This is a genomic window from Roseivirga sp. AWQ4_251 (genome assembly GCF_056158225.1).
In genome coordinates, this window is the sequence record NZ_JBSWSW010000002.1 from 2,020,335 (window position 1) to 2,072,682 (window position 52,348).

Sequence of the window (52,348 nt, forward strand, 5' to 3'; positions counted from 1 at the left end):
TTTGGACGGTTATTTCAAATCTAAACAAGTTTTTATGTCTTCGTTCGAGCGTGGGCAAAAAAAATAGGCTCTTTTGGTTTTGCGAAGCGTTAGCTTGTGTTTCGGGCAAAACCAAATGTGCCTATTTGCGCGTTGGCTTTTTTAAATGGGGCACAACGGTTTTGTGTATGAAAAGTAGTGGGTTTTTACGTACTAACTTTTCGGTTTATAACTGACGATAAATTTACATAACCAACTTTATATCTAGTACTTAAACCACTATTTTTTATATACGTTGTTGGCAAATCGTTTTTTATACCATTACCAGTTGCCTTTTTCATATAAATCCAAAAATGAAGCTGCTGATAAATTAAAAAAGTCAACCAAAAAGTGAGCTAATATAATCCATCTCAAGCTATTTGTTTTCTTATAAACCAATCCCCAAATTATTCCCATAATGAGTGTTGAAATGATTACTGTTATTCCACTATTCAATTCTGAGTTTACACCAAAAACAGCGTGATTAAGAGCAAAAACTAAACTTGTAAAAATTATGGCAATCCAATTCGACCAGTCTTTTGTATAGTCCAAAAGTAGTCCACGCCAATAATATTCTTCAAGCCAAGGATTAATTAAAGCTAATAAAATCCAAGGCAACCAAACTTGCCAAATTCCTAAAGTTTCGTAGTGCATTAAAAATAATGGAAGTGGAAGTATTCCTATGAATAAAGCTAAAATGTTCCAACCGAAAGAACCCTTTGATTTTTGCAACCATTTTTTTCTTGTTTCCTTTTTAGTATATCTTAAAATGAAAAAGAGAAAAAGACACCATTCAATTAAGATTATTGGTATAAAAGCCCATTTCCCAATAATATTTCCAAAAAGAAAAGCAATTCCAAAGTTAATTGCAATTATCAAAAAAGGTGACGCAAGAACTATTTGCTTTTTTGTCAAATTCATTTAGGCTTATTTCTATCAGAATGTTTAATGGGTTATGTTATCGTTACGGAAAAATCGTTAAAATTTTTTCGTGTTGGCAACTTGCCTTTGTCATATGTAATTTATTCTGATTTGATTATCTCTGTTTTCACATCCTCTTTGTTTCTTGCATCATTTACTCCCTCTTTAAACATAAAAAAAATAGCTGCCCCAACTATTAATCCAATGACATACCATAAGATAGACTTTTTAGACTTAAACATTTTGCTCATAATTTATTATTTATTTCCCTGTTTTTACTCAATTTTATTTTTATGCAACTCGCTTAATATATTTATCAAGATATATTGAAATCCAAATTAAAATTGCAGAACCAATAAATCCGTAATGATTAATTTTTGAAGGATTTTCAAAATAGAAGATGTTTAATAGTGAAGCAACTAATCCTGCAACTCCCATAATCATTAAAATTATTTTAACAAATTTCATAGTTTTTATCTTTTTAAAGGTTAATTAAATAATTGGTAGTCAATCAATCTGATTTGTTACACTTTTATTGAAAATATATAGCTTTTATTCAATACGACTAAATGTTTGCCAACGGTCTCGGCTATGAACAGTTGCGTGGGTTAGCACGGACTTTTGCAAGTACACGACAAGCTGAAAATTCCGAAGGAATTTTCAGGATAAGCCTGTAAAAGCAATTGTTTATAGCCATTGTTGTAAGGCGTTATTTACTCGGTCTTTAAATTCAATTTTCTTGTCAACGTGTAATGCTAAATTCTTATATTTTCGTTTAATTCCATATAGTCCAATCAACGTATTTTCTTTCTTTAATCTGATAACAACATTATGGCTTTCCAATTCTCCCAAAAATGATAGTTTCCGAGTTTCTTTGTTCAGTTTTATATCTTTTGATGAAATTTCAATGCTGTCAATGTTTGCTAAATTAATAGTCGTTTCGTTCATAATTCCATACCGAAGGAACAGTTTGTTGTTTTGAATTGATATTGGTCTTTTATACATTGATTTTAAAAAACCAAATAATTGAATTCCTGAATAAATGCTCAAAAAGGTCAAAATCCAAGCTGCAATGTTGCTCCATTTTGAGAGCAAAATATGTAATGTAACTGTTTCAATTGCAACAATAAATATTATGGCAACGAGCAAAGTTACTGTTCCGCTATCTTTGTGATAAGAAAACTCGTTTTTATTCAGTTTTCTTTTTTTCCAATTGATGAATCCATAATAAAATACTGCAATTTCGGTTACAACAGGAATGACCACACTTTTCGGAAGTATCTCATAGCAAGTGCTTTTTAATGTTGTGAAGAAGTCAAACGATTCGTTTTTATGTAACTTAAATCGTTTTACAGCCTTACTTACCTTATAAATTACAAAAGATACTATTGAAATTTCTACAACAGGAAATATCCAAGTCTTAAAAATGTCAAGATAGTATTGATTTTCGTTCGGAAGTATTATTGAACATATTACCATTCCGAGAATCAAAAAAGGAACGACTGTTGTTTTGGGAATGTTTGTTTTTCTGATTAACAAAAAATAGACAATAGGAACAGTCAGCAATAAGTCAAACGTAATTCCAGTCGACAAGATATTTGGATTTGTTGCAAAAACTGATGATTTGGCAATGAAAACCATTATTCCAATTAATGATAATGGTATTCCGAATATTATTAAATTTTTCTGAAGGTTAAATGTTCTGTTCATCGGTTTGTTTTTAATGCCTTACAACGGTTACGTGTATGGTGTCGTTTGGCGATTCGAAGCACGAATCTGTCAAACCGCTACAACGCTTATTAAATGTAACACCCTTAATATTAGCACTATACGCCAAATGCACTATACACGATGTTGTGTTTTCGTGCTTTATTCTCCGCAGTCTTTCCGTGTGTTGGGACAGCCATACTCTTTGACAAGTTTTGGTAGTGTGTCGGCTATTTTGAGCGACTTGGCAATGTGTATGGATGTGAAGGGGTGGAATCATGAAGCCCATTTTAATATTGAACTCTCAATTTGCTTATACCAGGTTTGTTCATCATCACAATTTTGATTTACATTCCATTGGTTTTCAAGCCAGTCCATCAGTATATTGGGATTATTAAACTTATTCTCAACACCAACTTTAATAAAATCGATGAATTGTTCAATTGATAGTGGTATTATCTTAGTCTTTCCTCCGTATAGACGGGTATTCATTCTATTTAAGTTGAAATAGTGAGCAAGTGTTCCTTCACTAATTTTTGGGGCTATAAACAAGCAGTACATTTCTTTACCTAATGCCTCTTTAGATTTTCCAAAATGTCTAGGAACAAACTCTCCTTCCATATTATACTGCGTATTTCCACTTGACATTGTAACCTCTGTAATAATTCCAAAGTCCTCAAATTCCGACTCTATATCAGGTTGATTCCCTGGCGCATAATTTAGTGGCATACCATCGATGTCCATTACAAAGTTGCCGTCAACTCTCTTCGCATAATTAAGCATTACTAAAGCTCTCCATACATTCCACTCTAAAAACAATGGTGCGTCAGGTACTTCCTTTTTCTTAATTTGCTCAAAAACCTCAAGGATATTAGGTAGCTCTTTATAATCTTTTAATTCTTTTTTCTTTTCTTCAATATTTTTTGATTTAATCGATAGTTTTAACTCATCAAGTAAATCTTTCAAGCTTTCGATATCAAGTTCTTTATCAAATTCCGTTACTCCTAGTTTTTCTATTTTATTTATAAGTAGCTCTCTATTGTCAGATAATAGAGGTAATGAAAAAGGGTCGAAAAGATATGTTTTAAATTCATTTTTAGATTTAAAGACATATGCATCTCTTGGAGTATTTTGAAGTAAGAAGTCAACCTCTTCAATTTTCTGAGGGGAAATTATTAAACGGAAAGTTCTCTTCTGGAATGTAACAAGTTCAGTTGCTCTTACATAACGAACAAATGCATCGGCATAATCCCTCATGTTTGCCGATTTGGTTTTCACAAATTTCTTAAATGAAGCATCAGAACTTTCCCTTGTTTTAAACTTCTTGTTTACAATTTCATCTTCAAAGATTTCATTTACCTCATTCTCAAAACAAGTATATACATAGGTTTTTCTACTCCCTTCAAAAAATTTAGCATTTTCTCTAAAAGCAGTTATTTTGTTTACAACAAAGTCAAATTTATTGACATTGGTCAATTGTGAGAAGAATAGAGCTATTTCAGTTTTCGATAGACTTCCAACTACTGAAATTAAGCGTATCAATTCCAAATAAGGTCTCACATTAAAATCAACTGTTTTTGATTGGGTGTGATAGGGAGAAGGTAATTGAAATTTCAATAATTGACGTGTAAAAGTCTCATCAAGCCTCTTTTCAGATAAAAGTAGTCCCCCTGCTTCTGTTAATTTTATTTCTGGTTCTAAGTCAACAAACCCAAATGCTTTGGGAGCTCTTGTTATTCTATCCCTTGCCGCTAAAGCAGGGTCTGAAGGAAATGTTTCTCCTTCATAGTACTCAGAATCAAATAATGTCTGGAAAAAATCCAATTGCACCTTTTCATTACCAGACCATTTTGTGCCAGAAAAATTCTCGCATAAAATTTTAATTTCTGGGATTATCTTTTCAATTGTTCTCGGTGAAGTAAAACCAAATAAGGCTTTAGTTTTTGTTAAGTTTGCCATAATTATTCCCAGAAAATATTCTCTTCAACACTCGAAGATTTGGGTTGTAAAATATCTTTTCCTTTCGCTAAAAACTTTGAAATTCTTTCTTGTGAAATTTCAATTGATTTTTCTGAAATATCACAACCAACAAATTTACAGTTGTTCTTTATAGCAGCAATTGCACTTGAAGCACTTCCTGTAAAAGGGTCGCATACAGTAAAATCTTTTTCTGAACTGGCATGAATCATTGCCTGAAACACTTCAACAGGTTTTTGTGTAGGGTATTTTGAATTATGAATTCTTTTAAAACGCCACACGTCTGGAAATTTCCTATTTCTTATTTTTCTTGTATTTCCGTTTGTTGCAAATATTATATATTCATGTCTTCTCCTAAAATAATGCCCCATTCCAATATTTACTTTATCCCATGTTATGAGGTTTTTAACTTCAAAATAGTTTCTGACTATATTACCTAAAGTTAGTAGCGAATAAGAATCAAACATTATATAAATATGACCAGTTGATTTTTTTAGTACTCTTTGGCATTCAGTTAAAAACAACGAATAGTTTTCTTCTGTGTCCTCAAACTCTCCAAACCATTTTCCATCTTCTGTTCCTTTATCCGAATATTTCCCAACAATACGCCCTTTTCCTAATTGCAATTTATTATTCATTCCAGAGTATGCAGGGTCAGTTGCAATAATATCAATACTATTAGAAGGAAGTTTTTTTAGAAAGGAAATGGCATCATCTTTATAAATCTTTACTCTCTGGTCCGGAGAAAAATATCCTAGATTTTGCCCATTCAAAGCTTTTTCTATTCTATTTTCCTGATTTTCAATAAACGATAAAACCGTTTGGTAATGTTTTTGGGAGATAGTACCATCGTTTAGAATATCAATACTTTGAGAGTTTAAATATTCAACAAGTGGTTCTCTACCAACTTTATAATCGTTTATTATTTCATCTATAATCATATATTCAATCCTTTAACTTGCAAAGATACAATTTTCATTTCTGCATTTTGTCTCGTGCGGTGGAAAAATTTGGCTCTTTTGCAAGCAGAAGCATCAGCTTGTGTGTTGGAGCTTGCAAATGTGCCAAATGTGCGTTGGCATTTATTATTCCATTCCGTCTTTTAATTGTCGCACGGTCTTTCTTTAGCATGAAACACAACGGTCTCGGGTATGAAACGTAGGGCATTTCGGAGCTGCATAACTGTCCACCTAGACAAAGCTTGCTAAGAAACCGAAATTTGCGGAAACCACTGTCCGCCCTATGTTTTATACCCATTGTTGTGCCCCGTTTTTTTCTTTTTTTTCGTCCGTTAAGGTAGCCATACTTATTGACAATTATTGGATTGTGTGCTGGGTGTGAGGGAATTGGCAATGTGTATGGCAGTTACTTGGAAGATTGAAAATTTGTGCCTATTTTCGCATACTATAATTAGCAAATAGAATGGGAAGGTTCGCAAAAACTGTTTTAGATGACCTTGGGTTAGATCGAAGGGAAAATGGGTATTACTCAACTCCAAAGTTTATTGCGTCATATTTAACAAAGGAACTTTTAGAACTCAATCCTACCGGAAAGTCAGTAATTGATCCTGCTGTTGGAAAAGAGGAGTTGCTTGCCGACTTTTTCAAACAGGGTCTTCAAATTGACAGCTTTGATATTGTCGAACATGAGAACTATAGATTCTCAAATTTTATCAATCAGGATTTCATTGAGTATTATATAGAACGAAAGGCGAATCAGTTTTTTGAATCTAGTATTACAACCGACCATGACTATTGGATAGCTAATCCACCATATAACTGCCATGAAATTGATTTCATAAAGATTAACAAGCCACGATTAAAGCAAGTTTTTAATGGAGTTGGTGTTCACAACATGTACTCAATTTTTTTAGCTGCAATGATTGATCTAGCCAAAGAGGGCGCAGTTATAGGAGTTATTATTTCAGATTCATTTCTTACCGCTACCATGCATTCTGGATTAAGGCAGAAAATATTGGAAAGTTGCTCGATACACCAATTGATATTGTGCCCCACAGACCTTTTTAGAGATCAAAAGGCTGATGTTAGGACGGCAATTTTGATTTTGCAAAAAGGCAAACAGTTTCAAACTAAAGTCAAGATTTCTAATAGACCAAGAAATGCGCAACACCTTGAGGAGATACTCGAAAATAGAATATTTAAAGCGGTTGAGCTAAAGTCAATTTTACTAAGTGAAAAAAAGAGTTCTAATCAGTTTATAATTGATGTTGATAATCAGATTCTTGAGCTTTTTGAAGAATCAAGGATAGGGGAGCTTTTTGACTGTGTAACAGGCATCTCAACTGGTAATGACAATAAGTATTTGTCGAAAGAAAAGAGAAATGGATTTACAGTACCTTTTTACAAGAATCCTGGAAGCCGAAAATTTAAAACTTCTCCAGACGCCTACATTATTGATCATTATTTAAAAGAAGATGAGGTCGTGAAGGATTTTATGGTTAGAAATAAGCGTCTTCTTGGAAAGAAAGGAATTACCTGCTCTTCGATGGGGTTGCCATTTAGTGCTTGTTATTTACCTGAAAATTCTACTTACGGTGTTAATCCAAATATTATTCTTCCCGAAAATGATTTATTTTGGATGCTTGCGTATTTGAACAGTTCTTTGGTTACATACCTTGTTCGTGGAGTGCTTATACGTTCGAATATGGTTACTTCTGGTTACATTTCTCAGCTTCCAGTGATACCATTCTCAGATTCAGAAAAAAAGGAACTGGAAAGTATTTCAAAAGATGTGATTCAAGATCAATTAGCAGTAAGAGATGCGATAGACAGAATTGACACTATTGTCTTCAAGGCAGCAAAACTTGATGAACTAGTCGCATCGAAAGCAAAAAATTTCTCAGAAAATTTATCTCAACAAGTTTAGGTTATTGGTCTTTGAATAAGTCACCTTGTTCGGTAACTTCTTGCCACCTTCCTTTTAGCTTTTTGTAGTATTTCCCTTCTGGCTCTTGAATTATATCACCTGTTTTAGCGTTCCGTTTGCTTCTTGCAAACTCCAACGCCTGTAGAAAAAGCTTATGAAAATCTTCGTTTGATCTTTTTTCTGCATCAGCAATATCTTTATAATATGCAGATTGCAAATTCCCATTGTTACTTGGATTGACATAAATATCCTTTAACCAAGCCACAGGAAAGACAGTGGCATGATCTATTTCTATAGTCATATCATCATTGAATTTGATGAAGAAAGTACCAATGAAGAAATTTCTGTTCACATCTTGTGCAAAAAAGGCTTCCAGTCCGTCACCTTTTGAAATGTCATCTTTATTTTTTTGACCGTCTAATACGGCTGATTTGATGTTGACATAAATGGATTTGTCTACATCTTTGAGCTTACATTCAAAATCATGAACGGAAACTTCAGAATCCGATGGAATTATTTCACTAAGTCCTAATTCAGCAAAATTTTTCTCAAGATTTTGGGTAATTAATTCTTCCAAAATTCTCCATACTGTTCGACCTTTAGCGGCATTTCTCCATCCATAAGGAAATTGCTCCTTTTCGCCTATTTGAACTTTATTGATTTTAGCTACTAGCAAGTCAAAACTTGCTTGAAGACCTTTTTGTAATTCTTCTATTTGTTCAATTGTCATCGAATAAATCTTTTATGCTTACTTCTAAAGCATTAGCAATTTTTTCGATATTCAGAAGTGTAATGTTTTTTTCAGCCCGCTCTATCATACCTATATACGTTCTGTGCAGATCCGCTCTATGAGCGAGCTCTTCTTGTGAAATGTCTTTTTGTTTTCTTAACTGTCTGACACGTTCACCAAATCTTTTTAGTATTTCTGAATCTGAAATCACTGCTAATTTTAGTATGCACAAAGCTATCTTTAGTCTTCATTTTATACCACATACTATAATTAGCATTCAGGTCGTGTGGGTGGAAGAAAGCAATGTGTGCGATAGCACTCTTTGCTTGCGTGTTGGCTTTTTTAAATGGGGCACAACGACCCGGCTATGCGTAGTGCGGGATTTTAAGGCACTTCACTTTCCGTTTAGCAGTTAGTTTGTTTAATGTAATTACTTTCATATCAGCACTTTCTCCCGCATTACGTATAGCCATTGTTGGGCAATCGTACTTTCTTTTTTCTGTCCGTGCGTTGGCTCAGACACACTTATTGACAAGCTTTGGCTCGTGCGGTTGGCTTGAGCGGCTTGGCAATGTGTGTGGCTGTATGTCAGGGTATTATTCATTTCTTGGTAATACAAAAATTCTAAAAAAGTCATTTGATATTTTCAAGAAGCAATACACTGAACCTGTTATTATTGGAAGTACCAAGTAGCTTTTGTAAACACTCAATGTCCATTCGTTAAGAGAAAATTGATAGCTGTCACGAAGTATTAAAAGTGCCACTATGGATATAATTTCGAAATATATTGAATATGAAAAATAGGATTTTAATCGGTGCAACTCAGTTCTGTAGACTTTATTCTTATTGTCATATAAAACCTTTAAAATACGTGAATTGAACAAAATGGATAAGGCGGTTATTTGAAACCCAATCAAAATAGACAGAAACGTAATTAGTTCAGAGAATTGGCTATAATTTTTAGGCATAATTAAATATCCAATAGGAACCGATACTAGCAAAAGTAAAATCAATATTTTCTTGTCTTTACTTTTCATCTTTTTCCACTTTATCCATTATCGTTGACTTAATCATATCGTGTTCATAAACTCCTTCTGAATTTTTTGAGCAGAGTATATTTATTTGACTGGTGAAAGTGTCAACATTGTAAATAGTTTCTAAGCCACTTTCATCAACACCTGCAATTACAAGTTTGTCAATTTGCTGTTCTAATCTGGATTGATTTAAACGTCTTAAAAATCCTGCGATTTTTCCTTTATTATAAGATGCTTCCAAGGTAAAGCTTTCAGGTGCAGATGTTCCTGTTAAGTCCTCAATAGCTTTAAATTCTTTGCTATCTGCATTGAATAAATTATTAAACCCTGTGAATCTTATCTTATTCACGCTCTTTATAATTTCGATAAACTCATCAAAATTGACTAACAATCTCTTTACTAAAAATTTATTTTCAGATTTGTCTGAAAGTATCTTGCTCATTAATTTTATGTGTCGTGAGTTTGAGAGATAAAGAAGTTTTGATGAAAAGCTATAAAATAGAAAGGACTGATTTGTTAATTCTACTTGGGTAGTTTTCCTTTTATTTTTCTCTTCCTTAAATGTGGTAACATCAACCCAATTATCTCTATGTGGCTCAGGTTTACCATATTCCGCAACCAACCAAAAATAGTTGTCAGTTAATTCTGTATAAACCTTATAAAAAGTACCGCTTTCACTATATTCAAATTCTTCAGGAATTTTTACGAATGCTTCTTTTTCGGCTTCATTATAGCGAATAGCATTGGTGTCGGATTCCCAAATTAATTGCAAAGTTGAAAACGATAATTTCTCCATATTAATTAATCTCAATTTTATCAATCTCTTTCATCAGTCTGTCCGTTTCTGAAAGTGCTACAATGATTTTTTGATAGTGCAAAATATCGTCAAACTCTAATTTGCGGTCTTTTCTGTCTTTCAGCCATTTTTGGGCTGGTTGATAACCACCAATGTAAAACTCCCAAGCGGTTTGTGGAACATTGTCAAAATACTGTGTATCGTTGATGAAAACTTTACCGTCTTTGTATTTAGGTTTATCTACTAAATTATCACCATCTATTGGATATTGCGTGATGTATTCTTCCACTTTTGGACTTTCCAATAAATGGATTTGGCGTATTTCTCCGCCTAATTTTACCAATTGCCAAAAAGTGTCTTTGTCTTTAGGATAAGGCACTCTCGGAAAATCTATTTTTAAAAATTCTTTGTATTTCTCTCTGTATGTTGGCGAATGCAACACCGCATATATGTAATCTAAAATGTCAATTGGTGCAAATGTATTTTGGGTGTTTTCTTTTTCGTTGGTGAAAGTTAAACCTAAACTCTCTGCTATTTGATTGACGATTTCAGCTTTAAGATTTGGTGATCTTTCATTTGATTGTTCAATCGTTTGTTGTCCATTGGTTTCTGGGTAGATATATAAAGGCAAATTCATTGCGTTTGAACCTGTCTGTGAAGATAAAAATATTGCTTCCGATATTTTATTTGTAATAAAAATATGTGAGAATGAAGCATCTTTAAATGCTTTTGGACATAACAATCCAAGATTAGAATCTTTGTAATTATTCATTACTTTTCTAACCGTTCTCCAAACTAATTTATCCTCGTAAAATATATATTTATCATCAAATGGTCGATATGTTAATTTTTTAGCATAAACTATCAAATCGTCAACATTCTTAATATTATCGTATCCTTCAAGAATATTCCAACCTTTTTTCTTTTTTACATCAAACCTCTTATGTAAGTAATCTTCGTCTCTTTCTGAATTTCTAAAATCATTAAACCACTGTAGTAATTCCTGTTTGGTATCTTTAATTACAAATGAATCATGAGCTGTTGTAATACCATTTCCGTTAATCTTAAATAGTTCATTCAGAGAAAACCCCTTATTATAATCTCCTTCTTTTTCTAAATCTCTTTGAACCATATAAAACATTGGTTCTGTGTTCGGTAGTTCTGTGAAATCAATGGATTGAAGTGAGTTTTGATTTAGAAAATCGTATTTAAAATCACGTTTTCCAAAAAGGTCATAGTGCATTACTTTCCCTAATTCATTGGTTTTCTTTTTGCCCGTTTTTACAAAAATAGTAATTGCTACACCTTGCATTATGTCAAAGACGTTGACATCTAAAGAACCATCTGGGGCAGTTTCTTTTTTCTTTGCGTTTCCGTGTAAATCAATCGTATAAATTTTGTCATACGTTTTTAATAAATGCCAACGCATTCCACGAAAAGTAGGGTTGTCTAAAAATCCGTGTGGGTTGATAAAAGCCAAAACACCACTTCCATTTTTTTCAATAAAATGCTGACCATAACGCAAAAATTTTACATAGTCATCATTTATCCATTTGGACGTTTGTTCCCTTAATTTCTCTTTTCCGCCTGGTTCTTTTTTGTAATCATCCATTAGGCTCATAATCCATTCGCCTTTATTGGCACTTTCTCCGCTATAAGGCGGATTACCTATTACACACATTACTGGCGTATCTCTTTTAATATGGTTGGCTTCATTGGCTTCTGTGCTCAACCAATTGGCAAACAAAGTTCCTGTGTCTTGGTGGTGTTCTTCTAAACTATTAGTCAAGTAAACTTTAAATCGTTGGTTGGTTGTTGGTTTAAATCCTGTTTCGGTCAAAAGCAAATCCAATTTTAAATGTGCCATTGCATAACTCGCCATTAACAACTCAAAACCATTCAAGCGTGGCAATAAATGGGTTTCTACATAATTGCTCCAAATGCCTTCTTGTCCCTTAAATTTTTTATGTATGTGTTTTACCACTTCTGCCAAAAAAGTTCCTGTTCCTGTGGCTGGGTCAAGAATTTGTACTTTGTGTACTTCTTGCTTTATCTTTTTGCCTTGATAATCTACTTTAATTTCGGTTTTGCTCGTATCAGCCAAACCTTGCGGTAAATCAAATTCTGTTTTTAGAATGTCGTCAACAGCTCTAACAATAAAATTTACAACTGGTGCAGGTGTGTACCATACACCACGAGCTTTACGCAATTTCGGGTCGTATTCACTTAGAAAAGTTTCATAAAAATGAATAATCGGGTCTTCCATTTTAGTGGATTTCCCGTAGTTCTTCAAAATTTCTTCTACGTTACACGCCAAAAAGATTTCCGATAGATTTTCTACTACCCATTTTATGCGGTCGTCAATGTCCGGTCCTGCAATGTAGCCAAAGAGTTTTCGTAAAAATGGATTGGATTTAGGAATTAATTCCGCTGCTTCTTGTCTGTTAAAAGTTTCCAAAGTAGGGTCGTGCAAACGAGCGGCAAACATTCCGTAAGCAATGGTTTGAGCGTAAACATCTGCAAAACCTTGTGGTGTAATATCGTGTATCAAAATTTCTTTAAAAGCCAACATTTGGTCTTTCAGTGTACTGTTTTCTTGGTTTTCTTCATCACTGGTTAATGATTTTTCAATAATATCAGCCAATAAACGAGCTTTTCCCGCCATCATTTCAGCCAATTTTTTGGAGCTTTTAATTGTTTGCCCCACATGAACGCAAAAATCTTTGATTAGATTTTCAAAGTTTGCAAAGTTCTCAGGTAATGGTTTTATGCCTTTGTCGGTAATTTCTGCAATGGCAATTTTGGTAACAAATTCACCTTCTCGATACAGATGAAAGTTGATGTAGTCCGTGAAAATCAAATTGTTGAGAGAAGCCTTGTAGCGGTCAAACTGCTCCTTGTTTCCTGTTTTCTTTGTGCCGTCAAGGTCTTTGTCGCCAATGTCTTTAGCTTCTATAAATCCAACAGGAATATCTTTTTTAGTCAAAATGTAGTCAGGTGCTCCGCAACTTTGTCTTTTCGGTTCGTTGGTCGCTCTGATAGTCGGCACCAAACTTTCCAAAAGTTGCTGTAAGTCGCCACGAAAAGTATGTTCGGTTGCGTTTCCGAGTTTGTACCTTTTGTCTAAGTTGTCAATATATTGTTCTAATGTCATTTATTCATTCAATTTCTGTCAGAGCGTTGGCAAAAAACAGCTCTTTTGGTTTTTTTTGCGTTGGCTTTGCGTATCGGCAAAAACCAAATGTGCTGTTTGTGCGGTGGGCTTTTTGTATGTTGCCCAACGTGCCGAAGATATGAAAAGTAGCGGAAATCGAAGCACAAAACTATCAAAATGAAATATAGTAAAATTGAAATATTAACCTACCAACTGGCACAAACTCAGCTATTTTTTATAGCTGCTGTTACCGCCTGTACGGTATTAAAACAATTAAATCATGTTTAAATTCGGAAAAACAAGTAAAGAAAGATTAATCACTTGTCACGCAGATATTCAGTTAATAATGAATGAGTCAATTAAAATAACAAATGTCGATTTTGGAATAGCTGAGGGATATAGAAGTATTGAAAAACAGAAACAATACTTCAAAGAAGGAAAAAGCAAAATAGACGGTGTGAATAAAAAAGGAAAGCATAATTACACGCCTTCATTAGCTGCTGATATTTACCCCTATTTTGATAATGGTGCTAAATGGGATAATGAGCATTTAAGCTATTTGGCTGGAATTATTCACGGAGTTTCAGAAATGCTTTTTGCTTCTGGAAAAATAACACACAAGGTTAGATGGGGTGGAAATTGGGATATGGATGGAATTATTTTAATTGACCAATCATTTGATGACAGATCGCACTTTGAATTAGTACTGCCGTAGTATTGGCGGTAACGTTTATATATACACAACTTAGCTAAATAATACTTTTTAACCATCTAATATGGAGAGTTATTTGGTGATTTATTGATCTATTATGCTTAATTTGATTTAAATGAGTATAGCTGATTTAAGGAAAATTATGGAGGTTAAACGCTATAGTGATAATACCATAGCTACATATTGCTCATTTATCAAAAAAGTTGAAGGCGATCTTAACAAACCCATAAAAGAACTCTCTGAAACCGATCTCCATAGTTATGTGTATAATCAAATCCACAATAAGAAAGTCTCAAGGTCAACTCAAAAGCAATTGGTTAATGCTTTGAGACTATACTTTCTGGAGGTGGAGAGAACGGAGACGAACTTTCAATATCTCCTTCCCAGAAAGTCGGATTTTGTGATTCCAGAGGTACTGAGTAAGAGGGAAGTGCAGGCTATTTTAGCTCAAACAAATAATATTAAGCACAAGGCTATTTTAGCCTTATTGTATAGTTCAGGTTTAAGGATTGGAGAGGTAATTAGTCTACAGCTCAAAAGCATAGATTCCGATAGAATGACAATTTTGGTAAAGGGAGGAAAAGGTGTTAAGGACAGAATGGTTCCATTAAGTCATAACCTGTTGCTCCTTCTTCGTGACTATTACAAGCGGTATAAGCCTGAACAATATTTGTTTGAAGGCCAAAATAGCTCACAATACTCAAACTCTTCTGCTAATCAGTTTATTAAGAAATATGCTAAACGAGCAGGTATAAAAAAGAAGGTAACCGCTCACACTTTCAGACACAGCTATGCAACCCACCTTTTGGAAAATGGCACAGACATTCGTCTTATTCAAAAGCTTCTGGGACACAACAGTATTAAAACAACTATGATTTATACGCATGTAGCAGAACAGAGCCTGCTTTTAGTACAAAGCCCTTTCGATGATTTTCAGATATAGTGTTGTGACCAAATTCTAGCTGTTCAGCCTACTAACTCCAACAATACAACATTCTCCACGTGATGAGTTTGTGGGAACATATCTACGGGTTGAACTTTAGTGACTTTGTATTTGACATCCAATAAACTAATGTCTCTGGCTTGTGTGGCAGGATTACAACTCACATAAACGATTTTTTGTGGTTCCACCTTTAAAATCATGTTGATCACATCTTCGTGCATTCCTGCCCTTGGTGGGTCGGTGATGATTACCTCAGGTCTTTCGTGTTGGGCTAGAAATTCATCATTTAAAATATCTTTCATGTCACCAGCATAAAAGAGCGTATTTTCAATGTTATTTAGGTTGGAGTTAGCCTTGGCATCTTCAATTGCGGCTTCTACATACTCAATCCCAATTACTTTTTTAGCGTACTGAGCCACAAAATTGGCGATTGTTCCCGTGCCGGTATAAAGATCGTATACAACTTCGTTTCCGGTCAAACCTGCGAATTCACGGGTGATTTTATAAAGCTCGTAAGCTTGTTGGGCATTGGTTTGATAGAAAGACTTTGGCCCAACCCTGAATTGAATCCCTTCCATTTCTTCGGTTATAAATGAAGTTCCGGAATGGGTTTTTACCTCAAGGTCGTGGAAAGTTTCATTCCCTTTATTGTTGATTACATATTGAAGGGAAGTGATTGAAGGAAATTCGTTCTGAACATGCTTCAAAAGGCCTTCAATCTGTTCGCTTTCGTGAGCGAATTGAATGATCACCATCCACTGATTTAGCGCAGAATTTCTGACAATTAGATTCCTAACCAATCCCGTCTGTTTTACCAAATCAAAAAACGGAAGTTCATTTTCCTTACAGTATTTTCGTACCGAAAGGCGGATTTCATTTGATGGGTCAGGTTGAAGAAAACAAGTTTCGATATCCAGAATTTTATCGAATCGCCCAGGAATGTGAAAGCCCAAGCCACGTCTGTCCAATTCTTCTTCTGATCGAATTTCCTCTTGGGTAAACCACTTCCAGTTTGTGAAAGTGTATTCTAATTTGTTTCTGTAGAACTTAGTTTCTTGAGAACCTAAAATCGGACTGATTTCTGGTAAATCTACTTTGGCAATCCGCTCTAAGTTGTCTACTACTTGTTGATGCTTGTAGTGAAGCTGAACATCATAAGGAATGTGCTGCCATTTACAGCCCCCGCATATTCCAAAATGCTGGCAAAAAGGTTCGGTTCTGTCTTTTGAATATTCATGGAACTTAGTTGGGCGACCTTCCATGAAGTTCTTCTTCTTTTTGGTAACCAGAACATCAACAATATCTCCGGGGGCTACACCTTGAATGAAAAGTACCTGATCATCAACCCGAGCAATGCATTTTCCTTCCGCAGCAATTCCTTCAATTTTAACTTGCTCTAGCACCTTCGGCTTACCCCTGAATTTTCCCATGCTGCGAATTTATAGCGAATAGCTGAAAGAATAATTATTCTGGGTCAGATTTGGTGCTGTAGCGAAAACAAAAAAGGGATTCCAATTGGAATCCCTTTTTCATGAATCGATGATTTGTTAATTATTATAGCCTGTATTTTGCACCAAGTTTTTGTTTGCATCCAGTTCCGCTTGAGGAATTGGGAATACAAGTTTAGGGTCATCAAACGATAAAGAACCTGCAGTAAGTCCAAGTCTTTTTATGTCGTGAAGAAGGTGCCCTTCAAAAGCTAACTCTTTTTTACGTTCGTCAAGAATGTCTTGAAGCGTTATTGGATTTAAAATTGGATCGAAGTCATTTGTTAAACCCGCTCTGTTTCTAATCATGTTGATGTCTAAATAAGGCGCTTGACCAATTGTGGTATTCAATCTGTAATTGGTTTCCGCTCTTATCAGATACATTTCGGCTAAACGAAGGAATGGTAGGTTTCCAAACTGATTCATCCATTTTGCACTGAAAGTTCCATCAGGGTCGGTATAAACAAAATCAGCTCTGTCATCTCCAGCTTCAAATGTGTTTAAAAAAGCAGCTTGAATAGGCACATCGCCTCTGCCTCCAAAAGATTCAGTGGCCCAATAAGTATTCATGCCGTTGGTTCCATCTTGGTCAGTAACCTGCCACGCAAATATGTCTTCGCTTGAATTTGCTGCATTATTGAAAGCCCCACTATATGATGAAGTAAGACTGAACTGCTGGCTTTCGATAACCGCATTCGCTTTATCGCGCGCGGCAGCAAAATTTCCCATTTGCAAATAAACTCTGGCTAAAAGAGCATCGGCCGAATGGCTTGTTGCCAAGTAGCTATTGGAACCAGGGAGTTTAGCAGAAGCTTCTTCCAAATCGGAAATGGCTTGGGCATAAACTTCTTCAACTGTGTTTCTTGCTAAGAAGAAATCATTTCCGTCTGTTCCTAAAATACCCTTTAATGTTATGGGTGCCGCTAACTGAGAATTGGTTTGGCCAGCGATATAAGTTGAACCAAAAAACCGCGCCATATCAAAATATGCCATGCCACGGAGAAATAAAGCCTCTCCAGCTACTCTGTCTTTTCTGTCCGCATCTTCGAAAATATCTAGGTTGTCCAGAACAATGTTTGACTGATTAATGCTCTCATAAGCATTGGTCCAATAGCCACCAACAAAGCTATTGTCAATGGTCATGTTCTTTTGGAAAAACTGTCGAGGCTGAAGGAATGTGCCTTGCCAATTGATTTCATTTGTTGTTCCCAAAAGTTCAGAAGCCATGGCAATATTTCCGCCATAACTATTGGTTTGGCTTGCTTCATCATAAACCCCGAGTAGAATAGCCTCAATATTTTCAGGGGTAGAAGTGGCTTGTTCAATAGAAAGGCTTTGACCCGGAGAAATATCCAGATTGTCATTACAGCTCCATAGTCCTAAGGTTAGGGCTGAAAGAAAATATATATGTTTGAATTTTTTCATCATTTCGATATTAGAATTGAAGGTTGATGCCAAAGGTGTAAGTCTTAGATTGCGGAGCAGAATAGAATGCTCTACCAATAGCGATGTTGTTAGAGAAACCGCTATTGAAGTCGGCTGTAGATTCAGGGTCATAGCCTTCGTAATCTGTGAAAGTCAACAGGTTGAAGCCTGAGAAGTAAACGCGAACAGTACTGAACCCGATAGATTGAAGAGCAGATTGTGGTAGATTATAGCCCAAGGTTAGGGTTCTTAATCTTACATAAGAAGCATCTTGTAAATAGCGAGTTGAGTTTTGGGTTCCGTTTCCATCGAATAATCTGGCCTGAGGTACATCTGTGATGTCACCTGGATTCTGCCATCTTTCCAGCTGATCTCTAGATTGGTTGTCAAAGTAATCGGCATTCGCTGATTGGAATCGGCCTCCTCCATTATAAATGCTGTGGCCGTTTACAAATTGGAAAGTAAACGTTAAGTCGAAATCCTTATATGTAAAATTGTTTGTGATACCACCTTCCCATTTAGGAAATGCCGAACCGGCCACAACTCGTGATGCTTCGGAATAGCTATTGGTTGTGGTTCTATCAATACTTCCGTCAGGGTTTTCTGTGTTTTTGTAGAATAAGGCATCACCGTTGTCAGGGTCAACGCCAGCATACTCAACCAAATAGAACGAAGCAAGACTTTCGCCTTCTCTTACAATGTTTTGACCTGAAATAATATCTCCTCCAGGAAGGCTTGTTACTTGATTGTCATTGGTGAAGAAGTTTAGGCTAGTGCCCCAAGTGAAGTCTGTCGCGATCACATTTTTTGTGTTGATTAAAAGCTCAAAACCCTTGTTGGTTAAGCTTCCCACGTTTTTCAAGATTGAAGTAAAACCTGAGTTACTCGGTAATGGCTGAGCCAATAAAAGGTCATTAGTTTCTTTAGAGTAATAATCGATTTCTCCAGAAATTCTGTTTTCTAGAAAGCCGAACTCAAGCCCAATGTCGAACTGATTGGTACGTTCCCATTTAAGATCTTCGTTACCCAACTGAGTTGGTTGCAAACCTGGCTCTTCTCTGTAAGGTGACGTTCCGAAAAGGCCTAAGCTGGCGAAGTTTCCAATTTCAGCGTTACCAGTTTCACCATAACTTGCTCTAAGTTTTAAGAAGGAGAGTGAGTTGATTCCTTTTAAGAATTCCTCTTGCGTCATGATCCAGCCAATAGAACCAGCTGGGAAGAAACCGTAACGGTTGTTTTCTCCAAACCTTGAAGAACCATCATAACGAGCACTGAACTTAAATAGATACTTGTCTTTTAATGTGTAATTGGCTCTTCCAAAGTAAGAAAGGAAAGCGAATTCAGAGATGGTAGAAGTTGCGGACGTAATTGTACCCGCACTGGCTAGGGTTTGCAAATCATCCGAAGCAAAGTTGGTACCTGTAGCATCCAAATATTTTCTGGTAGAAGTCTGGTAGTTGATACCTCCAGTTAATTCAAGGTAGTGGTGTGCTCCAAACTCTTTAGCAAAATTAAGGTAGTTGTTTAAGTTCAAGTTTTCGGTTCTTACAGAACTTGCAAAGGCTTGACCATTTAGTGACTGCCCTGTTTGGGTACTTCTACCCCAGAATCTCTCTTCTGATTGAGAGAACAAGTCATATCCAGTTTCTGATACAAATTCCAAATTCGGAACGATTTTATACTTTAAACTGAAGTTGGCTAGTGTTCTCCAAACGGATGTAAGGTAATTGGCGTCTTCATCTTCAATAAGGAAATTGTAGTAAAGCGTGTTCGGATTTGGAGAACCATCTGCATTGTAAGCAGGCGAAAGCGGTGATTGAGCAATGGCCTGAAGCGGTGTCGCAAAGGCATTGTCATTTGAAAGTCGATCAATAGTTGAACGAGAAACGTTAAGTCCCATTCCTACACTCAACTTATCGTTGAATTTATGGTCAATATTGATTCTGGAAGAAACCCTTTCTAATTCGTTTCCTCTGATAATCCCTTTGATGTCGGTATAGCCTCCTGAGAAGAAGAATTTGGTGTTTTCGTCACCTCCGCTAATGGAAAGGTCAGCATTTCTGTTATGGCCATCAACAAAAACATAGTCTTGCCAGTCGGTGTCTATTTCTCCAGTTCTCCAGTCTGTTTCACCTGCTAAGTAATCGAAAATGGATTCGATATAGCCGTCCGAACCTCCGGTGTTTGCATTGGCTTCACGAAATAGCTCAATGTATTCTTCTCTATTTAACCACTCTCTTCTGTTGGTTTCTGTGCTGATTCCATTAGAAAGGTTTAAAGAAATTTTGGCCTTGCCACTTTCCCCTCTTTTGGTAGTAATAAGAATTACGCCATTACTTCCTCTAGCACCATAAATTGCAGCTGAGGAGGCATCTTTCAAAACTTGAATAGACTGGATGTCATTTGGGTTAATTGAAAGCATAGGGTTAACGGCAGCACCGTTGGTAGATTCATTGTTGTTGGTAATAGGAACACCATCAATTACATATAATGGTTCGGTACTTGATGAAATTGAAGAAACGCCTCTTACTCTAACACGAGTTGCACCGTCAATTTTACCATTAGTTTGTTGAATAGAAACCCCGGCAGTTTGGCCTGCAAAGGCATTTTGAAAACCAGCGGTGGGAATATCCTTGATTTGCTCAGAACTCAGCTTTGCAACATTGTCCGTTAGGTTACGCTTCGATTGCGTACCAAAACCTACTACAAGAACTTCTTCCAGGTTTGTTACATCGGGGTCAAGAGATACATTTATGGTAGTCTGATTGCCAATGGTCATTTCTTTGGAGATATAGCCCAAAAAGCTGAAAACTAGAACTTCTGCGTTAGTAGGAACTTCAATTCTATAATTCCCATCTAAGTCAGTTGGAACGCCATTATTGGTTCCTTTTATGAGGATCGAAACTTGGGGTAAAGGAAGTCCATCGTCTGAACTGGTCACCTTTCCCGTAATAACTTTGGTTTGTGCAAAGGCTTGGTTCGCCACCAAAAGACTAAGCACAAAGCAACTTAGGATTAGTTTTTTCATATATAAGCGTTTAATAGTAATGTGTAGTTTACTATCAATAAACAGTAGAAAGGGATAAAGCCCTTATGTTGTTTTTTCATATTTTTCAAAATAAAATGCAATCGTTTGCTTCTTTTGACATTTTATTAGTTTTAATAATCTGATTAATTCGGAATTAAATTTCATTCTCTATTGCTGTGGTAGACTATTCGAAACGTTTCCATTAACTCTTTGTTAATGGGCTTTCTCTTCGCTTGAAAAGCCTTACCTTTGCGGGCTTAAAATCAAAATCATGAAGTTTAGGGAGGCATTTTCGATTATTGATAAAAACCGAGTAAGTGCAAAAAGCGATATTTTTTCAGGCTTAACTGTGGCTTTGGCTTTGGTGCCAGAAGCGGTGGCTTTTGCTTTTGTGGCTGGCGTTTCTCCGATTATTGGATTGTACGGTGCCTTTATGATGGGGATTATTACTGCCGTTTTTGGTGGTAGACCAGGAATGATTTCCGGGGCAACTGGCGCTTTGGCCGTGGTTATGGTTTCTCTAGTAGCTGAAGGCGAAGCACTAGGAGAAGGTCAAGGCTTGCAGTATTTATTTGCAACATTAATTCTTACGGGTATAATTCAAATGGCCGCTGGATTATTAAAGCTGGGCAAGTTCATTCGTTTGGTGCCTCATCCGGTAATGATGGGTTTTGTAAATGGTTTGGCTATCGTGATTTTCATGTCGCAGCTAGGCATGTTTAAAATGGGAGGAGAATGGCTTTCTGGAACTCCGCTTTTTGTAATGCTTGGCCTAACCCTGCTTACCATGGCGATAATGATTGTGATTCCAAGAATTAACAAGAGCATTCCCGCAGCTTTGGTAGCTATTTTAGTGGTTTCCAGCATCGTGATTTTTGGCGGAATTGAAACAGAAACTGTAAAGAGCTTTATTCAAGCCGGTGGTGGAGATGGCATTAAAGCTGGCCTGCCTACTTTCAACGTTCCTATGATTGATTTAAACTGGGAGACTTTGTCTTTCATTTTCCCTTATGCGGCTATTTTGGCGGCTATTGGTTTGATTGAATCCTTAATGACGCTCAACCTTTTGGATGAATTAACGGAGACCCGAGGTAGCGGAAATCGCGAGGCGATCGCACAAGGCCTGGCCAACTTAACCAATGGTTTTTTTGGAGGTATGGGCGGTTGCGCCATGATAGGGCAGAGTATTATTAATGTGAAATCAGGAGGAAGGGGCCGTTTGTCTGGCGTAGTTGCTGCAGTCGCTTTGTTGCTGTTTATCCTTTTTGGTTCAGAATATATTGAAATGGTGCCAATTGCTGCTCTTGTAGGAGTAATGTTTATGGTGGTGATCGGCACTTTCGCTTGGAGTACTTTTAAAGTATGGAATAAAGTACCAGCAGCCGATGTAATCGTAATCGTTTTGGTAACTGGGCTTACTGTGGTTTTCGATTTGGCCATTGCCGTTTTTGCCGGGGTAATTGTTTCGGCATTGGTTTTTGCTTGGCAGAATGCTCTACGCATTAGAGCTAGAAAATTTGTAGATGATCATGGCATTAAGCACTATGAAATTTACGGGCCATTGTTCTTTGGTTCTATAAGCCTTTTTAACACGAAATTCGATATTAAGAACGACCCTAAGGAGGTTATCATAGACTTTGCTGAATCTAAAATAATGGATCAGTCGGCTATTGAAGCCATTAATAAACTGGCAGAGAAATATCAGAAGGAAGGAAAAACCATCCACCTGAGACATTTGAGTAAAGATTGCTTAAGGTTAATTCAAAGGGCCGAAGAAATTTGTGATGTAAATGTTTTAGAAGACCCGGATTACTTTGTGGCTATTGATAACTATAAGAAGTTCAAAGCCGCGGAAGGTTAGTATTCATTCTTGACTCTTCTCCAGAGCCTGAATGAACCTGATAGGTTCAAGCCCAGTTGGTTGAAGTCTCTATAGTGTTGATAGAAAACCCCCGCTCGCAACCAATTGGTTATTCTGTGAGTGATTCGGAAGTTAAACTCAATGTCATCCTTCCAGAAGACGGAGTTATACTCTATTGGGACATAGCGCCCCGCGATTCTAAGGTCTTCTTGAAAACCAATTAAAAAGCCTACGTAATTCTGGCTATTTGTTTCGGCTGAATACCTGCTTGTACTAAGCCCAATATCAAAATGGTACCCCTTTATTCTTGGTAAGACAGAGAATGTAAAGTTTTCGAAATCAAAATTTGAAAAATTCACTGACTTATATCGAAGATATATGGAGGTATTTAGTTTGTCATTTCTGGGAATGAAAGAGTGGATCTTAAGAATGGCATCCTTTACATCAACTTGTTGATCAGAATAGAAAATGAACCGCGGATTCAAGTAAAAGTGGTAACCAATGAGAGGGTTAGATAAGTATTCAATCTCTCCCCCAATGAGTTGGTTAGTTAAATCTAAATTCGGGCCTATATAAATTCTATTCCATCCGAAGTCATGATCAGTTGACCAAGGTTTTAGTCCGACTTGAAGAAATTCGAAGCTTTGTATTGTTATGGTTCTTTCCACAAAGCCCAGAAAACGAAATAACAATTGATCCCCTTTACTAGCTTTAATGGAGAAATAGCCTTCCGTATCTGCTTGAACAGTGTCTTCGCTATTTAGATTTACTACTCTAGCCATTGCTAAGAAAGAGCTATCTGTCAAATCATATATTTGTCCTTCAATGGTCGTTTGACCAATTGCTTGCTGAGCAAGAAAAATCAAAAAGGAGCAAGACAGAATTTTTAATCTCATATGGCATTATACAACTCAAATGGAAGGTTACACCTATTAATGGCCTAATTGTCGAACTGATTTGGGTGAATAAACTGAAGCACTTCATTCACGCAACGGCCTAATTCATTTTTTACCTCATGGCTCCAAAAACGGAAAACCTTTAGGTTTCCCATGGTCAGCAACTTGTTTATCTCTTTATCCCGTTGCATATTTCTTTCAATTTTTGGTTTCATATCAGTATTAGAGATTTTATTCAAGGTCTTTCAGTACTTAATTTAAGTTCCTTCTTAGTTCCTTTTCAAAGTCACTAAGTTTTCTAGTTCGAATGTGAACGCCCAAAAAAACTGTTAGATAGTTGAAATCTCTAAAGTGCTGATAGGTCAATCCTGTTTTTAGTCCTCTCAAAAGATAGAATTCTGATTTTACATTAACTTCTAGATGCTTCCCCCAGAGAACAGAGTTTACATCAAAAGGGATACTTTGGTTAGCTATTTTTATATGCTTTTCAAAACCTAGGAGATGCCATTTACACGGTTTAAATAGTCGTGATTTGAATAGTAACTATGGCCAAAACCAACGTTTAAATGTGCCCAATTAAATTGAGGTTGAATTGAAAGTATATCGCTTTTGAAAGATAAATCTGGGGAGGAAAAGCTTTGATGACTGAAATTGGAATTCAATTCAAAATCGCATCCATGTACTATGTCTAAGACAGAGTAGTTACCTCTATAATTCCTCCTGTTTTCCGATCCCATGAGGAGTTCTTGTTCAGTTTTAATCCATATTCTGAAAAGTGATGTTGTGCTAAACTCAAGTTTTCCTCCGAGTATTGAATTGAATGCTTCATAGCTTGGAGACAAATAAAGCTGGTTCATTCCAAAATGATCGACTATACAATCAGGCTTTAATTGAATAATATTGAATTCGTAAGGATTAAGCTCAATAGTTTGGCTTATATAGCCGAAGTATCGGAATGTCAAAAAATCACCATCTTTGATTGTTATCTGGAAATTGCCTTTAATATCGGTTGGAACACCCTCGGTTGTATTTGCGATAAACACAGATACCCCGGGTAGCGGCAAATGGTCATCCTTCCCTACTACTTTACCTTGAATAACAATCTGTCCGTTAGCTTTGATGCCGATAACAATGAGAAGCGAAAAAAATAAGTAGCGCATACAAATTTAACAACTGTACTGACACAAACCCTTTCTAATCCAGCATTTGTGGGTGAATAAACTGAAGCACTTCATTTACGCAACGGCCTAATTCATTTTTTACTTCATGGCTCCAAAAACGGAAAACCTTTAGGTTTCCCATGGTCAGCAACTTATTTATCTCTTTATCCCTTTGCATATTTCTTTCAATTTTTGGAATCCAAAAAGCTCTGTTTGTTTTGATTTGATCTTTTTTTTCCTCCCAATTAAAGCCGTGCCAAAACTCTCCATCAATAAAAATAACAAAGCCCAGCCTTTGGTTGGAAATGTCGGGTTTGCCGGGAATTCCTTTTGAATTCACCCTATAGCGGACGCCACAAGCCCAGAGGGCCTTTCGGAACATCAATTCGGGTTTAGTGTTTTCTCCACGGATTTTGGCCATCATCTCACTGCGCTGTTGGGTGGTGTAGAAACCTGAGGCTTCTTCGAAACGCGGTACTTTTATTCTGTATGGATTGTAATGTTTGGCCACATTGAAAATTTGAAATTTTTAACTGAAGTAGCAAGTTTTATGTTCTCGCTCGTTTTTTGAAGCAAGCGAAACTTGGTGAAAGCATTATTAAGTGGCTATTTTTGCTGAAATCTCAATCATGAAAAACAAAGTTGTAATCATTACGGGTGGTTCGTCAGGTATAGGAAAAGCGTTGGCTGTAGAATTTGGAAAGTGCGGTGCTAAGGTGGTTATCACAGGCCGTAATCAGGAACGTTTGAACCAAGTTGGAGAAGAATTAGATCAGCTCAATGTGCCTAACCTGATTCTTCAGCTCGATGTTGCCAATGAAAAGGACAACGAGATTTTGGTAAAGGAAACTCTTAATGCATTTGGCCAAATTGATATTCTGGTGAATAATGCGGGTATTTCCATGAGAGCTTTGTTTGAAGAGATTGAGCTGGAAGTGTTTAAAAAAGTAATGGACATTAACTTTTATGGCACTCTATACGCTACAAAATATTGTTTGCCCCATATCCTGAAATCCAAAGGTTCAATTGTCGGTATTTCTTCGATTAACGGCTACAGGGGAACTCCAGCGAGAACTGCATATACGGCTTCAAAATATGCAATGAATGGCTTTTTTGAATCACTTCGTACAGAAGTGATGCATCGAGGGGTTCATGTTTTGGTGGCGTGCCCAGGCTTTACGGGTACTAATATTCGTAACTCAGCTTTAACGGCTGACGGCTCATCGCAAGGTGAATCTCCGCGTGATGAAGGCAAAATGATGACCGCTGAAGAAGTGGCTCAAGGCATTATCAAGGCGGTTGAGAAAAGAAAGCGCGATATCGTTTTTACCACCCAAGGTAAATTGGCTGTTTTCTTAAATAAATGGATGCCCGGGCGAATGGATAAAATCGTGTTCAACGTTTTCGCTAAAGAGCCTGATTCGCCTTTTGGGAAGGAATAATCTGTGAAACAGTTTATCAGTTATCGGGTAAAATTGATAACTGATAACTGATAACTGATAACTGATAACTGATAACTGATAACTGATAACTGATAACTATTTCCCTGACTCTTTGATCTTAACGGACAAATACGAAAGCACATTTCCAAAATGGTCAAGTTGCGCTAGAGTGTCGTCCAAGATTTCCTTTCCGTTGATGCGGGCGAGTAAAAGCCCAAAAACTCCGTTTAAACATGCTTGAATCGGATCGGTAATTTTACCTTCGGATGCTTGAATGGAAGAGCGAATAGCAGGCCGGGCGGCATTGAATACAATTCTATAATTCTCGTCTTCTACCTGAAGTTGCAGGCTTAAGTCAGATAATTTTTTTACTTCTTCCTGAACAAAAGAAAGGTGGCCATCACGCTCTATTTCTTCGTTTTTGATTTGTTCTATGGTTTCTTCGTACCAATTCAAAAGAGCCAATCTAGCCTCTGGGTTCAAATTTTCTTCAGGAATATTGCTTACCACATGAAGCTTGATTTTCTCAATATCCAAATCAAAATTCCTTAATAACATTTCGGTTTGATACATGAAAATGATGTATTCCGAAAGGTTCTCCTTCTTTTTCTTGTCTGCCAATAACATAGCCCCAAAATTAATGGTTATGCCCACAAAGCAAATGCATCATATTTTTCTATTTTTGCAGTTCTTTTGAAAATTATGGAGAGAATAAGGAATTTCTGTATTATCGCTCACATCGACCACGGTAAAAGTACTCTGGCCGACAGGCTTCTTCAGTTTACAGGTACTGTGGCTGACCGTGAAATGCAGAATCAGTTGTTGGACGATATGGATTTGGAGCGCGAGCGCGGTATCACAATTAAGAGCCACGCCATCCAAATGAAGTATAATTATAAAGGTGAAGAGTATACGCTCAACCTTATTGACACTCCCGGTCACGTGGATTTTTCCTACGAAGTTTCAAGATCGATTGCAGCCTGCGAAGGCGCATTGTTGATTGTTGATGCTTCGCAAGGAGTGGAGGCTCAAACCATTTCGAACCTATATTTGGCTTTAGAGCACGACTTGGAAATTATTCCTGTGCTTAACAAAATAGACTTACCAGGCGCTATGCCAGAAGAAATGACCGATCAGGTTGTTGAACTTTTGGGTTGTGAGCCTGAAGATGTGATCCGCGCTAGTGGAAAAGAAGGGATTGGGGTAGAAGATATTTTAGCTGCTATTTGTGATAAAATTCCAGCACCAAAAGGAAATCCAGATGAGCCGCTTAGGGCCATGATTTTTGATTCAGTTTTCAACTCTTTCCGAGGAATCGAGGTTATTTTCCGCGTTTTTGATGGTTCTATCAAAAAAGGCGATAAGGTAAAGTTCATCAATACGGGTAAGGTTTACGATGCCGATGAAATTGGTGTGCTAAAGCTTAAGCAAGACCCTCAAAAAGAAATCAGTGCCGGAAATGTAGGTTACTTGATTTCTGGAATTAAAGTGGCCAAAGAGGTTAAAGTAGGGGATACCATTACTCACGTAGATAGGCCTACAAGCAAAATCATCAAGGGTTTTGAAGATGTGAAACCGATGGTTTTTGCAGGTATTTATCCTGTTGATACTACGGAATTTGAAGAATTACGCGCCTCTATGGAGAAGCTTCAGTTAAATGATGCCTCTTTAGTTTGGGAGCCAGAAACCTCAGCCGCACTTGGTTTTGGTTTCCGTTGTGGATTCTTGGGAATGCTTCACTTGGAGATTGTCCAAGAAAGATTGGAGCGCGAATTTGACATGACGGTAATCACTACCGTTCCTTCGGTTCAGTTCCACGCAGTGAAGAGCGATGGTAGCATTCAGAAAATCAATGCGCCTTCAGAAATGCCAGAGCCAAATTCTATTTCACATATGGAAGAACCTTTCATCCGTGCTCAGATTATTTCTAAATCAGAGTATGTGGGTGGAATTATTGGTTTGTGTATGGATAAGCGTGGTATTATCAAAAATCAGGTTTATCTAACTTCCGACAGAGTAGAACTTACTTTTGAAATGCCTTTGGCAGAAATCGTATTCGACTTCTTCGATAAGTTGAAAACCATTTCTCGTGGTTATGCTTCGCTTGATTATGAACTTATCGGTTTCCGCCAATCCAACATGGTGAAACTAGATATTCAATTGAACGGGGAAAAAGTAGATGCGCTTTCAGCCATTGTTCACAGAGATAAGGCTTACGAATGGGGTAAACGTTTATGCGAAAAACTTCAAGAATTGATTCCAAGGCAAATGTTTGAAATCGCAATTCAAGCTTCGATTGGAACCAAGATCATTGCTCGTGAAACTGTTAAGGCATTGCGTAAAAACGTTTTGGCAAAATGTTACGGTGGTGATATTTCGCGTAAACGTAAGCTTTTGGAAAAACAGAAAAAAGGTAAAAAGAGAATGCGTCAGGTAGGTAATGTGGAAATTCCGCAAGAAGCCTTTATGGCAGTTCTTAAATTGGATTAATAGATTCCGAAAAGGAATATCGAGCACTTTAAACAGAGCGCCAAAAAACTGAATATGAAGTTACTAGATGGTAAAGCCACAGCTCAGGCTATCAAAGATGAGCTTTCTGAAAAAGTTAGTGAAATCAAAGCGGCAGGCGGAAAAGTGCCTCATTTGGCAGCTGTACTTGTGGGCGAAGATGGAGCAAGCAAAACTTACGTGAACGCTAAAGTAAAGGCCTGTGAAGCCATTGGTTTTGGTTCAACTTTAATCCATTTACCAGAAGAAACTTCAGAAGAAGAGGTTTTGGCAACTGTAGCTCGTTTAAATAACGATCCTGAAATTGACGGATTTATTGTTCAAGTGCCTTTGCCAAAGCAGATTGATGAGCAAAAAGTAGTTGAAGCCATTTTGCCAGAAAAAGATGTAGATGGTTTTCACCCATCGAACTTGGGTAAAATGTTGCTTGATTTACCAACCCTTCTTCCTGCAACACCTAAAGGCATGATGTTGCTTTTGGAAAGAAACGGAATTGATACTTCAGGCAAACATTGTGTGGTAATAGGTAGAAGTCACACCGTTGGCACACCCATCAGTGTGTTGATGTCCAGAAATTCAAATCCGGGAAATGCTACTGTCACGCTTTGCCATAGTAGAACTCAAAACCTAGCAGAAATTACTCGTCAGGCCGATATTTTGATTGTGGCTATTGGCAGAGAAGGTTTTGTTACGGAAGAAATGGTGAAAGAAGGTGCCATTGTAATCGATGTGGGAATCCACAGAGTTCCGTCAAACGAGACCAAGTCTGGCTTCAAATTAAAGGGAGACGTTAGATTTGACGAGGTAGCGCCAAAATGTAGCTACATAACTCCTGTGCCAGGCGGTGTCGGTCCAATGACTATAGCCTCTTTGCTTTGGAATACTTATTTGACTAATCAGAAGTTAGTTTAATCAATAGAACGTTATCCGAACCCGTTTCAGCATTCTTCTTAAGAAAACCCTGAGGTGAATTTAAGGTGACGGATCGAAAGAATTTAACCCAGCAGTTTCAACACCTGCTATAAAAAATTGATATGTTAAAGAAAGAAGAAACAATGGAGCTTCCAGTGATGGAAGCTTTTTATACGATTCAGGGGGAAGGTCATTTCTCTGGAAATTCAGCATATTTTATTCGGCTCGGTGGCTGCGATGTAGGTTGCGTTTGGTGCGATGTGAAGGATTCTTGGGATGCAAGTCTTTGGCCGAAACAATCCATTCAAGAAATAGTTAGTCAAGCGGAGATGTTTCCAGGGAGGCTAGCAGTAATCACTGGTGGAGAACCTTTAATGTATGATTTGAGCCCTTTGACTGAGGCTTTACATCGAGCTGGTTTTCAAACCAACATAGAAACTTCTGGAGCTCATCCGCTTTCTGGCAACTGGGATTGGCTTTGTTTTTCTCCCAAGAAATTCAAAGCACCAAAAGATGAGTTTTATAAGGCAGCGAATGAATTGAAAGTGGTGGTTTATAACAAAAGTGATTTTAAGTGGGCAGAAGGCCATGCTGAAAGAGTAAATGCCGATTGTCACTTGTATCTACAGCCAGAATGGGATAAGTCTGCTAAAATGCTGCCCGAAATTGTGGATTATGTAAAAAATAACCCCAAGTGGAAAATATCTCTTCAAACTCATAAGTTTATGAATATACCTTAGTGTACTATTTGAGGCTATTATTTACCATACTATTCTGTGTTTTTGCTTCTGCTGGAATGGCCCAGCAAGAAGAAAGGGAACTCCATTCCAGAAACCGTAAGGCCATTGAATTCTATAAACAGGCTCAAGAATTCGATCACGTTGGAAATCTCTATCAATCTTTAGATCTTTTAAATCAGGCTTTGGCTAAAGATGATAGCTTTGACGAAGCAGTGCTTTTGGCGCATCAGGTGCTTGTAAAAAGGGGCGAGGTAGATCAAGCCTTGGAATTGCACGCCAAGCATGAATCGAAAGTGGAAGCAGAGTTCAATAATCGAATGCTTGCCGATGAGGCCTACTATTTCTTTTCCATTGGAGATTACTATAAAGCAAAGGCGCTGAAGGATAGGGTTGATGGCAAAGTAAGAGATATTGATGATGCGCTTTTCGATCTCATAAAATCATCCATAGAATATGCCATTCAGCAAAAAGCTAATCCAAGAGATTTAGCTTTTGAGCAATTACCGGCTCCATTAAATGCGCTTCCGCAGCAATATTTCCCTTCAATTACAGCCTCCAATAAATTGGTTTACACTGTTCGGGAAAAACAGGGTCGAGGAGACGAGAATCTTTATCAAAGTCAGCTTAGCGATTCAGGCTGGACAAAACCGGTTTTTATTTCAGAGAAGATCAATTCTGACAGAAATGAAGGAACAGCTTCCATATCTGCCGATGGAAATAGTTTAGTGTATACCGCTTGCAATGCTCCAGATGGTGTAGGCAGTTGCGACTTATATATTTCTTATCGAGATGGGAATGATTGGACAGAACCAAAGAATCTTGGTAGAAATATAAATACGATTTATTGGGAATCGCAACCTTCTCTTTCTCAGGATGGCCGAGAGCTCTATTTTGTGAGCACAAGGCCTAATGGGCTCGGTGGTCAAGACATTTGGAAAACCACGAAAGTGAACGGCCAATGGACAGAGGCCACTAACATGGGTGAAAACATCAATACTCGATTTGATGATTGTTCTCCTTATATCCATCCGGGAGGTTCAGATTTGTTCTTTGCGTCCCGAGGTAGATTGGGGATGGGAGCTTACGATTTGTTCAGAAGTAAGCTAACATCTGCAGGCACTTGGTCAGAACCACAGAATCTCGGTTACCCTATTAATAACCACCGTAATCAAGTCGGCTATACCATTAGCTTGGATGGTTGGGCTTACTATAGCAATAATGAATTTGACGGTAGCTCAGAGCTTTTCCGTTTTAGGCTGCCAGACGATCTTGTGCCAGACAGGATTGTGGAATATAAAAGAGGAATTGTTCTGAATGCGATGGATAGTACTCCAGTGTTCTCAGAAATTTTTGTAGCTGATATCAATAGCGATTCAATTCTTTCAAGAACTTATTCAGACCAATCTGATGGCCGATTCAATTTAGTTCTTCCGCAGAAGGATTCGGTTAATTTTTATGCGAAGCGAAGAGGGTTTATTCTTTATAATAGGCCTGTAAAAGAGCTTTGGACAGCCAAAAATTCCGTGCCAACGGTTTACCTAACACCAATAAAAGTAGGCAGCAAAGTTATACTTAATGATGTTTTGTTTGAGCTTAACAGCGCAAAATTAGACGCCAAGGCGACAAAAGAACTTGATATTGCTGCTGAATTTATAAGGGACAATCCCGAGATAGTTGTTGAAATAGGAGGACACACAGATTCTTCAGGTGAAGAAGCTTACAATTTGGAGCTGTCCACGCAACGAGCTAAAGCAGTTTTCGAGTATTTCTTAAAAAAAAATATACCAAAAGAAAATTTGGCATATAAAGGATACGGAGAAAGCAAGCCTTTGGAACCTGCCAATGGGAGTAATTTAAATCAGAGAGATCGAAGGATTGAGATTATTGTTAGGAGCTATTGAATAAGCTTAAAGAAAAGCCTCAGGTTTTTCATAGGATAAACCCAGCAATATTTTTAAAATCTGAACTTAGTTTTACTTAGATAGAATTTCGGGTTTCATAAAATATCCTTTTGTAATAAACTTGAAAATTGAAAAGGAGCCGAACAATCTTCTTCGTTTTGAAGATGAGGTTTTTAAATATCAATTTTGGGTTTTTGAATATGGGATTTTATGGTAAATTTGAAAATTCTAAACTAATATCTATTTAACATTTCTAACTTAAACAAAGCAATATGAAGAGGATTTTACTCAATTGTTTTATGTTGGTGATGTTGCTTTCATCGGCAACATTGCTAGCTCAAGAAAGAACTGTTTCTGGAAAGGTAGTAGGAGCCGATGATGGGCTTCCTTTACCCCAAGTTTCAGTTTTTTTAAAAGGTACGAATACGGGGGTTCCAACAGGAATCGATGGTACCTATACGCTTACAGTTCCACAATCTGGCGGGACTTTGGTTTTTAGATTTTTAGGCTACGTAACTAAAGAGGTAGAAATCGGAAACCAAACTGTTGTCAATGTTGAGATGCAGCCAGATGTGACTTCACTAGGTGACGTAGTTGTTACTGGTTATGGTGTTGAGGTTAAGAGAGATTTGACTGGGGCGATTGCTCAGTTAAAATCTGAGGATATTGAAAACCTCCCAATGCAATCATTTGATAGAGCAGTTCAAGGTAGAATTGCCGGTGTTCAAGTTCAATCTCAATCAGGTCAGCCAGGTGGAGCTTTGAGCTTTAATATTCGTGGGCAAAGCTCTTTAGCAAATAACACTCCTCTATATATCATTGATGGTGTTCAAGCTATTTCAGGTAGTATCGCAGGTCAGGCTTCTAATAACGCATTAGCTGGTCTTAATTCTGAAGATATTGCATCTATTGAGGTATTGAAAGATGCAGCGGCAGCGGCAATCTATGGTGCTCAGGCTGCAAATGGTGTTGTAGTTATTACAACTAAAAGAGGAAAAGCTAATCAAAGTGAATTGCAAGTAACTTTCACCGGAGGTTTTTCAAAACCAATGAATCTTTATGACGTGATGAATGCCAGAGAATTGGCAAGCATTAAAGAGGTGGCTTATACTAATGCTGGTTTGAGCATTGCTGATGCTCACGCTACTTACGGAGATCCTAATGACCCTAACTTGGTTAATTACGATTGGGTTGATGCTATGTTTAGAACTGGATCAATGTATTCTGCAAATGCGAGATTAAGCGGTGGTGATGAGAAAACTCAATTTTACATGTCTGTTTCTTCAGAGAAGCAAGAGGCATTTATTATCATGTCTGACTGGCAACGTCAAACTCTTCGTTTGAATGTTACTCACCAAGCTACTGATAAAATCAAAGTAACTACTTCATTAGGAGTTACAAGACAGAATCAGTTTGGATCTATTGCTAATGGTAACTATGTAAATGGTCCTTTTATCGGTGCATTTGCTTCTCAACCAAACTCCCCAGCTGTTGATCCTGAAACTGGTGAATTTAATTTGTATCCTGTAGGAGCTCCTAATAGCCATTTATTCGGATACAATATTCTTCAAGGTGTTAACCAAGAAAGAAGAGAAAATGAGGCTGGCCAAGTTCAAGGTACTATGAATCTTCAATACAAAATCTCTAAAGCGTTTTCATTTACAGCTTTAGGAGGTATTGATTGGGCGGCAACAACAAGTTATAATGAAAGACCTGCTACAATTCCAGCGTTTGCGGCTAATAGAGGTCAGGTATTTATTGACAACCGTAAATCTTTAAACTACAATGCCAGTGGTACTTTCAACTTCAACCAAACTTATGGCGATCATAATGTTTCTGGTTTAGTTGGTGGTGAGATATTTAAATCTTCAGTTGAAAATCAGGCGGTACAGGCGAATAACTTCTCTAACCAAACGTTGAGACTTTTAAGTCAGGCTACTTCATATTTGGGAGCACCTTCTGGTGGTGAGACTTACTTTACAAGAGCTGGTGCCTTTATTAGAGGTAACTACAACTATAAAAACAAGTATTACTTTAATGGTACTTTAAGAAGAGACGGTAGTTCTCGATTTGGTGCACAAAACAGAGTAGGTACATTCTATTCTTTCGGTGCTTCATGGAGGGTAATTGAAGAAAGTTTCCTAAGCAATCAAAGTTTATTTAATGACTTGAAGTTGAGATTAAGTTATGGTGTTTTGGGTAATGCTAATGGTATTGGAAACTTTGAAGCCGTACCTTCTTTCTCTTCATCTAGACAATATTTAGGTTCAGCTGGTCAAGTTTTGAATTTGGCTAACGACCAAATCACTTGGGAGAGATCAAAACAAACAAACATCGGTTTTGATTATGCTATTTTGGAAAACAGAATTTCTGGTGCCATTGATTTCTTTAGAAACGATACTGGAGACCAGCTTTTCAATACTCCATTACCTATTGAATCAGGCTTTAGCTCAATTAGAGGTAACGTTGGTGAAATTAGATCAGAAGGTATTGAAATCGAAATTCAGTCAGTAAACGTTGACGCAGGTGGTTTCCGTTGGAGTTCAGGTTTCAATATTACTTTCCAAAACAACGAAGTTCTTTCTCTTCCAGGTGGAGTTGATTCCCTTGGTATTGGTACAGGAAGTGCTTTGATTGTTGGACAGCCACTTAACTTTAACTGGGGTGTTAAATACGCAGGTGTTAACCCTGCCAATGGTAGAGAAATGTACTACAGAAGAGATGGATCTTTAGGTTACGGTAATTTTGGTGTGAATGATCAATACATTATTGGTTCACCAATTGCTGATTATTACGGAGGTTTAACTAACTCTTTCTCATATAAAGGCTTAACCTTAGATGTCCTTATCCAATTCCAAGGTGGTAATGAGGCTATCAACGGTGACCTTTATAATTTAGCGAATAATGGTAACGGCCAAGACAACCAGTTAACAAGAAACCTTAATTATTGGACTGGTCCTGGAGATGTAACAACAACTGGACGTCCTTATCAAGGTGGTGTTATCGATGGATTTGCACAAGCTAGTAATGGAGGTCGTTTCCAATCCGATGCATCTTATGCAAGATTGAAAACCGTTTCACTAAGCTACGATTTTCCTAATGCTTTTATTTCGAAAATTGGAATTAGCGGTTTAAGTGTTTTTGTTCAAGCAGTGAACTTAGCTACTGTTACTAAATTCGATGGTATTGATCCTGAGGTAGTTGCCAATAATAATGATCAAGGTGGATCTACTTATGGTGTTTTCCCTGTTGGAAAGCAATTTTCAGGCGGTATCTCTATTAAATTCTAATTGTACAGAATCATGAAAAAAATATTATCAATATTTACCTTCTTGATGATCTTAGCTGTTTATAGTTGTGAGGACTATGGGTTCTTAGAGCCAAAACCAAAAGACCGTCTTGTAAGTGATGTTGCTCTTGGTGACCTAAATGGTGTTGCCGGACATGTTAATTCAGCATATAATAGATTTCACAATTTTGGCGCGGCTTATTACGGTCAACAATTTATGTTGAATGGTGATGCTTTAGCTGACAATGTGGATCTTTTAAATAATACGGGTCGTTACGTAGGCCAATTAGTAAATGCAGCTAGGTCTACCTACAATATTTATCAAGTTGGCTATCAAATTATCAACGATGTAAATATTGCTTTGGAGGTTTTACCTGATGTTCAAGGTGATGATCCTGCAAGAGCTACTATTTTGGAAGGAAGAGCTAAATTTGCTAGAGCATTAGCTTACTTTGATTTGGCTAGAGTTTATGGTTATGAGCCAGGTCAAGAAGTTAACGGTTTTGATTTAGCAGTGCCGATTTCTCCAGGTGCAGTTTTGGGTACTTCTAACATTACTGAGTTAGAAAGAGCTACAAATACTGAAATTTATGCTTTGGTTAAAGCTGATCTTCAGAGCGCAATTTCTTTGTTGCCAACAGAAGCCTCAGAAGCTCAGAGTCCATACTTCCCAACCAAGACTGCTGCTAAAGCTTTATTAGCTAGAGTAAATCTTTACGAAGGTAGCTACGCTACTGCTGCTCAATTGGCAGAAGAGGTAATGGCAGAAACTGGTGCTGATTTAGCCGATAGTAGACTGGATACAGATGGTAATGGTGAGAACGATTATTACGATTCTTGGTCTACTCCAACTCATCCTGAGGCTATTTTCTCTTTGAATATTTCATCTTTGGATTGGAACTCTGTTGATGGAGCTAATAATTCATTGGCCTCAATGACAAATACAGCAGACCCTAGTAGAGAATTAAACTCAGCTCAAGGAGTACTGAGAGCTTCACAAGAACTTCTTAATGCTTATGAAGCTGGAGATGCTAGAAGAGAGTTGTGGGTTAACCCAACAGGCCCTAATAACTGGGAAGCAAGAAAGTATAATGGTGAACTAGGAGCATACCGTGAGCATGTTGTTCTAATCCGCTATTCTGAAATACTTTTGATTGCGGCTGAAGGAAGAGCTAGGTCAGGAAATGACGGTGCAGCTTTGACTTACATTAATAACTTAAGAGCTCATAGAGGCCTGCCTGCTTCTACTGCATCTGGTAGTGCGTTGCTTTCTCTAATCATGAATGAAAGAAGAGTAGAGTTAGTTTTAGAGGGGCATAGATTCTTTGATTTTAAAAGATTAGGTATGGACATTCAAAAGGCTGCTGCTCAAGGAGGTTCGCCTTTGTCTTATTCTGATTTTAGAGTTTTGGCCAACATTCCTAATAACGCTATTGGAAATAACTCATTATTGGTTCAAAATCCTGGCTACTAAATCATATTGAGATGAAAAAAATAAATTTATATACTTTAATCTTGGGTCTTATGCTTGTTTTGGCAGGTTGTGACGATCCAAGTGCGGAAACATTGTTTTCGGAGACCTTTGTCGAATTGGATGCAGCTACTACTCCTGCTAACGAGCGTACTTACACCTATTTGAGAGAAAATGATGGTGTTAGCAAGCCAAGTAGATTTAAAGTAGACTTAGCTTCTAAACCTTTATCTGTTGATGTTGAAGTTTCATTCGAGATACTATCGACTTCTACTGCCATTCAAGGTGTTCACTATGAAGTTAGTGGTTCTTCTGTAACTATTCCTGCAGGAGAAAATATTGCTGAGCTTCCAATAAGGATCATGGCTGATAATATTGAGCCAGGTGAAATTTTTACTATTGTAGTTAAGATTACTTCATCTTCTGTCGAAATTCAATCTGGTCTAGATCAGGCTACTCATAAGATTCAAATTTCTTGTGAGTCTGACATAGCAGGTACATATAACACTGTAGCTTCTGGAAATTATGGGGCAGGTGGAGCTCAGTCATATTCAAATTTGACATCAGTAGTTACTTTGACAGAAACTGATGATCCAACGGTATATACTATTGACGATATGAGTTTTGGATTGTACGGTGCTGCTTATGGCGATGCTTCTCCATCTGGAAGAATGCAAGATATATGTGATAGCATGTCTGATATTGGTGATACTGATCAATATGATGATCCATTTACTATTGCAGGAACTAGAGATCCGGCTACAGGAGTAATTACTTTGACTTGGAGCAACACATATGGAGATTCAGGTAATGTGGTTTTAACTCCACAATAAAATTTACTGAACGATTTAAAAAGGGCCACATTAGTGGCCTTTTTTTTTCAAAATTGACCAGTCGTTGTATATGAAAATTATTATTTCACCTTAAGTGATTTATAGGTTTAGGGTTAAGAATTGGATTGGTCTGAGCTATGGCTTTAGTGGGGTGTCTTGCTGATATTGAAAATTTATAGATAGTATCCAATCCATACATTTAACAATTATTTCAAACCAACTAGATCAGAATTGGTATTATGAGTACACACTGTAAATCGAATGTTATGAGAATAGCTTTTTTGACCATTATTTTATTCTCTCTTCCAATAGCCTTGATGTCTCAGGTTAGTTCTCAAATAAGATCTATTGAGAGTATAAAATCAATGAAGGAAGAGTTTGGGTTTCAGAAAGAGCTGAGACTTGAAAGAATCAGTAGTTATTTAAACTCGACTAAGGGGGCTAAACGAGAAATTGAAATGGACTCTGGTGATGTCGCATATTTATATGATGTTAAAAATGGAGTGCCTGAATACATTGTAGCCTATAACAAGGGGGCTGCAGAGACTGTTGGGACTGACCAATTGAGAGCTGGAGGTAACCTAGGAATAAATCTTACAGGCAACGGTATGAAAATTGGTGTTTGGGATGGAGGCTATGCCAGAGAGACGCATCAAGAGTATGTGGGGAGAATTCTTACGGGTGACGGTAATGAATTTGGCGTTAGTAATCATGCGACCCATGTAATGGGAACCATCTTAGCATCTGGAGTTAATCCTGATGCCAAGGGTATGGCTCCCGAAGCCATTGGGATTTCATTTGGTTTTAATAATGACCTTGAAGAAATGTCTTCAAGAGCTACTACGGTAACAGATAATCTGATTTTATCAAATCATTCATATGGTACCTTAACAGGGTGGAATTTTAGTGATAGTAAATGGACATGGTATGGAGATCCATCTGTTAGTGAGTTAGAGGATTATAAATTTGGATTCTATAACGGAGCTGCACAAAGTTGGGACGCATTAACTTACAATGCCCCCTATTATACCATTGTTAAATCCGCAGGTAATGACAGGTCTGATACGGGAGATGGTAGTAGACCAGCTGACGGGCCGTATGATCTAATATCGACAACAGGTACAGCTAAGAACATTATTACTGTAGGTGCAATACAAAAGATTAATGGAGGTTACAATAATGCTAACGATGTAATAATGAGCTCCTTTAGCAGTTGGGGGCCTACAGATGATGGCAGAATTAAGCCTGACATAGTTGGGGCAGGAGTTTCAATCAAATCCTCTTTTTCGAGTGCCGATAATGCATATGGAAACCTACAAGGAACATCAATGTCAGCACCTAATGTCTCTGGTTCGTTGTTGTTGCTTCAAGAGTTGTACAGTAAACTTAATGGGGGTAATTACATGAGGTCGGCCACTTTGAAGGCTCTAATTTTTCAAACAGCAAATGAAGCAGGAAGAGTAGGCCCTGACTATATATATGGCTGGGGAGTGCTCAATACTGAAGGTGCAGGTAAACTTTTGATTGAGGAGAACGGGCATAATAAGGTTATAAAGGAATTAAAACTTAAGGATGGAGATTCATATTCTATGACTATAAATCCTAAGGCAAATTCTAAAGTTACGGCAACAATTGCTTGGACGGATGCTCCTGGTGATCCACCTGGTATAGCTTTAGATCCAGAAGACTTGATGTTAGTTAATGATTTGGATTTACGGGTTTTTAATAATTCTGAACAATATTTTCCTTGGGTTTTAAATCCTGCTAATCCCAGTGCCGCGGCTAGTAAAGGAGACAATTTTAGAGATAATGCTGAGCAAGTAACCTTTACTTCTACTGGAGAGGAGCTCACTCTCTCTGTTTCACATAAAGGAGAGTTGTTTGATGGAGAGCAAGCCTTTTCACTAGTCTTAACTTATGAAACTGAAGAAAATCAATCTTCTTCTTTTTATTGGATTGGAAATGATGGTGGTGATTGGGAGGACGGTGCTAATTGGTCGACAACTTCTGGCGGAAGCTCTGTGGGGATGGCACCAGGTACTTTTGATGATGTGTATATAGATGAAAATTCTTTTGATTCCTCAGATGGACAGGTCATATCCATCAATCAAAATACAAAAATTGGGTCATTAAAATGGTTAGCATCTCATAATGCGTCTCTTGATTTGAATGGAGCTTCTTTAGAACTGAATGGAGATCTGATACTGGCTAATGATTTGGTGTCAATTGGTGAGGGGAGCATAATACTTAAGGAAGGTAGATCCGATGATCAGCATTTCGTACCCTCAGGCGTTGACTTCTCAGGGGTAGAGCTATTTGTTGATTCTAACCAAACATCATGGTCGATTCTAGATCCAAGTAAGTTTGGTAAGGTAAATTTAGTTTCTGGGGCGTTAAAAATTGAAAATGAGAATGTAGAAATTCGAGAATTGTTATTCGAGGGGGAAACGTTTGATCTATCAATTAGAAATTCAAAAATCTCTGTTTCTTCTCGTCTCGACTTTTCAGGTAGTAATTTGATTTTAGATGATGTTAATTCTGAAATTATAGTTGCCCAGGGAAAGCAAGTGGATCTTGTGGTCACTGGAAAGGAGTTTAAATCAGAATTTAATATTTACGGTGTACTATCCTTATCTGGGCTCGATAATGAAATTGAAAACCTTACAATCTATGAAAATGGTATTGTGAATTTGAATGACAATTTAATACTGCATTCATTGATGATTGAACCAGACGGAGGACTTACTATTCTAGATAATAAAACATTAACAGTTTTAGATGAATTTGTTGCAGACGGAACATCAGGTCATAATGTGGTGATTCAAAGTCAGGGAAATGAAAACTCACTCATTCATATTGATGGCCATAAAGTTTTTTGTTTGGACTTTTTATCAATTTCTAATGTTGATTTATCGGGTACAGCATCGGTAACGGTTGGAGAAAATAGTACTCTTAGCAATTCATCTAATTGGCAAGTGGTTCCTTGTAATGAAGTCTTGTTTTCGGATTTTTCCGTGCAATATACTTGTCAAAATTCTCTTTCTTTTTTTACTGACCTAAGTTCTGGAGAAATCGTCTCTTGGCATTGGGATTTTGGAGATGGTAATACTTCTAATGAAAAAAACCCTAATTATCAATATGATCAAGTAGGGGAATATCTAGTTACATTAACGGTAGAAAATAACATAGCCTCTTCAACATATTCCCAGCAAATAAATATATCGAGTAATGAGCTCACTTCTGCTAAAATTGTAAATAACAGTGGAGTTCTAGCAAGTGTGCAATCGGCAGATAGCTATCAATGGTTTAAAGATGGTAAGAAAATTGATGGAGCAATAACTAGAACCTATGACTCAAAGAATATTGAAGGAGTTTATTTCGTTGTTCTTTTTAAAGATGAGTGTAATCAAATATCAGAAGAGCTAGTGATTTTGATAAGTGGATTAGAGGATGAGCCAGATAATCTGACTAGGAGTTTTTCTGTATTCCCAAATCCTGCTAAATCTGAGATTATGGTAGATTTCAGTAATGATTTCTTTGGTTCTGTCAACTACGAATTAATGGATATCTCAGGGAAACTATTTTTGTCCTCAGAGGTGGTTAAAAGAGAAGAAGTACTAAATCACAAAATTGATGTTTCAAAAATGCCACGAGGAATTTATTTACTCAAGGTTAGTTTTGGGAAAGATAGTTTTATTCAAAGAAAAGTAATTATTAATTAAATTATAAATTATGAATAACAATATTCGTGCTTTCATGTTAGTCCTCTTTGTTTTTATAAACGGAGTTGCTGAGGCGCAAATAGGGAATGTTTATGGCTCTATGAACAAGCCTTTAACTTTAGCGGAACAGTATAGAAAAACGGAGGGCAGTCCTTACTATTTTGAAGACTACGTTTCAGGTAAAATTATTGATAAGCAGGGAAGAGCTAAAGATGTAGTCTTGAAGTATGACACTTATAGAGATGAGGTAGAGATTTTACATGAAGGGCAAGTACTTTTAATTAATCAAGATATTTACCCCAAATTTGTAATTCAGACAATTGATGAAAAGCAAAAAAAGGTATTAAATCTTGAGTTTGATAATTCTTATAGCCTTCCAGATCAAACAAAAAACACCTATGCTCAAGTAATATTTGAGGGGAACGGGGTTAAAATTCTCAAGACTACCCATACCGAATTGATTAAAAATACCGACCCAGGTTATGGTGGAGTCATTCCTCCTGACAGATTTGAAAAGAGAATGAATTACTATATTGTTTTGAAAAGTGGAAATATTGTTGAGGTCAAGCTTTCAAACAAGTCAGTAATAAATGCTCTTTCAGATGATGGGATCAAATCTTATCTTAAAAAGAATAAAATAAAGATTAAGAATGAAGAAGATTTAGAAAGTATAATTGACTACTTCTGATACTGTTTCTTAATTAGAGCAAAGAGAATTTAATGTGAATAGAATAACTCTGGGTGTATAATGTGCGTCCAGAGTTATTTTTGGAAACCCATTAAAAATAAGATTTGGCTTTCAAATATCCCCTAACATAGTCACTCACACCATCTTCTAATGAGGTGAAATCTTGATTGTAGCCGATAGACTTTAGTTTATCCATGTTCGCTTCTGTAAAGTACTGATACTTATCACGAATATCTTCAGGAGTGTCAATAAAGCTGATGTTTTCGTCTTGATCGAGGGCTTTGAATGTGGCTCTTACCAAATCTAAGAAGGTTCTGGCCTTTCCACTTCCTAAGTTGTAAATGCCAGAATTTTCTCTATTTCTCATAAGAAAATAGCATACATTAATCACGTCTTTTACATAGACAAAGTCACGCATTTGCTCACCATCCTTGAATTCTGGATTATGAGAGCGAAAGAGTTTCATTCCCCCAGTCTTCTGAATTTGATTAAAAGCATGCATAATCACAGAAGCCATACGGCCTTTGTGGTATTCATTGGGCCCATATACATTGAAAAACTTCAGGCCGGCCCAAAAGAAAGGCATTTCACTTTGAGTTAGAACCCACTTGTCAAATTCATTTTTTGAAACACCATATGGGTTTAAGGGAATCAGATTCGGGATGTTTTCTTCATTATCATCATAACCATATTCACCTAAGCCATAAGTAGCAGCTGACGAAGCATAAACCAATGGAATTTGATATTGAATACATTTTTGCCAAATGTGTTTGCTGTATTCAGTATTCAGTCTGCTCAATAAATCAGCATCAAATTCAGCCGTATCAGTTCTAGCTCCTAGGTGAAAAATAAATTCTACTTTGTCGCCAACGGTATCTAGCCATTCAAAGAAATGATCTCGGTCTATGGATTCAAGAATTCGTTTACCCTCTAGATTTTTGTTCTTTTCTTCGTTGTCAAACTTGTCTACAACCACAATATGATTGAAGCCTTCTTCATTCAACTTTGAAACTAAACAACTTCCAATAAATCCTGCGGCACCTGTTACTACGATCATGAACTCTGTCTCTTAGTGTAGGCCAAAGTTAAGGAAATACCCATTATATTTGCACCGAAATTCAGGAGAAGGTATGATCTACATTAGTAGAAAGGAGCATTTTAATGCAGCGCATAAGCTGTATAATCCCAATTGGTCAGAGGAAAAGAATTTTGAAGTTTTTGGCCCATGTGCTAATGCCAATTGGCATGGACATAATTTTGAGCTGATTACAACTGTGAAAGGAATTCCTGATCCAGAAACAGGTTTTGTAGTAGATTTAAAGCAGCTCTCGAATGTGATCCGTGAACATGTGATCGAGAAATTAGATCATAAAAACTTGAACATGGATGTTGACTTCATGCAAGGCAAAATGGCAAGTTGCGAGATTTTGGTAATGGAAATCTGGAAGATTTTAGAGCCAGAAGTCGCAAGAATAACAACTACAGGAAAGCTTCATGGACTTAGGCTTTATGAAACGCCAAGAAATTTTGTGGAGTACTTTGGTGAAAAATAGTGCTGAAAATAAAAAAGCCTAATCCTTAAGGATTAGGCCACTTTCAATTTTTTGAATTTCGATTTCTCGAATTTTTCTTTCGCATATTCAAAATCAATCTCCAAACGTTTTGTGTTAGCATCGGAAGGCATTTCAAACATAGCGTCTGTCATAATCGCTTCACAGATAGATCTTAAGCCTCTAGCGCCTAATTTGTATTCAAGGGCTTTTTCAACAATATATTGAAGCGCACTCTCCTCGAAAACAAGCTCTTTGTGCTCCATTTCGAATAGCTTCTCATATTGTTTTGTAAGCGCATTTTTAGGGCGTGTAAGAATATCTTTGAGGATTTCTTCGGTTAATGGATTTAGGAAAGTAACAATCGGAAGTCTACCAATTAACTCTGGTATTAATCCGAAGTTTTTCAAATCCTGAGCATTGATATACTGATGAAGATTTTCTCTGTCGAATAAATGATCATCTTCCTGAGCTGTAACAAAACCTAAAGGTTGAGTATTGAGTTTGCTTGCAATATGTCTTTGAATGCCATCAAAGGCGCCACCACAAATGAAAAGAATGTTTTCGGTGTTTACAGAAATCATCTTTTGGTCGGGGTGCTTACGGCCACCTTGTGGTGGAACATTTACGCTTGTTCCTTCTAAAAGCTTAAGAAGCGCCTGCTGAACACCTTCACCACTTACATCTCTTGTAATGGATGGGTTGTCAGACTTTCTGGCGATTTTATCGATTTCATCGATGTAAATAATACCGCGTTCCGCAGCTTCTACATCGTAGTTTGCTGCTTGCAGTAAACGCGTCAGAATGCTTTCAACATCCTCACCAACATACCCCGCTTCTGTTAAAACAGTAGCGTCAGCAATACAAAAAGGAACCTGAAGAATTTTGGCAAGGGTGCGGGCAATATAGGTTTTTCCTGTGCCCGTTTCCCCAACCATAATAATGTTTGATTTTTCAATAACTACATCGTCAGCTTCCTTCTTTTGAGTAAGCCTTTTATAGTGATTGTAAACTGCTACAGAAATAACCTTTTTGGCTTCATCTTGACCTACTACATATTGATCAAGATGTTTTTTCATGTCCATAGGTTTGATCAGGTTGAACTTAGGAGCATCTTCAGCGCTCTTTGTTTTAAGTTCTTCTGACAAAATTTGGTTTGCCTGGGTAATACAGTGATTACAAATATGAGCATGAATTCCTGAGATCATCAGGTCTACATCCTTCTTATTTCTTCCACAAAACGAACAGGTTACTTCTGCCATAATTTTTATTTTTTCGGTCTAATGAGTACTTCGTCTATCAAGCCGTACTCTTTGGCCTCTGATGCTCTCATCCAGTAATCACGATCAGAATCTTTTTCGATTTTCTCGTAAGTCTGGCCAGAGTGTTTTGACAAGATCTCGTAAAGATCTTTTTTAACCTCCAAGGTTTGCTTCAATGAAATTTCCATGTCTGAAGCCTGACCCTGCATCCCGCTTAAAGGTTGGTGAATCATGATGCGCGAATGAGGTAACGCAGCTCTTTTATTGGCGGCTCCACCAGCCAAAAGCACTGCACCCATAGAAGCTGCTAATCCAGTACAGATTGTAGCCACATCAGGATTAACGTAATTCATGGTGTCATAAATACCCAAACCAGCATAAACAGAACCTCCAGGGCTGTTTACATACATCAATATATCCCTTTTCGGGTCAACAAACTCTAGAAACAACAACTGAGCGGTAATAATGTTAGCAATATTATCGTCTACAGGCATGCCCATAAAGATAATTCTATCCATTATTAACCTTGAAAATACATCAATTTCAGCAAATCGGGTCGGACGTTCTTCAATTACCGAACGAGTCATGTTTTCAATTCGGTTTGCATAGGCATCAAAAGAAGATCCGCTCACGCCTTGATTGTGAATGGCATATTTTCTGAATTCGTTTTTATCTATCATTTTTTTAGGAATATTGAACTGAACAAATTTAAAAAAAAAGCCCTTCGCTCAAAGGGCTTTCAAATTAACATGATAGGAATGTCTTTAGTTCTGTACTAGTTCCTGAAATTTCTCTACTGAAACTTCTTTTTCCTTGATCTCAATTTTCTTCTTAATCAAGTTCACAACTTTGCCTTCTTGAACTTGCTCAGCCATTTTCATATAGTTCTGACCATTCTCTCCTTGAAGGTAATGCTCAACGAATGAATCCATTTGATCTGCAAACTGACCCATTCCTGAGCCTGCGAATTGCTGGGCAATCATTGCTTTAGTAGCAGCTTGAATTTCTTCGTGCTCAGGCTTGATTTCGTTTTCTTTTGCAATCTGACCAGAAATCAAGTTCCATCTAAGCTGATCTGCGTAAATGTCATACTCTCTTTCTAAATCTTCATCGGTTACTTTTCCTTCTCCAGTTAATTTCAACCAATCTTTAAGGAAAGCGTCAGGTAGACTGATGTTAGTGTCGGCTACAAGTTTATCCTGAATAGTTTTGTTCAAGAATGCCTCAGTTTCGCGCTGATAGTTTTCAGAAATGGTTTCCTTCACTTTTTCTTTGAACTCTTCTTCAGTAGAAACTACGTTTGGCCCGAAGGTTTTGTCGAAAAGCTCTTGGTTTAACTCAGCTTTAGCTCTTCTGTTTACGTTCTTTACAGTGAATACAAAAGCAGTGTCAATATCCTGAACCTCATCAGCTGTTTTGCCAATTTGAGCAGCCATTTCAGCCTCGTCTTTATAAAGCTTTTTAAGGTCTACTTTGATTTCGTCTCCACTTTTAACGCCAACGAATTTCTTCGCGTTTGTTTTAGTAAAGCCAGATGGGTCGATTGTAGTGTCGTTTTCAATTTCTCCGTCAACTTGCTTCAGAGTACCGTAAATCAAGTCGCCTTCTTCGCTAACTTCAGGGTTGGTCATAGTGCCAAACTGAGTTTTAACGTTTTCGATTGACTCCTCTACTACTGCATCGTCAACAGTGATTTTGTAAGAATTAACTTTTACCTTTTTGTCTAACGCAACTTCAAAGTCGCCAACAAGGCCAATGTTATATTCAAACTCAAAGTCTTTTTGATTGTCCCAATCAACAGTGTCGATTTGTTGTTGGTTTGGAATTGGCTCGCCCAAAATCTTTAAGTCGTTTTTACGAATATAATCTTGAAGCGCGTGGCCAACAATGTGGTTAATCTCATCAACTAAGATAGACTTACCATACATTTTCTTTACCAGGCTTGCCGGAACTTTACCAGGACGGAAACCCTTGATCTGAGCTTTTTTTCCGTAATCCTTGATTTTGTCGTCTACCTTTGATTGATAATCTGCCTCGTTTAATTTAATTTTAATTGAGGCAACATTTGAATCCTGTTTGTCTAACGTAATGTCCAAAACCTGTTAATTTATGGTTAGTACTATATAAAAAAACCCTCAATCAAATGATCAAGGGTTCGTTATGTAATGTGCGGATGGAGGGACTCGAACCCCCATGCCCGGAGGCGCTAGATCCTAAGTCTAGTGCGTCTACCAATTTCGCCACATCCGCATGTGCTTCGAAATGGAATGCAAAGGTATACAGAAAAACATTCAAGTCAAGCATTCGAATAAAATTTTATTAAATATTATTGATCGTACTTTTCACTGATTAATTTCAAAATATGATAGCGGTTGACGTAGAAGAAGAAAGAAAAGAGATAATCAGGCGATATCGCAAATTGTTGCGAAGAGCTAAGCCGTTTTTGAAAGATGATGATGCCAAAATGATCAAAAAGGCATTCAATACATCTTTGGAGGCTCATAAGGAAATGCGCAGAAAATCTGGCGAGCCTTATATATACCACCCTTTAGCGGTGGCTCAAATTTGTGTTGAAGAAATTGGGCTGGGAACAACTTCAATTATTGCAGCGCTTTTACACGATGTAGTAGAAGATACAGAAATTGAATTGGACGAAATTCGCGATGACTTCGGCCCCAAGGTGGCCAAAATTATCGATGGGCTGACCAAAATTTCTGGAGTGTTCGACCACGGAAGTTCTCAACAAGCCGAGAATTTCAGAAAAATGCTGCTGACTCTTTCTGAAGATGTGAGGGTGATTTTGGTGAAACTGGCCGACCGATTGCACAATATGCGTACGTTGGATAGCATGCCCCGGCACAAGCAGCTCAAAATTATTTCGGAAACTATATATATATACGCACCGCTGGCGCACAGATTGGGGCTTTACACCATTAAGTCGGAACTAGAAGATTTATGGCTGAAGTATACCGAAGCGGAAGTATATGGTGATATAGCTGCCAAGATTGCGGAAAGCAAAGCTTCAAGAAACCGTTTCATCCGATCTTTTGTGGCTCCTATTCAAGATGAAATTTTAAGAACAGGACTGAGGTTTGAAGTGAAGGGGCGGCCAAAGTCAATTTATTCCATTTGGAATAAAATGAAGAAGCAAAATATTCCCTTCGAAGAAGTTTACGACCTGTTTGCCATAAGAATTATTGTTGACACTGATTACGAACACGAAAAGTCTGCTTGTTGGCAAGTGTACTCGATTGTTACGGATTTTTATACGCCAAACCCTGATCGTTTAAGAGATTGGATCAGCACTCCGAAAGCCAACGGCTACGAATCGCTACACACAACGGTGATGAGTCGAGCAGGTAAATGGGTAGAGGTTCAAATTCGTACCAAGCGCATGGACGAAATTGCGGAGAAGGGTTATGCCGCTCACTGGAAGTATAAAGATAATGCTTCGGGAACGCATGAATCTGGCTTGGAGCAATGGATCCAAAAGGTGAGAGAAATGCTGGAACAGAATGACACCAGCGCCATTGAATTCGTAGACGACTTTCGCGCGAACCTTTTTAACGAAGAAGTTTTCGTGTTCACCCCAAAAGGAGACCTTAAGATTTTGCCTTCAGGAGCTACTGCTCTCGATTTTGCCTTCGATATACATACCGAAGTTGGTGCAAAATGCTTAGGCGCTAAGGTGAATAATAAACTAGTGCCTATTAACTATGAACTAAAGAATGGCGACCAGATTGAAATTCTGACTTCTTCAAAACAAAAGCCAAATGAGGATTGGCTCAAGTTTGTAGTGACTTCGAAGGCGCGCTCTAAAATAAAGGACACATTAAAAGAGCATAAAAAACAAGCCGCAATTGATGGGAAGGAAATTGTTCAGAGAAAGCTGAAGCAAATGAAAATTCCTTTTGATGGAGATGTGGCTAACCAGCTTAGAGCATTTTTTGAAGAAAAGACAGTTACAGAGTTTTATTATAAAGTAGGCAAGGGGATTATCGACCCTTCCGAAATCAAGAAATACAAAGACCTAAAGGTTACAACCAAAAGTCCTCGTGCTAAATCTGAGAAAATAAGCGACTTCTCCGATGATTTTGCCAAAGTGAAAACATCAGGTAAAGATATTCTGCTGATTGGAGAGGATATGGATATGGTGGATTATCGCTTGGCCCGTTGCTGTAACCCAATTCCTGGAGACGATGTTTTTGGCTTTGTTACCGTTAATGAAGGAATTAAAGTGCATAGAACTACTTGTCCGAATGCACCTGAATTGCTTTCTAACCATGGCAACCGAATTGTGAAAGCCAAGTGGTTGTCAGAACAGAAAAATGCTTTCTTAGCTGGCCTTCGAATTATCGGTACGGATAGAGTAGGACTTATGCGTGATGTCACGGATATTATTTCCAACGAATTGAAAGTGAATATGCGTTCCATCAGTATTGATACCGAAACCGGTATTTTTGATGGGCAAATCAAGCTTTACATTAATAATACAAAACACTTGGATGATATTATTGGGAAGTTGGAGCTGGTAAAAGGAGTAATGAAAGTGACAAGATTTGAATCAAAAGATTTGAACTGATCTGTTTTTCTTCCGTTATGAGGGTGGACTGAAACCGTCCAAACCTGTTTAAATGCTTAAAAATGAGATTGCTCACCGATAGATGCGATCAAACTGAGCGAAATAAGTTAAGAATTATATATTTGCACTTTGATGCAACAGAAGTATGCCACTGAAGCCAGAGGTCTTTGAACAAGTAAAAAAAATCTTTACAGCCTTTTTAGAAAATAAGGCCCTTAGGAAAACACCCGAAAGGTTCGCCATTCTAGAGGAAATCTATACCCGCGATGGACACTTCGATGTAGAATCGCTCTACATTTCAATGAAGAACAAAAACTATCGCGTTTCAAGGGCTACGGTTTATAATACATTAGATCTTTTAGTGGAGTGCGATTTGGTAAGCAAGCATCAATTCGGCAAAAACTTGGCTCAATACGAAAAGTCGTATGGCTTTAAGCAGCACGATCATATCCTGATGTTGGACAGTTCCGAAGTTCTTGAATTCTGCGACCCTAGAATTCAAAACATAAAAAACACTTTGGAAGAAATGTTCAACATCGACATTATGCACCACACCTTGTATTTCTTTGCCAAGCCAAAGAAACCTAGCACTCCTAAAGAATAACCGAAAAGCTAATCCATGAACTATAATAGTAAAGAAGAGTCGGGAGTACTCGTGTTGTCATTGAGTGGAAATTTAATTGGTGAAGAAGTAGGCGCTTCGCTTTTGAAAGAAGCAGACAATGCCATTGCCAATGATCTCAAGTTTTGCGCAATAGATATAAGCGAAATAAAATATATTAATAGTAGTGGCATAGGCGTGCTCATTACCATTCTAACCAAGTTTAGAAATCAAGATGGCGAAGTGGTGATCGTAAATCCATCTGATCACGTTAAAAAGCTTTTGATTATTACAAAGCTCAACGCCATTTTCAATGTTGAAGATTCCGTGGCTCAGGCCATATCCAAATTAAAATCATAATACAATCATGAAGGTTGATGTACTCTTAGGCCTGCAATGGGGAGATGAAGGCAAGGGGAAAGTAGTTGATGTACTTGCTCCGAAATACGATGTGGTAGCACGTTTTCAAGGAGGGCCAAACGCTGGTCATACCCTTGAGTTCGATGGCCATAAACATGTATTGCATCAAATTCCATCAGGGATTTTCAGAGATAAAATCAAAAACATTATAGGCAATGGGGTAGTGCTCGATCCTATAATCTTTAAAAGAGAAATTGAAGGCCTAGGCAAATTCAATATCGATTTCAAAAAGAACCTGTTCATTTCAAAAAAGACTCAGCTTATTCTGCCAACTCACAAATTGTTGGATGCTGCTTACGAACAGTCTAAAGGAAAAGATAAAATCGGTTCCACATTAAAAGGTATTGGCCCTTCTTACCAAGATAAAGTAGCCAGAAATGGTTTGCGTGTAGGAGATATTGTGGCTCCTGATTTTGAAGGTAGATATCGAAACTTGGTAAAGAAGCACGAGACCATTCTGAGTTATTACGAGTTTGAGTATAATTTGGAAGAAGCAGAAGCGCCATTTATCGAAGCTATCGAATTTCTAAGAGAATTCAACCTGGTGAACAGCGAGTATGTAATCAACGATTGCATTGAATCAAGCCAGACGGTTTTGGCGGAAGGGGCTCAAGGTTCACTTCTAGATATTGACTTCGGAAGTTACCCATACGTTACAAGTTCCAACACCATGACGGCCGGTGCTTGTACTGGTTTGGGTGTTGCGCCAAAAAACATTGGAGAAGTCTTCGGTATTTTCAAAGCCTATTGTACCCGAGTTGGTGGCGGGCCGTTCCCAACAGAACTATTTGACGAAATTGGTGAGCTGATTCAGAAAGAAGGTCACGAATTCGGAGCAACTACAGGTAGACCTCGTAGATGTGGCTGGTTAGATCTGCCAGCGCTCAAATATGCAATCATGATTAATGGGGTTACCCAGTTGTTTATGATGAAGGCCGATGTGCTGAGTGTTTTGGACGAAATTAAAGTTTGTACCCATTACAAACTTGCAGATGGTTCGTTAACTGAGGAAATGCCTTTCCAATTATTAGATGAAGAGGTAACTCCGGTTTACCAAACGTTTAAAGGTTGGGCAAAAGAAATCCGCAATATCAAAGAATACGATCAACTTCCTGAAGAGCTTACAAGCTATATCGACTTCATCGAAAAGGAAACTGGAGTGCCAGTTAAGATCGTTTCTATAGGTCCAGATAGAACAGAAACAATTTTACGTTAGTCTAAAGAACTGGTAAAGAGTTCATTGAATATTAAATGAACTTTTTACCAGTTTTATGCTTGCTTCTTAAAAAGAAATAAGCGTACCTTTGCCCTCCCTTACGGCAAGCGTTTGGGGGATTAAGTTGAAAATCTGGTGCGGGTAATGGTTGTTTGTGTGGGCTTTTGTGGTACATATGGCGGCCGGTGATCCACCGCAGCGTTCTTCAAAAAAAAACTTGAAGAAAATGTTTGCGGAAGGAAAAAGCTTCTTACCTTTGCATCCCCGTTCCGAAAGAGGGCCGGGAACAGTAAAACGGAAGGGCATTGAAAGATGGTTTTTCCGGACTTTGAAATGATTCAGTGCACGGGCCGCAGCGATAAAAAAAAATAATTTTTTTTCTTGCGGAAAGAAAAAAGCTAAGGTGCTGGAGGACCCAGTAGGCTCATTCAACTTAACCTTAGCAATACGTAACTGAACGAAGTACGTAAAGGGAT

Annotated in this window: 41 protein-coding genes and 1 tRNA gene; 19 read left to right on the plus strand and 23 right to left on the minus strand. The window is 37.5% G+C overall.

Translation table 11 applies throughout. The features are described from left to right. Window positions 1–300: 300 nt before the first annotated feature. From ACXACJ_RS22780 to ACXACJ_RS22800, 5 genes are all read right to left on the minus strand, one after another. Window positions 301–939 carry a CPBP family intramembrane glutamic endopeptidase gene (locus ACXACJ_RS22780; protein ID WP_475136745.1) on the minus strand — a complete coding sequence of 213 codons (639 nt, stop codon included), beginning with the start codon at window positions 937–939 and terminating at the stop codon, window positions 301–303. Window positions 940–1,230: 291 nt separating this feature from the next. Further along, the gene (locus tag ACXACJ_RS22785; RefSeq protein ID WP_475136746.1) at window positions 1,231–1,407 is read right to left on the minus strand and encodes a hypothetical protein; all 177 of its coding nucleotides are present in this window, start codon (window positions 1,405–1,407) and stop codon (window positions 1,231–1,233) included. Window positions 1,408–1,626: 219 nt separating this feature from the next. Continuing rightward, the gene (locus ACXACJ_RS22790) at window positions 1,627–2,649 is read right to left on the minus strand and encodes a hypothetical protein (protein WP_475136747.1); all 1,023 of its coding nucleotides are present in this window, start codon (window positions 2,647–2,649) and stop codon (window positions 1,627–1,629) included. A 273-nt stretch (window positions 2,650–2,922) separates the two neighbouring features. Further along, complete coding sequence (locus ACXACJ_RS22795) at window positions 2,923–4,605, minus strand: AlwI family type II restriction endonuclease (RefSeq protein WP_475136748.1); 1,683 nt, start codon at window positions 4,603–4,605, stop codon at window positions 2,923–2,925. Between the two features lie 2 nt (window positions 4,606–4,607). Continuing rightward, the gene (locus tag ACXACJ_RS22800) at window positions 4,608–5,564 is read right to left on the minus strand and encodes a DNA-methyltransferase (protein WP_475136749.1); all 957 of its coding nucleotides are present in this window, start codon (window positions 5,562–5,564) and stop codon (window positions 4,608–4,610) included. A gap of 481 nt (window positions 5,565–6,045) precedes the next feature. Here ACXACJ_RS22800 and ACXACJ_RS22805 point away from each other — a divergent pair, with 481 nt between their 5' ends. Continuing rightward, complete coding sequence (locus ACXACJ_RS22805; protein ID WP_475136750.1) at window positions 6,046–7,509, plus strand: N-6 DNA methylase; 1,464 nt, start codon at window positions 6,046–6,048, stop codon at window positions 7,507–7,509. A gap of 1 nt (window position 7,510) precedes the next feature. On the opposite strand, the gene ACXACJ_RS22810 is transcribed toward ACXACJ_RS22805, so the two are convergent. The 4 genes from ACXACJ_RS22810 to ACXACJ_RS22825 all read right to left on the minus strand — a co-directional run bounded on the left by ACXACJ_RS22810 (window position 7,511) and on the right by ACXACJ_RS22825 (window position 13,055). Next, window positions 7,511–8,239 (minus strand): hypothetical protein, encoded by a 729-nt coding sequence (locus ACXACJ_RS22810; protein WP_475136751.1) that lies wholly within the window; start codon window positions 8,237–8,239, stop codon window positions 7,511–7,513. Further along, the gene (locus tag ACXACJ_RS22815) at window positions 8,229–8,450 is read right to left on the minus strand and encodes a helix-turn-helix domain-containing protein (protein WP_475136752.1); all 222 of its coding nucleotides are present in this window, start codon (window positions 8,448–8,450) and stop codon (window positions 8,229–8,231) included. Before ACXACJ_RS22815 ends, ACXACJ_RS22810 begins: the two co-directional genes overlap by 11 nt. 815 nt (window positions 8,451–9,265) lie before the next feature. Further along, window positions 9,266–10,069, minus strand: coding sequence for a hypothetical protein (locus ACXACJ_RS22820; protein WP_475136753.1), 804 nt, complete (start codon window positions 10,067–10,069; stop codon window positions 9,266–9,268). A 1-nt stretch (window position 10,070) separates the two neighbouring features. Next, complete coding sequence (locus ACXACJ_RS22825) at window positions 10,071–13,055, minus strand: type ISP restriction/modification enzyme (protein ID WP_475136754.1); 2,985 nt, start codon at window positions 13,053–13,055, stop codon at window positions 10,071–10,073. A gap of 448 nt (window positions 13,056–13,503) precedes the next feature. On the opposite strand from ACXACJ_RS22825, the gene ACXACJ_RS22830 reads away from it, so the two are divergent. After that, a complete protein-coding gene (locus tag ACXACJ_RS22830) occupies window positions 13,504–13,938 on the plus strand; it encodes a M15 family metallopeptidase domain-containing protein (RefSeq protein ID WP_475136755.1) in 435 nt (144 codons plus the stop codon). Window positions 13,939–14,050: 112 nt separating this feature from the next. Beyond that, entirely contained in the window at window positions 14,051–14,878 is an 828-nt protein-coding gene (xerA, locus tag ACXACJ_RS22835; RefSeq protein WP_475136756.1) for a site-specific tyrosine recombinase/integron integrase, read from the plus strand. Window positions 14,879–14,901: 23 nt separating this feature from the next. On the opposite strand, the gene rlmD is transcribed toward xerA, so the two are convergent. From rlmD to ACXACJ_RS22850, 3 genes are all read right to left on the minus strand, one after another. Beyond that, window positions 14,902–16,308 (minus strand): 23S rRNA (uracil(1939)-C(5))-methyltransferase RlmD, encoded by a 1,407-nt coding sequence (gene rlmD, locus ACXACJ_RS22840; protein WP_475136757.1) that lies wholly within the window; start codon window positions 16,306–16,308, stop codon window positions 14,902–14,904. A 117-nt stretch (window positions 16,309–16,425) separates the two neighbouring features. Further along, window positions 16,426–17,916, minus strand: a complete 1,491-nt coding sequence (locus tag ACXACJ_RS22845) for a RagB/SusD family nutrient uptake outer membrane protein (protein ID WP_475136802.1) — start codon at window positions 17,914–17,916, stop codon at window positions 16,426–16,428. Beyond that, entirely contained in the window at window positions 17,801–20,818 is a 3,018-nt protein-coding gene (locus tag ACXACJ_RS22850; RefSeq protein ID WP_475136758.1) for a SusC/RagA family TonB-linked outer membrane protein, read from the minus strand. The genes ACXACJ_RS22845 and ACXACJ_RS22850 overlap by 116 nt, the downstream gene beginning before the upstream one ends. A 271-nt stretch (window positions 20,819–21,089) precedes the next feature. Between ACXACJ_RS22850 and ACXACJ_RS22855 the strand changes: the two genes are divergently transcribed. Then, on the plus strand, window positions 21,090–22,679 hold the full coding sequence (locus tag ACXACJ_RS22855) for a SulP family inorganic anion transporter (RefSeq protein WP_475136759.1): 1,590 nt from the start codon (window positions 21,090–21,092) through the stop codon (window positions 22,677–22,679). Here ACXACJ_RS22855 and ACXACJ_RS22860 read toward each other — a convergent pair. The 4 genes from ACXACJ_RS22860 to ACXACJ_RS22875 form a co-directional block, all read right to left on the minus strand. Next, window positions 22,676–23,575 carry a peptidase associated/transthyretin-like domain-containing protein gene (locus ACXACJ_RS22860; RefSeq protein ID WP_475136760.1) on the minus strand — a complete coding sequence of 300 codons (900 nt, stop codon included), beginning with the start codon at window positions 23,573–23,575 and terminating at the stop codon, window positions 22,676–22,678. The two genes, ACXACJ_RS22855 and ACXACJ_RS22860, sit on opposite strands and share 4 nt — an antisense overlap. A 44-nt stretch (window positions 23,576–23,619) precedes the next feature. Continuing rightward, complete coding sequence (locus ACXACJ_RS22865; protein WP_475136761.1) at window positions 23,620–23,790, minus strand: DUF559 domain-containing protein; 171 nt, start codon at window positions 23,788–23,790, stop codon at window positions 23,620–23,622. Window positions 23,791–24,069: 279 nt separating this feature from the next. Beyond that, a complete protein-coding gene (locus tag ACXACJ_RS22870) occupies window positions 24,070–24,735 on the minus strand; it encodes a carboxypeptidase-like regulatory domain-containing protein (protein WP_475136762.1) in 666 nt (221 codons plus the stop codon). A gap of 34 nt (window positions 24,736–24,769) precedes the next feature. Further along, entirely contained in the window at window positions 24,770–25,246 is a 477-nt protein-coding gene (locus ACXACJ_RS22875; protein ID WP_475136763.1) for a very short patch repair endonuclease, read from the minus strand. 118 nt (window positions 25,247–25,364) lie between these two features. Here ACXACJ_RS22875 and ACXACJ_RS22880 point away from each other — a divergent pair, with 118 nt between their 5' ends. Then, window positions 25,365–26,177 (plus strand): SDR family oxidoreductase, encoded by an 813-nt coding sequence (locus ACXACJ_RS22880; protein ID WP_475136764.1) that lies wholly within the window; start codon window positions 25,365–25,367, stop codon window positions 26,175–26,177. Between the two features lie 96 nt (window positions 26,178–26,273). Here the strand turns inward: ACXACJ_RS22880 and ACXACJ_RS22885 are convergent, their stop codons facing one another. After that, window positions 26,274–26,804 (minus strand): DUF4924 family protein, encoded by a 531-nt coding sequence (locus tag ACXACJ_RS22885; RefSeq protein WP_475136765.1) that lies wholly within the window; start codon window positions 26,802–26,804, stop codon window positions 26,274–26,276. Window positions 26,805–26,879: 75 nt separating this feature from the next. On the opposite strand from ACXACJ_RS22885, the gene lepA reads away from it, so the two are divergent. The 9 genes from lepA to ACXACJ_RS22930 all read left to right on the plus strand — a co-directional run bounded on the left by lepA (window position 26,880) and on the right by ACXACJ_RS22930 (window position 42,241). Further along, window positions 26,880–28,667: a translation elongation factor 4 gene (lepA, locus tag ACXACJ_RS22890; protein WP_475136766.1), complete on the plus strand. Its 1,788-nt coding sequence runs from the start codon at window positions 26,880–26,882 to the stop codon at window positions 28,665–28,667. Window positions 28,668–28,721: 54 nt separating this feature from the next. Beyond that, on the plus strand, window positions 28,722–29,597 hold the full coding sequence (gene folD / locus ACXACJ_RS22895; protein ID WP_475136767.1) for a bifunctional methylenetetrahydrofolate dehydrogenase/methenyltetrahydrofolate cyclohydrolase FolD: 876 nt from the start codon (window positions 28,722–28,724) through the stop codon (window positions 29,595–29,597). A gap of 122 nt (window positions 29,598–29,719) precedes the next feature. Further along, a complete protein-coding gene (locus tag ACXACJ_RS22900; protein ID WP_475136768.1) occupies window positions 29,720–30,337 on the plus strand; it encodes a 7-carboxy-7-deazaguanine synthase QueE in 618 nt (205 codons plus the stop codon). Window positions 30,338–30,393: 56 nt separating this feature from the next. After that, the gene (locus tag ACXACJ_RS22905; protein ID WP_475136769.1) at window positions 30,394–32,238 is read left to right on the plus strand and encodes an OmpA family protein; all 1,845 of its coding nucleotides are present in this window, start codon (window positions 30,394–30,396) and stop codon (window positions 32,236–32,238) included. Window positions 32,239–32,510: 272 nt separating this feature from the next. After that, the gene (locus tag ACXACJ_RS22910; protein ID WP_475136770.1) at window positions 32,511–35,528 is read left to right on the plus strand and encodes a SusC/RagA family TonB-linked outer membrane protein; all 3,018 of its coding nucleotides are present in this window, start codon (window positions 32,511–32,513) and stop codon (window positions 35,526–35,528) included. Window positions 35,529–35,540: 12 nt separating this feature from the next. Next, window positions 35,541–37,001: a RagB/SusD family nutrient uptake outer membrane protein gene (locus ACXACJ_RS22915; RefSeq protein WP_475136771.1), complete on the plus strand. Its 1,461-nt coding sequence runs from the start codon at window positions 35,541–35,543 to the stop codon at window positions 36,999–37,001. Between the two features lie 50 nt (window positions 37,002–37,051). Further along, window positions 37,052–37,831: a hypothetical protein gene (locus ACXACJ_RS22920; protein ID WP_475136772.1), complete on the plus strand. Its 780-nt coding sequence runs from the start codon at window positions 37,052–37,054 to the stop codon at window positions 37,829–37,831. Window positions 37,832–38,097: 266 nt separating this feature from the next. Then, window positions 38,098–41,553, plus strand: a complete 3,456-nt coding sequence (locus tag ACXACJ_RS22925) for a S8 family serine peptidase (protein WP_475136773.1) — start codon at window positions 38,098–38,100, stop codon at window positions 41,551–41,553. 10 nt (window positions 41,554–41,563) lie between these two features. Then, entirely contained in the window at window positions 41,564–42,241 is a 678-nt protein-coding gene (locus ACXACJ_RS22930; protein ID WP_475136774.1) for a hypothetical protein, read from the plus strand. A 91-nt stretch (window positions 42,242–42,332) separates the two neighbouring features. On the opposite strand, the gene rfaD is transcribed toward ACXACJ_RS22930, so the two are convergent. After that, the gene (gene rfaD / locus ACXACJ_RS22935) at window positions 42,333–43,298 is read right to left on the minus strand and encodes an ADP-glyceromanno-heptose 6-epimerase (protein WP_475136775.1); all 966 of its coding nucleotides are present in this window, start codon (window positions 43,296–43,298) and stop codon (window positions 42,333–42,335) included. Between the two features lie 73 nt (window positions 43,299–43,371). Here rfaD and ACXACJ_RS22940 point away from each other — a divergent pair, with 73 nt between their 5' ends. Next, window positions 43,372–43,794: a 6-pyruvoyl trahydropterin synthase family protein gene (locus ACXACJ_RS22940; protein ID WP_475136776.1), complete on the plus strand. Its 423-nt coding sequence runs from the start codon at window positions 43,372–43,374 to the stop codon at window positions 43,792–43,794. A 32-nt stretch (window positions 43,795–43,826) separates the two neighbouring features. Here the strand turns inward: ACXACJ_RS22940 and clpX are convergent, their stop codons facing one another. The 4 genes from clpX to ACXACJ_RS22960 form a co-directional block, all read right to left on the minus strand. Further along, window positions 43,827–45,053 (minus strand): ATP-dependent Clp protease ATP-binding subunit ClpX, encoded by a 1,227-nt coding sequence (gene clpX / locus ACXACJ_RS22945; RefSeq protein WP_475136777.1) that lies wholly within the window; start codon window positions 45,051–45,053, stop codon window positions 43,827–43,829. Between the two features lie 5 nt (window positions 45,054–45,058). Next, window positions 45,059–45,733 (minus strand): ClpP family protease, encoded by a 675-nt coding sequence (locus ACXACJ_RS22950; RefSeq protein ID WP_475136778.1) that lies wholly within the window; start codon window positions 45,731–45,733, stop codon window positions 45,059–45,061. Window positions 45,734–45,817: 84 nt separating this feature from the next. After that, window positions 45,818–47,149, minus strand: coding sequence for a trigger factor (gene tig / locus ACXACJ_RS22955; RefSeq protein ID WP_475136779.1), 1,332 nt, complete (start codon window positions 47,147–47,149; stop codon window positions 45,818–45,820). A gap of 72 nt (window positions 47,150–47,221) precedes the next feature. Then, a tRNA-Leu gene (locus ACXACJ_RS22960) sits at window positions 47,222–47,303 on the minus strand. A gap of 112 nt (window positions 47,304–47,415) precedes the next feature. Between ACXACJ_RS22960 and ACXACJ_RS22965 the strand changes: the two genes are divergently transcribed. The 4 genes from ACXACJ_RS22965 to ACXACJ_RS22980 all read left to right on the plus strand — a co-directional run bounded on the left by ACXACJ_RS22965 (window position 47,416) and on the right by ACXACJ_RS22980 (window position 51,872). Further along, a complete protein-coding gene (locus ACXACJ_RS22965; RefSeq protein WP_475136780.1) occupies window positions 47,416–49,635 on the plus strand; it encodes a RelA/SpoT family protein in 2,220 nt (739 codons plus the stop codon). 145 nt (window positions 49,636–49,780) lie between these two features. Then, window positions 49,781–50,239, plus strand: coding sequence for a Fur family transcriptional regulator (locus ACXACJ_RS22970; RefSeq protein ID WP_475136781.1), 459 nt, complete (start codon window positions 49,781–49,783; stop codon window positions 50,237–50,239). 15 nt (window positions 50,240–50,254) lie between these two features. After that, complete coding sequence (locus tag ACXACJ_RS22975) at window positions 50,255–50,596, plus strand: STAS domain-containing protein (RefSeq protein ID WP_475136782.1); 342 nt, start codon at window positions 50,255–50,257, stop codon at window positions 50,594–50,596. Window positions 50,597–50,603: 7 nt separating this feature from the next. Then, a complete protein-coding gene (locus ACXACJ_RS22980) occupies window positions 50,604–51,872 on the plus strand; it encodes an adenylosuccinate synthase (protein ID WP_475136783.1) in 1,269 nt (422 codons plus the stop codon). Window positions 51,873–51,938: 66 nt separating this feature from the next. Here ACXACJ_RS22980 and ACXACJ_RS22985 read toward each other — a convergent pair. Then, window positions 51,939–52,348 (minus strand): hypothetical protein (locus tag ACXACJ_RS22985; protein ID WP_475136784.1); only part of this gene is annotated, 410 nt, incomplete at its 5' end.

What these genes read in the sequence shown, in the direction of transcription:
- ACXACJ_RS22780 (WP_475136745.1), bottom strand. Translation starts at nt 939, where the DNA reads ATGAATTTGACAAAAAAGCAAATAGTTCTTGCGTCACCTTTTTTGATA.
- ACXACJ_RS22785 (WP_475136746.1), bottom strand. Translation starts at nt 1,407, where the DNA reads ATGAAATTTGTTAAAATAATTTTAATGATTATGGGAGTTGCAGGATTA.
- ACXACJ_RS22790 (WP_475136747.1), bottom strand. Translation starts at nt 2,649, where the DNA reads ATGAACAGAACATTTAACCTTCAGAAAAATTTAATAATATTCGGAATA.
- ACXACJ_RS22795 (WP_475136748.1), bottom strand. Translation starts at nt 4,605, where the DNA reads ATGGCAAACTTAACAAAAACTAAAGCCTTATTTGGTTTTACTTCACCG.
- ACXACJ_RS22800 (WP_475136749.1), bottom strand. Translation starts at nt 5,564, where the DNA reads ATGATTATAGATGAAATAATAAACGATTATAAAGTTGGTAGAGAACCA.
- ACXACJ_RS22805 (WP_475136750.1), top strand. Translation starts at nt 6,046, where the DNA reads ATGGGAAGGTTCGCAAAAACTGTTTTAGATGACCTTGGGTTAGATCGA.
- ACXACJ_RS22810 (WP_475136751.1), bottom strand. Translation starts at nt 8,239, where the DNA reads ATGACAATTGAACAAATAGAAGAATTACAAAAAGGTCTTCAAGCAAGT.
- ACXACJ_RS22820 (WP_475136753.1), bottom strand. Translation starts at nt 10,069, where the DNA reads ATGGAGAAATTATCGTTTTCAACTTTGCAATTAATTTGGGAATCCGAC.
- ACXACJ_RS22830 (WP_475136755.1), top strand. Translation starts at nt 13,504, where the DNA reads ATGTTTAAATTCGGAAAAACAAGTAAAGAAAGATTAATCACTTGTCAC.
- xerA (WP_475136756.1), top strand. Translation starts at nt 14,051, where the DNA reads ATGAGTATAGCTGATTTAAGGAAAATTATGGAGGTTAAACGCTATAGT.
- rlmD (WP_475136757.1), bottom strand. Translation starts at nt 16,308, where the DNA reads ATGGGAAAATTCAGGGGTAAGCCGAAGGTGCTAGAGCAAGTTAAAATT.
- ACXACJ_RS22850 (WP_475136758.1), bottom strand. Translation starts at nt 20,818, where the DNA reads ATGAAAAAACTAATCCTAAGTTGCTTTGTGCTTAGTCTTTTGGTGGCG.
- ACXACJ_RS22855 (WP_475136759.1), top strand. Translation starts at nt 21,090, where the DNA reads ATGAAGTTTAGGGAGGCATTTTCGATTATTGATAAAAACCGAGTAAGT.
- ACXACJ_RS22860 (WP_475136760.1), bottom strand. Translation starts at nt 23,575, where the DNA reads ATGAGATTAAAAATTCTGTCTTGCTCCTTTTTGATTTTTCTTGCTCAG.
- ACXACJ_RS22865 (WP_475136761.1), bottom strand. Translation starts at nt 23,790, where the DNA reads ATGAAACCAAAAATTGAAAGAAATATGCAACGGGATAAAGAGATAAAC.
- ACXACJ_RS22870 (WP_475136762.1), bottom strand. Translation starts at nt 24,735, where the DNA reads ATGCGCTACTTATTTTTTTCGCTTCTCATTGTTATCGGCATCAAAGCT.
- ACXACJ_RS22880 (WP_475136764.1), top strand. Translation starts at nt 25,365, where the DNA reads ATGAAAAACAAAGTTGTAATCATTACGGGTGGTTCGTCAGGTATAGGA.
- ACXACJ_RS22885 (WP_475136765.1), bottom strand. Translation starts at nt 26,804, where the DNA reads ATGTTATTGGCAGACAAGAAAAAGAAGGAGAACCTTTCGGAATACATC.
- lepA (WP_475136766.1), top strand. Translation starts at nt 26,880, where the DNA reads ATGGAGAGAATAAGGAATTTCTGTATTATCGCTCACATCGACCACGGT.
- folD (WP_475136767.1), top strand. Translation starts at nt 28,722, where the DNA reads ATGAAGTTACTAGATGGTAAAGCCACAGCTCAGGCTATCAAAGATGAG.
- ACXACJ_RS22900 (WP_475136768.1), top strand. Translation starts at nt 29,720, where the DNA reads ATGTTAAAGAAAGAAGAAACAATGGAGCTTCCAGTGATGGAAGCTTTT.
- ACXACJ_RS22905 (WP_475136769.1), top strand. Translation starts at nt 30,394, where the DNA reads ATGGCCCAGCAAGAAGAAAGGGAACTCCATTCCAGAAACCGTAAGGCC.
- ACXACJ_RS22910 (WP_475136770.1), top strand. Translation starts at nt 32,511, where the DNA reads ATGAAGAGGATTTTACTCAATTGTTTTATGTTGGTGATGTTGCTTTCA.
- ACXACJ_RS22915 (WP_475136771.1), top strand. Translation starts at nt 35,541, where the DNA reads ATGAAAAAAATATTATCAATATTTACCTTCTTGATGATCTTAGCTGTT.
- ACXACJ_RS22920 (WP_475136772.1), top strand. Translation starts at nt 37,052, where the DNA reads ATGCTTGTTTTGGCAGGTTGTGACGATCCAAGTGCGGAAACATTGTTT.
- ACXACJ_RS22925 (WP_475136773.1), top strand. Translation starts at nt 38,098, where the DNA reads ATGAGAATAGCTTTTTTGACCATTATTTTATTCTCTCTTCCAATAGCC.
- ACXACJ_RS22930 (WP_475136774.1), top strand. Translation starts at nt 41,564, where the DNA reads ATGAATAACAATATTCGTGCTTTCATGTTAGTCCTCTTTGTTTTTATA.
- rfaD (WP_475136775.1), bottom strand. Translation starts at nt 43,298, where the DNA reads ATGATCGTAGTAACAGGTGCCGCAGGATTTATTGGAAGTTGTTTAGTT.
- ACXACJ_RS22940 (WP_475136776.1), top strand. Translation starts at nt 43,372, where the DNA reads ATGATCTACATTAGTAGAAAGGAGCATTTTAATGCAGCGCATAAGCTG.
- clpX (WP_475136777.1), bottom strand. Translation starts at nt 45,053, where the DNA reads ATGGCAGAAGTAACCTGTTCGTTTTGTGGAAGAAATAAGAAGGATGTA.
- ACXACJ_RS22950 (WP_475136778.1), bottom strand. Translation starts at nt 45,733, where the DNA reads ATGATAGATAAAAACGAATTCAGAAAATATGCCATTCACAATCAAGGC.
- ACXACJ_RS22965 (WP_475136780.1), top strand. Translation starts at nt 47,416, where the DNA reads ATGATAGCGGTTGACGTAGAAGAAGAAAGAAAAGAGATAATCAGGCGA.
- ACXACJ_RS22970 (WP_475136781.1), top strand. Translation starts at nt 49,781, where the DNA reads ATGCCACTGAAGCCAGAGGTCTTTGAACAAGTAAAAAAAATCTTTACA.
- ACXACJ_RS22975 (WP_475136782.1), top strand. Translation starts at nt 50,255, where the DNA reads ATGAACTATAATAGTAAAGAAGAGTCGGGAGTACTCGTGTTGTCATTG.
- ACXACJ_RS22980 (WP_475136783.1), top strand. Translation starts at nt 50,604, where the DNA reads ATGAAGGTTGATGTACTCTTAGGCCTGCAATGGGGAGATGAAGGCAAG.